This is a genomic window from Stenotrophomonas sp. SAM-B, assembly GCF_013387485.1.
GTDB classification, from domain to species: domain Bacteria; phylum Pseudomonadota; class Gammaproteobacteria; order Xanthomonadales; family Xanthomonadaceae; genus Stenotrophomonas; species Stenotrophomonas maltophilia_AA.
In genome coordinates this window covers 341823-382305 of record NZ_JABBXB010000002.1, presented here as the reverse complement: position 1 = coordinate 382305, position 40483 = coordinate 341823, and the positions used below count along the sequence as shown (strand labels likewise).

Sequence of the window (40483 nt, the reverse complement as noted above, 5' to 3'; positions counted from 1 at the left end):
ATCAGCTTGTCGCTGGCCGCGGTGTCATCGCCGAGGACAGTATTGAACAGCAGCGTGCCACCGCTGCCGGTGTAATCGCCAGTGATGGTCAGGGTGTTGAACGCGGTACCGTCGCCCAGCGCGACAACACCGCCCGGACCAAGTGCCAGCTGGCCGACATCACTGTCGCCGGTCAGCTGCCAGTGCCCGCCATCGCCGATGGTCGCGGTGGTGACATTGTCGAAGCGGCCGTTGATTCGGCCACCATTGAGCAGGGTCACATGCGCTTCTGCCATGTCTTCGGCTACGACATTGCCGTTGAGGACGGATGATTCGACCTGGAAATTGGCCACGGATGCGTCGCCAGCGGTGAAAGCGTTCCTGACCAGCAGCAGATTGCCATCGCCACCCTTCAGGACAGACCCGTTACGCACCAGGATGCTCACGTCCTGACGGGCGCTGCTCGGGAGCGTCTGGACCACGATCGCGCTGCTCGCGATACCCTCAACGCTCGACGCATCGACCAGCACCGTCCCAGCGTCCGGCACCAAGGTGCCGGCATCGCTCATGCCCACGAAGATGCCCGATTGATCCCCGATCAGCGTGCTTCCTTCGGCAACTTCCACGACGCCACCAAAGCTCCATACCGCGTTACCCCCGTAAGGGCCGGTACCAACACCTCGCACGGTAGTGCCCGCCAACGTCAGCGTACTGTTGCCGCTCAAGGAGATCGCCCCTTCGCCTGCACCGGTAATGGTGCCGCCGCGGATATCCGCACGGGAGCCCGGGTCGGGAGTACCCGCGGCGTAACCAAGCGAAATCGCGGAACGGGTGGCACTGCTGATCGTGCTGTCTACAATGTTGGCTCGGGAATCCACCAATGCGATGGCATCTCTGACCGTTGTGTCGTCACCGGTGACCGTAGCACCCTGGAGATTGACGGTGGATCCCGCCTGCGCCTGGATGTAGCTGGTTGCGCCGCCCGCCAGGACGTTCAGAGTCGAATCCTGCTGCAGCACCCACGAGACGATCGGAGAGCCTGGTCCAACCGTCCGGGTGTTGCCCGGCCCAATAATGTCCGCCGACGCATCGGGCACGAACAGCGCAAGCATCACTGCTGAGCTGAGGAGGGTTCTGGCGATCATCGAGTGGGTGCGCATATTGGGGCCTTCGGGGTTTCAGTGATTGGAGCCGTTGGTGGGTCAACGCTCATGTCGAGCGCCGCTGGAGCACCATTCAGGCGCCCGGGAAGATGGCCAAGATAGGGGCCGCCTATCGCTGCGCATATACAACTAATACGAAATCCCCACGCGTCCGTTTGCTTGTTCGCCTCTGTATTCAGCTTCGGTTGGAGACGGAGTACTGCGCCCGCACTCGTGAAAAGGCGTGACCAACGGTTTGCACTCACGGTTTCAAAAGAGAGGCGCTGGGAACGGATTACCAGCTACTACGTAGACCGATCTGGCCGCTCACATCCTTATAGCCGCCATCTCCCCTCTGCAGACCCAGGTCGCCCCATGCCGTCCAGCGGCCGCCGAGCTGCAGCGATGCGCCGGCCTTTGCTTCGTAACGATCCTGCGGCAAGCCGCCAGCCACGCGCTCGCCATCGAAACTCAGGCCGTTGTCGCTGGATTCGTGAATCCAGTTGACCGACACGAACGGCTGCACGCGGTTGCCGGCATCGGTGTGGGCATGGCCAAAGAAGCGCACGCCGAAGCGGCTGGTGAGGCCATCGGCGTTGTCACCATCGATCACCGTGCCGTTGCGTTCAACATGCGTATCGGTGTTCAGACGGGTATAGCTCAGCTGCAACTGCGGCTCGACGAACATCGCAACGCGCTCGCCATCGGCGACCTGGACGCCGTAGCCGGCCTCGACGGAAGCGCTGTTGGCGGTGCTGTCATAGCGCTCCTTGCTCAGGCCATCACCCTGAACACTGTTCTTGAACCGCGCATGCTGGGCCCAGGCGTCCACATACAGCCCGGTCGTCTGTGCTGCATCCTGCAGCCAGCTGCCATAGACGCCGATCGCCTGCCCGTCCACCTTGCCCTTGGCCGAATAGCCGGTCAGTCGGGAGGTGACCGTATTGTTGGCGCGGCCACTGCCCAGCATCACACCGAGCTGGCCGCGCTCCGCACCCCAAGTGAACACGTCGGTGCCGACCTGCAGCACATCGGTATCACCATTGACACTGAGCTGATCGCCGATGACGCCGTAGTCGGCCTGGTTGCGGGACACCCGTGCCCACGCGCCGCGCTCGGACAGGCCGCGAGCGGTACCGCCGTTACGGTCATGCATCCGCATGCCGAACATCTGCGTGGCAGCGGACTGGTTGGCCAGGTAGGCACCCGGCTCCGGGCGAAGCACCGGTACCGGCGGCAGGCACTGCGGCAGGCTCGGATCAATCAGGCACTGCTCCGGCAGGGTGATCACGCAGCCCGGCGCGTTCGGGTCGGCCAGGCAGGGGTCCGGCTCCGGCGGTGCGACCGGCAGTTCCGAGCGCAGGTACCAATCGCCATCGTTGGGATCGGCCTTGCCACCCTTGAACAGGAAGTACTCGTACTGCCCGCCCACCGCACGGCCGGCCAGGTCGAACTGACCGTTGGACGCACCATCGACCTGGATCAGCTGGATGCCGTTGACGGTCTGCGCGCCAATGCCGCCGACGTTGTTGACGGCTACGCGGGTCTGCCCGCTGGTGCTGCCGTTGACGATCAGCTTGTCGCTGGCCGCGGTGTCATCGCCGAGGACAGTATTGAACAGCAGCGTGCCACCGCTGCCGGTGTAATCGCCAGTGATGGTCAGGGTGTTGAACGCGGTACCGTCGCCCAGCGCGACAACACCGCCGTTGCCCAGGGAAAGTTCACCGACATCACTGTCGCCGGTCAGCTGCCAATGGCCGCCATCGCCGATGGTCGCGGAGGTGACATTGTCGAAACGGCCATTGATGCGGCCGCCGCTGAGCAAGGTCACGTGTGCCTCGGCGAATTCTTCCGCCACAACGTTGCCCGTCAGCGTGGTGGTCTCCACCTGCAAGCGCCCAATCGACGGATCAGTGGGCGAGATCCGCGAGTTGAGAACGGTGAGCAGATTGCCGTTGCCGCCTACCAGCTGGGCACCGTTCCGCACCAGGATGCTGGTTTCGCGCAGCGTACTGTCCGGACGATCTGCCTGAACGGTAATCGCACTGCCGCTCACTCCTTCCACCCGTGATGCGTCGATGAGGATCGTGCCGTCTGTGGCATGCGACGTACCTGAGTTCGACATCAAAGCCCATATACCGTCCGTGCTCCCGCGGATAACCGATCCATCAAGAGCCTCGAACGCACCACCAAAGGTCGTAACGCCTCGGCCTCCGGTTCCTTCAACAGTTGAATCCGACACGCGCACGAATGCACCCGCGCTCGTCGATATACCAGAGCTCACACCGGTAATGACGCTGCGCTCGACAGTGGCCGTAGATGCCCCTGCGACAGTCCGAACTAATCGAAGACCCTCGTGGGTGGTGCTGGTGACAGTGGACCCCAGAATCGAGGCGTGGCTCCCGACAAGCTCCACTGCAGCAGCCCCTGTTCCACTCACGTCAGCACCCGTCATGTTCAGCCTTCCCCGCTGCACGCGCACGTCAAGGGTCTTGCCGTCGGGGTTGATGGTCAACAGGCCACCCTCGAGGACCGTCCAGCTCTCGACGGCATCACCGGGATTGACAGTCCCTACGCCCCCGGGACTCACAGTGCCGGCCACCGCCGATGCAGCCAGTGAACCTAACGCCAAGGACACTACGGCCGCCAGCGCCTTGCGGCGGAGCGGCAAATGGGGCGACGAGGAAATTGAGGAAGTGTGCATGAAAGCTCCAGGAGAGTGGGTGAGGCAAAGGGCCAGACAAGGCGGCCAAGATAGATGCGACCTATCACTGCGGATATGCAACTAATACGAAATGCCTGTCTCCGGCTGGGCCAGCTGCCCTGCATTCAGGTTTCCGGGTCATGTCCGTTTACGGATGCGCCCGCATTCGTGAAGGCCATGTGATTAAGCCGCAAATAATGGCCACGATGAGCACGCTAACGTACCCGTGTCACATTGCACGCAACGACTCGCTGATCCGCAGCGAAAGACGACGCCTTCTTCACGCGCCCCCGCCCACATGATGGTGCCTTGCCCTGGAGAACGCGCATGCCAAGGACGTATTTCTACGTGGTGCCGGTCAGCAACGGGTGGGCGTTGCGAGGCGGGGCGTTTGCGGGGAGGAATCTGTATGAGTCACGCGACCAGGCGCTGATCGAAGCGAGGCGGATGGCGGTGGGGCTGTTCACCGTCTCCCAGCGCCCCACCGGAGTGCGCGTCCAGCTGGGCGTGGAGATGTGGGAAGACATCGAGCTGTTTGGAGACGCCTGAGCCCACGGAGGGTGACCGCGAAGGACACCCTCCGTTCAACGTCGAGCGGCTCACGCCAGAAGCGCTCCTCCGCCCTGAGCGCCAGGGATTCGCCAATTCGTATTAGTTGCATAGCACTGGCCGCGGGCCGCCCCTATCTTGCAGCTCCACCGACTCAGCGGCGGGCAACGCTCGTGATCTTCGTTGAGGCCATACGAGCTTCTCATCTCCTCATGAAGGGCATTGCCATGCGCAGCAACACCTTACCTGCCACCGTTCATCACTCTGCATCACCGCGCCGCCTGGCCCTTCCTTCTGCACTGGCAGCTGCTGTGTTGCTGGCGCTTGGCGCTCCCGCAGCCCAGGCCGGACAGGTATTGCCAGGCGAGACCATCGTGGTACGGGCAGGACAGCCGACAGAGGACTGGACTGTTGACAACTCCGGGACCTTGCGCATCCTCGCCGGTGGCAAAGCAACGAGTGTCATCGCCAGCAACGGTGGCGCAGGCATCTACCTGAATGGTGCGGAGATAAGCGGCTCGCCTGCCTCCACACTGTTCGTGGCTGGCTCCTTCGCGGATGTACGTAACAGCACGATCATCGGCGGCGACGGCGCTGCACTGAGCACAGGTGCACTGCGCGTACCCGATCCGCAGACGTCACTGGTCAGTGTAGTCAGCAGCAACCTCGTAGGCACGGGCGTTGGGGTGAGCATTGGCGGTGGCGGCCTTGTGCTCCTGGATGGAACGAACGTGGCCGGTACAGGAAGCACCGGGGTCGGCATCGAGGTAAGCGCCGGGCGTGCGCAGGTGGGCAATCTGAGCGTCGTCACGGGCGATGTAAACGGGGTGTTGCTGAGTCTCGTCACCGCTGGCGTCCCCTCGCAGACGGCGACAAGCCTGGCCGTGGACAACGCGCGCATTGAGGGCACCGCAGGCAGCGCGATCGTTGTCCAGCAGCTGTCGGAGCCCATGACCGCCGATATCGACATCCGCAACGGTGCGCAGGTGGTGGGTGGAAACAGTACGCTGCTTGAGGTGGGCGGTGGCGCGGTTGCCAATTTCAACCTCTATGGCAGCGCGCTCACCGGCAACATCATCAACGACGCTGGCTCTACGACCAACGTCAATCTGAGCGACAACGCCAGCATCATCGGTGTGTTTGACAATGTCAGCTCTGCCACGCTTTCCGGTGGCGGCCACTGGCAGCTGGCCGGCGACTCGAACGTCGGCACGCTCAACCTCAACAGCGGCGGAACCGTCGCGCTGGGCGACGGCACGGCATTCAACATCCTCACCGTGAGCGGCGACTACGTCGGCGCTGGTGGCACGTTGATGTTCAACTCCGTGCTCGGCGATGACGCTTCGGCGAGCGACAAACTGGTCATCGGCGGCAGCACCAGCGGCCAAACCAACGTGGCGGTGAACAATGTGGGCGGCGCAGGCGCGCATACCCTCAATGGCATCCAGCTGATCCAAGTGGGTGGCGCGTCCAATGGCGTGTTCACTCTCGCTGGCCGCGCTGTCGGAGGGCAGTACGAGTACTTCCTGCACCAAGGCAGCACTGCCGTACCGAGCGATGGCAACTGGTACCTGCGCACGGTGCTTCCGGTGGCTCCGGACCCCTGTGTGGCCGACCCGACCCTGCCGGGGTGCAAGCCGGTTGACCCGGTTGATCCTGTGGACCCCGTTGATCCTGTGGACCCCGTTGATCCCGTAGACCCTGTAGACCCTGTAGATCCTGTAGACCCTGTAGATCCTGTAGACCCGGTCATTCCAGTCCCGGTGCTGCGCCCGGAACCTGGTGCATACCTGGCCAACCAGGCTGCGGCCACACAGATGTTCGGGATGCGCCTGCAGGATCGCACCGGCGGCACTGCGCGCGGCCTGTCCGAGCGCGGCGCGTGGGCACGCGTGGCTCGCAATCAGGCCGACTACGGCGTGATCGCCGATCAGCTCAGCGTCAACGGTGACACCTCGGTGCTGCAGGTCGGCACCGACCTGCTCAACTGGGGCGCGGACAGCCGCGGCCAGTTTGGCGTGATGCTGGGCGGGGGTCGCGCCAACAACACGGTGACCTCGCGTGAGACCGGCTATTCGGCCAAGGGCAAGGTCGAGGGCCAGGCCGTGGGCGTGTATGCCAGCTGGCTGCAGGATCCGGCGCAGACCACCGGGCTGTACGTTGATGCCTGGGTGCAGTACGCGCAGTTCAAGAATACCGTGCAGGGTGATGCACTCGCCAAGGAACGCTACGACAGCGATGCGAGAACTGCATCGGTCGAGGCCGGTTACAGCTTCAAAGTGCTGGATAGCGCCAGCACCACAATGTTCGTGGAGCCGCAGCTGCAGCTGGGCTACACCGATTTCAGCACAGACCGCCACGTGGAAACCAACGGCACGGTGGTTGACGGCAGTGATGCCGGCGGCCTGAACAGCCGTGTGGGTGTGCGGCTGTCTGGTCATGCCAACAACGACGTCGGCAACCGGGTGCAGCCGTTCGTGGCGGTGAACTGGATTCATGGCGCCGACGACAACAGCCTGCGCTTCGATGGTGAGCGCATGGAAGGCGGCCTGCCCAAGGATCGCTATGAGGCCAAGGCCGGTGTTTCGCTGCAGCTTGGCCGGCGCTGGACCGGGTGGGGCGATATGGGCGTGCAGCAGGGCCAGGGCGGGTATCGCGATGTGGCTGGGCAGATCGGGTTGCGGGCTAGTTGGTAAAGTTGCGCCCGGCGACGGCTCCCCGGCTGTCGCGGTAGATCCGACGCATCGTCGGATGCTCTCCGTTCCGGCACCACGGCATCCGAACATGGTTCGGACCTACTCCCTGCGCTGTCGTCTGCCTGATATTGATTCATGGCGATTCCCGATGTGCGACATGACGGGATACGCAAATCATCTGTGCATGACCAATCCACGCCTGCGTCAAGGTCGTCACTCACAGGTCGGCCAGGTCTATGCCCTGACCACAGTGGCGTATCGACGCCAACCACTGTTCACCCACCGGCACAACGTCGAGCAGATCATCGATGCCTTGCGCTTTATAGAAGCCGAGAGGATCACCTGCTCGCTGGCCTGGGTGGTCATGCCCGATCATCTGCATTGGTTGATGCAGTTGCGGCAACGAACGCTGCCCGCCTGCATGCAGCTGTTCAAGTCACGTAGCGCACGCCTGCTGAACCGAACTCTTTGCCGTAGCGGTCCCTTCTGGCAACCGGGTTTCTACGATCATGCGGTACGCAGCGATGAATCGTTGCACACGCAGGCGCTATACATCGTCGCCAATCCGGTGCGTGCCGGCCTGGCCACCCGCCTGGGGGAGTATCCCTACGCCTGGTGCCGCTGGCCATTGGATGGGTAGATCCGACGCATCGTCGGATGCTCTCCGGCCCGGCGCCGCGCTATCCGAACATGGTTCGGACCTACCCGCGCAGCGTGGCGCCCCCGTCCACATAGAGATCGCTCATCGCGATATGGCCAGCTTGGTCAGAGAGCAGGAACATCACGGCGTTGGCGATGTCCTCCGGGCTCGCCAACTTCTGCAGCGGTATGCCGGCCTTGTACGTCTCCGGACTACCCTCTATCACCCGCTCGGCCCCCTGCTCGTCCGCCCACATGCCGGTCTGCATCGGGGTCAGGGTCGAGCCCGGGGCGACGATGTTGCAGCGGATGCCCAGCGGCGCCAGCTCCAGGCCCAGGCAGCGGGTGAACATGGTCGAGGCGGCCTTGGAGGCGGCGTAGGCGGCCATGCCGTGGCGCGGGACGCCCGCCGCGTTGGAGCTGACCGTGACGATCGCGCCCCTGCGCCGCGGCGACATCACCCGCGCCAGCGCACGGGAGACGTGGAAGACGCCGTCCGTGTTGACCGCGAACACCCGGCGCCATTGCGTGTCGTCGGTGTCGACGACGGTGCCGGTCTGCAGCACGCCGGCGACGTTGATGCCGAACCCGATCGGCCCGATATGGGTTTCCACCCAGTCCACCAGTGCATCCACCGCAGCGGAGTCGGTCACGTCCAGTGCGCTGGCGTGCACGGTCGACTGCCATGCCCCGGCCACACGCTCGGGTGCCACCACGTCGGTCGCGACCACGATGCAGCCGCTGTCGCGCAGCTGCTCGACCAATGCCGCCCCGATGCCGCCGCCCGCGCCGGTGACCAGCGCGATGGTGCCGTCGAATCCGGTGAGTTTCATGCTGGTGTCCTGTGTAGGTCGTGCCGCCGAAGATGCGCATCCAGCCAGGGCGCGATCTGCGCCACGGCATCGCGGCCGGTGAGCTCGGCGTGCAGGAAAGGAAGGTCGATCGCCTCCACGTGGGCGGCATGGGCCTGCCACAACGCGGACTGCAGCTGCGGGCGGGCGAGATGGTCGCGGCCGGCGCGCACGTGCAGCAGCGGACCGTCGTAGTGCGTGTGGTGATGGGCGCGGATCAAGCGGTTGGTGCCGGTGACGGCGCGGACCACGCCATCGAGGACGATATCCGGCAGGTTGCCCAGTGCGCTGTCACCGCGGCGCAGGAACGCCAGGATGCGGGCGCGGCTGTCCAGCTCGGGATGCGCTTCCGGGTCATGCCCGGCGATGGCGAGCAGAGCACGCAGCGCGGCGGTCGGGTCCGGCTCGGGTTCGGCCCGCCAGCACTCGCTGGGATAGGCATCGAGCAGGGCCAGGACGCCGACCTCGTGGCCGCGCCCGCGCAGGTGCACCGCCATGGCCTGGGCGAGGATGCCGCCGACCGACCAGCCCAGCAGATGCACCGGCCCGGGGCGGCCCAATGCGAGGATGCGCTCCGCGTAGTCGGCCGCCAGTGCTTCGATGCTCGCCGGCAGTGGCCGGGTGGGATCGAGGACCGGCGACTGCAGGCCCTGCACCTCACGCGCGGGTGCCAGTGCGCGGGCCAGGTCGCGGTAGTTCCAGGCGATGCCGCCGGCAGGATGGATCACATACAGCGGGGCGCGCGCCGCATCTCCGCTGGCCAGCCGGATCATCGGGGCCAGCCCATGATCGGTGGCGGTGGGCGGCGCATCGATACGGGCCGCCAGCGCGGCGACCGTGGGTGCCGCGAATACCGCGCCCAGGCCGAGGTCGCAGCGCCACCGCTGCTGGATCGCCAGCAGCAGGTGCACGGCACTGAGGGAGTCGCCGCCGAGTGCGAAGAAATCCGCATCGGCACTGACCGGTGTGCTCAGCCCCAGCGTTTCGGCGAACAACGCGGCCAGCACCTGCTCGGTCGAGGTGCGTGGCGCAACGCCCGAGGCGGACGCCTGCGCCGGTGCCGGCAACGCGGCACGATCCAGTTTGCCGTTGGCCGTGACCGGCCAGTGGTCCAGCTCCACGAAGGCCCCGGGCACCATGTAGTCCGGCAGCCGGTTGGCCAGATGCCCCCGCAGCGTCTCCAGCGCCGGGCCACCCGCGTTGAGGTAGGCCACCAGCCTTGGCTCGCCGGGGCGGTCTTCGCGTAGCAGCACTTCGGCCCGGGTGACGCCCGGTGCCGAACGCAGTGCAGCGTCGATTTCGCCGAGCTCGATGCGCAGGCCACGCAGCTTGACCTGGTGATCGCTGCGGCCGAGATACTCCACTGCCCCGTCTTCGCGCCAGCGCGCCACGTCGCCGGTGCGATACAGGCGTCCGCCGGCAACGAACGGATCGGGCAGGAAGCGCTCGGCGGTCAGATCGTCGCGCCCCAGATAGCCGCGTGCCAGCTGTACCCCGCCGAGATACAGATCGCCGGCGACGCCGGGCGGCAGCGGTTGCATCCCGGCATCCAGCACGTACAGGCAGGTGTTCCAGACCGGATGGCCGATCGGCACCGGTGCGGAGGTGTCGTCCTGGCTGGCGGGCCAGAAGCTGACATCCACGGCGGCCTCGGTGGGGCCATAGAGATTGTGCAGCTCGGCCTGGACCGTGGCATGGAAGCGGTCGCGCAGCGCGGCATCCAGTGCTTCGCCACTGGTGAACACGCGGCGCAGCTGCAGCCCGCGCGCGGCCGGGGCCGCCAGGAACGCGGCCAGCATCGACGGCACGAAATGCAGGGTGGTGATCGCGTGCTGGCGGATCAGTGCGGCCAGCGCCAGCGGATCGCGATGCGCCTCGGGCGGGGCCACCACCAGGGTGGCGCCGCTGATCAGCGGCAGGAAGAACTCCCACACCGAGACATCGAAGGTGGCCGGGGTCTTCTGCAGGATGCGGTCGTCGGGCTGGATCGCGTAATGCTCGCGCATCCACTCCAGCCGGTTGACGATGGCGCGGTGCTCGATCACCACGCCCTTGGGCTCGCCGGTGGAGCCGGAGGTGTAGATGACATAAGCCGCATCGTCCGGCTGCGGCACGGTGGTCAGCCCGGCGTCGCTGTGACGCTGCCACTGGGCAGGGTCCAGCACGGGTGTGTCCGGGAACCGCGCGCGATCATCTGCCAGCGCCAGCACGCAGACCGGCTGCGCCGAGCGCAGGATCCGGGCCAGGCGCTCGTCCGGATGGGCCAGGTCCACCGGCAGGTAGGCGCCACCGGCACGCAGCACCGCGACCAGGGCGATGATCAGCTCCAGCGAGCGCGGCAGCGCCACAACCACCGTCGCCTCGCGGCCCACGCCTTGGGCCTGCAGCTGCAGGGCCAGCGCACGGCTGCGCTGCTCCAGTTCGGCGAAGCTCAGCTGATGCGCGCCGAAGACCACCGCGGTGGCCGCCGGCGTCGCTGCCATCCGTGCGGTGATCAGCGCGGCCAGGCTGAGCTCGGGCACCGGATGCGCCGTGGCGTTGATGTCATGTAGATAGCGCTGCGCTTCGGCGGGCGTGCACAGCGGCACCGAAGCGATCGTGCCGCCGGTGGCCTGGACGTCCAGCGCGGCCGACACGAAATGCAGCAGGCGCGCGGCATGCGCCTGCACCTGTGTGGGGGTGTACAGCGCGGGATTGGCCTCGATCTCCAGATCGAGCACGGCCACGCCATCCCCGCGGAAGCCGAGCGTCACGTCATCGACTGGACCGGTGGAGAGCACCTCGAGCGTCGCAGTGACGCCGGCCAGCTGCAGCGGCCGATAGAACGGCTGCACATTGACCAGCGGACCGTGCAGGCGACGCTGGCCGCCGATCAGCCCGAGGTCGCGCCGCAGCTGCTCACCCCGGTAGCGACCATGGCGCCGGCCACGCATCAGGCGCATGGCGATATCGCGCACATAGGCATCCACGGTGTCGTGCGTGGCCGCGACCCGCAGCGGCAGGACGTTCATCACCATCGCCGGGACGCGGGCGGAGACGCTGCCGAGGCGGCCCATGAAGGGCACGCCGATCACCGCCTCCGCTTCCCCACTGATCCGGCGGCAGTACTCTGCGCCAAGCGCGGTCAGCAGGTCCGGCCAAGGCTGGCCGATCGCGGCCGCTGCCGCGTGCAGGCGCTCGCGCAGGGCGGTGTCGATCGGCTGCACGTGGCGCAGCGCATCCGCTGCGGCCGGCGCCACGCCCGCCTGCAGGCCGGTGGCGGCCGGCGCACCGGCCATGGCCTCGCGCCAGTAAGCGGCATCGCGCGTGCGGCGCTCGCTGTCACGGTACTGGGTATCTTCATCCAGCACGGGCAGCAACGGTGCCACCGCAGCCTGCTGCGGATGACCTGCATACAGCGCGCAGACGCGCTCGGTCAGCAGCCCCATGCCGTAGCCATCGGTGGCCAGGTGGTGCACGCGCAGGTACCAGACGCTGCGCGCCGGGCCGAGCAGGAACAGACGCTGTTGGCTGAGCCGATCGCGGGCGGGATCCACCGGGCTGAGCCGGTCGCGCTGCATGGCCTGGCGCGCGGCAGCGGCGGGGTCCGGCTGATCGGACAGATCCAGCACCTGCAACGTCGGCGTGTGCTGCGGGTCGAGCCACTGGCCGGGTGCGCCCTGCACGTCCTCGACGATGCGCAGGGCCAGCGCCTCCGCTTCCTGCGCGGCCTGGTCGGCGGCACGCACGAAAGCCGCGACATCCAGCGCACCCTCGATCCAGACGGCGTGGGCGGTGTTGAACGCAGGATTGTCCGGCGCCAGCCGCTGGGCATACCACAGGCCCGCCTGGGCCTCGCTCAGCCCGCGGACGATGGGCTCGGCCGCGCCTGGCACCGCACGGGCGTTCATGCGCTGGCCGCCGCCTCGGCCTGCAGCCGCTGCACCACGGTCCACCAGCCACCCAGCGTGGCGTGTTCGGCCAGATGACTGAATTCCAGCGGGATGCCGGTGTTGCCCCAGGCCAGTACCAGGCCGAGCACGCGCATCGAATCCAGCCCCAGGTCCATCAGGTTCTCGTCGTCCTGGATGTCCTCGGGGGCTTCGCCGAGCATCCCGGCGACATCGGCGCGCATGCGCTCCAGGGTCAGTGCGGTCATGCCAGCATCTCCAGCAGGTGATCGGTGGTCATCGGCACGCCACAGGTGCGGGCGATCCAATGCAGGGCCAGGTCATGGTCGGCCCGCGAGAAGTCGGCGACCGCGTCGGCGGCGATGAAACTCTCGATGTCGCGCTGGAAGCCTTCGGCGACAGTGGCGGTACAGCCGATATGCGCGTACACGCCGGTGACCAGCAACTGGTCGCGGCCACGCGCGCGCATCATGGTGTCCAGATTGCTGCGCTGGAACGCGCTGTAGCGGTGTTTGACCAGGACATGGTCGCCCTCCACCGGGGCCACGGCCTCGATGATGGCTTCGTGTTCCTCGGTGGCGGACATGCCCGGGCCCCACAGATCGGCCTGCAGGCCACGATCACGCCGGTCCTGGTTGCCGCGCTGTGCGGTGTAGAACACCGGGATGCCACGCGCACGGCAGTGCGTGAGCAGGCGCGCGATGTTGGCCACGGCCGGGGCCAGCGGTGCCGCATCCGGCGCGAAGGCGGCCAGGAAGTAGCGCTGCATGTCATGCACCAGCAGCGCCACGCGCGCGGTGTCCGGCTGCCAGGCCCCACGCGGGGTCGGCAGCTCGGCCTGGGTCGGCAGCGGATACGGTTGGATCTTGGGCAGCGCCATCAGCGCGTTTCTCCTGTCTGTTGCATGAAACGTTCGCGCAGCTGGGCACGCAGTTCGCGACGGCTGATCTTGCCGACCGCGGTGGTGCCGAAGGCATCGACGAACACGATCTGGTCCGGCACTTTGAACGCGGCCAGGCCGCGGCTGCGGACCCAAGCCTTGAGGCTGGCGGCCTTGGTCGGCTCGCCCTGGGCAATGATGAAGGCGCAGCTGCGCTCACCCAGGTAGTCATCGGGGATCGAGACCACGGCGGCATCGAACACACTCGGGTGCGCCAGCAGGTGGTCCTCGATTTCTTCGGCGGAGATTTTCTCGCCGGCGCGGTTGATGTGGTCGCTGGCCCTGCCCTGCACCACCAGATAGCCACCCGGGAGGCGCTGGACCATGTCGCCGGTGCGGTAGAACCCATCTTCGGTGAAGGCACGCGCATTGGCGGCCGGATCGTTGTGGTAGCCGCGGATGGTATACGGGCCGCGGGTGAGCAGATGCCCGGTTTCACCTTCTGCGACCGGGTTGCCGTGGTCATCGACCACCAGCACCTCGTCGTCTTCGCTGATCGGGCGACCCTGGGTGGAGACGATGAGGTCGTCGCTGTCGTGCAGGCGCGTGTAGTTGACCAGGCCCTCGGCCATGCCGAACACCTGCTGCAGGGTGCAGCCCAGCCCGGCGATGACGCGGCGCGCAGCTTCCGGCACCAGCTTGGCGCCACCGACCTGTACCACCTGCAGGCTGGAGAGATCGTGGGCTGTCGTCGCGGCGGCCTGGGCCCACAGCAGCGCCAGCGGCGGCACCAGGCCGACGCAGGTGACGCGCTCGCGCGCGATCAACGTAAACGCGGCGTCCGGGCCCGCACCGGGGCTGAGCACCACGCGCCCCCCGGCGTACAGCGTGCCGAAGAACCCCGGCGAGCTCATCGGGAAGTTGTGCGCGGCTGGCAGCGCGACCAGATAGACGCTGTCTTGGGTGATGCCGCAGATCGCGTTGCTGGCGCGGAACGAATACAGATAGTCATCGTGCGTGCGCGGGATCAGCTTGGAGAGGCCGGTGCTGCCACCGGAGATCTGCAGGAACGCGACCGACTGTGGGTCCGGATCGGGAGGCAGCTGTTCGAGGTCACCGGCCAGCGAGTCGAGCGCGGTGAACCCGGCCGCGTCACCGGCGATGATGACGTGCTGCACGTCCGGGACCTGCGCCTGCAGCTCGCGCGCCAGGGTGCGGTAGTCGAAGCCGTCATGGTTCGCGGCGGCGATGTACGCACTGGCTTCGGCCCTGCGCGCGAAATGCGTGACTTCGGTGATGCGGTGCGCGGGCAGCGCATACACGGGAATCAGGCCGGCACGGAACAGGCCACAGACCACGGTGACGAACTCGGGCACGTTGCCGAGCTGGACCACCACCCGGTCACCCGGTGCCAGTCCCTGGGCCAGCAGGCCGGCACCGATGCGGCCGGCCTCCTGCCACAGCTGCGCATAGGTCAGGCGCGTATCGCCACCGACCACGGCGATGTCACCGGCGAAGCGCTCGGCGCGCTCGCGCAGGAAACCCGGGAAGGTCTCGCCACGCCAGTGCCCGGCAGCGCGGTAACGCGCGACCAGGGCCGGTGGCCAGACCTGGCGCAGCGGCACCCGCGAGGAAGAGAAGGATGCGTTCATGGACAGCTCCCGCACATCAGAAAGAACGAACGTCATGGACGCCGAGCGCGGTCAGCAGGGCCATGAACTTGGCAGCCGTTTCGGCTACCTCGAGATCGGGGTGTGAGTCCGCGACGATGCCGGCACCGGCATACAGGCGCACTTCGGTGCCCTGCACCCGTGCGCAGCGGATCGCCACGTACCAGTCGCCATCGCCCTGGGCATCGGTCCAGCCGACGGCGCCGGCATAGAATCCCCGCGCGACCGGTTCGGCCTGGCGGATCAGCGCCAGCGCCTGTTGGCGCGGCGTACCGCACACCGCCGGGGTGGGATGCAGCAGCGCGACCAGGGCGGCCGAGGAAACTGACGCATCTTTCAGCGTGCCGTGGATGCGGGTACCGAGGTGCCACATGGTCGCGGTGGCATGCAGCGTCGGGCGCGGCTGCGCTTCGACGTGGTGGCACAGCGGGGCGAGCGCGGCGACGATGGCCTCGACCACGTGGCGGTGCTCGTCATGATCCTTGGCCGAGGCCAGCAGCGTTTCGGCGGCGCGCGCATCTTCGGCGGGATCGGCCGAACGACGGGCCGAGCCTGCGAGGGGGTGCGACAGCACGCGGTCACCGCGCTTGGAGACCAGCAGTTCCGGGGTGGCACCGACCAGCCAGGCCGGGTCGGCCGCGACCGCGGCGGGCACCGGCACCACGTAGGTGGCCACACTGGGATCCTTGCCCAGGCGCGCGGCCAGCACGCGCGGATGCAGCGGCTGCGCGGTGGTGACGCGCAGGCTGCGGGCGAGCACGACTTTCTCCAGCGGACTGTCGCTGCGCTGCAGTTCGGTGACGGCCGTTGCCACTGCCTGCGCATACGCATCCGCAGACGGTTCAGCGACCACATCACCGACCAGCGTCGGCGTTTCCACACGGACCACCGTGGGCTGGCCGGACACCTGGTCCGGCTGATACAGCGCATCGCCCTGCTCGGGATCGAACGGCACCGCACCCACCAGCAAGCGCGGGCCGGAGCGCGGCGCGGCGAAGAACGCAGCGACGCGCCCGGCCAGCGTGGCGGTCGCGCCGGACGGCAGCCGCGCGCGCACACCCTGCGCTTCCATCGCCTGCTGCGGGCTGCGCAGCAGGAAGTACGGCGCATCGGCGGCGTCGAGGGCGGTGGTGTCGCTCATCTCTTCAGCTACTCCGCGGGCGAGCATCTCGTTCATGCCGCACCCCGCTCGCGGTGCGCCGCTGCGGAGATGGCCAGGATGAGCAGCACCACGCCGACCAGCAGGTACGGCGCGCTCGGCGACCAGCGGTACAGCAGCGTGCCGATCATCGGCCCGACCACCATGCCCATGCCCTGCACCGACGCGACCGTGCCCGCGGCGGCGCCCTGCTCGTGTGCCTCCACCGAATCGGCGGCCAGCGCCTGGAAATTGGGGAACACGAAGCCCATGCCGAACGCAGCGATCGCATAGCTGGCCAGCAGCTGCCACGGCACGCTGACCAGCGCGACCGACGCAAAGCCCAACCCGGAGATCAGTGCGCCGACCAGGATCCAGCGCGTCGGGCGGATGTCCTTGAGCTTCATCACCAGGCCCTGCGCGAAGATCAGGCCCACGCCGACGGCAGTCAAGGCCAGCCCGGCCATGCGCGCGCCGTCTGCCGGCGACAGGCGCAGGCGGTCGATCGCGAAGAAGCCGACCGTCACCTGCGCGATGGTGACCGAGATCATCGCGGCGAACACCGCCAGCAGCGGCAGGCGCAGGCGTGCATCGCCGAGCCCGAGCGTCGGCTTGGGGCCGGTATGCGTCGGCGCGACGGGAGGCGTATTCGGCAAGCGCCACCAGATCATCAGCAGCGACAGCAACGGCAACAACGCGGCCACATACAGTGTGAGCGAGAGATTCTTGTAAGCGATCCAACCGGCGGCGGCCGGGCCCAGCACCATGCCCAGTGCGTTGGCGGTGCCGAGCTTGGCCATCACGCTGCCGCGCTGCCCCGGGGCCGCCTGATCGGCAATGATGGCCGCGGCGGTCGGTGGCACGGCGGCATAAAACAGCCCGACCAGGGCACGCGTGCCGACCAGGACCAGCACGGAGAGCCAGATCGCCGGCGGTGAGGTCAGCGCCACATCGACGAACACCGCCAGCGCCACATAGATCACGGCATAGGCCGCCAGTGCGATCAACAGCACGCGCTTGCGGCCGATGCGATCGCTGAGCGCGCCCCAGCGCCGTGCCGACAGCATCCACAACACACCCGCCGCGGTCACCGACAGGCCGGCGTGCCACTCGGCCAGGCCCAGCACCCGCACCACCGGGCCGATCACGGACACGAACGCCATCATCGCCATGGTGCCGAGCAAGGCGGCGGATACGAGGGCGGGCAAACCGGAAACGACAGGACGTGAAGACATTGAACACCACAGCCAATAAGAAGTTGAACCACGCGGTGCGCCAACGCGCGCGCGGTTCTGCCATCCGGTTGCGAACGCATCACCGCCCTGTGATCCATCAAATGATAACGGCTCGCATTTGCGTTTGATAGTGCAGGCTGTACCGGATGTTCATCTCCCCTGCGCTCTGCCCCTGCGACAAAAAAGCACTACATCTTCGGTTGACGATCCACTCGCACCCCACTATGTTGTGTCCATCGGCTCCCCGCTTCCGCCAGGCCCGGTGCACCGTCTCGACGCCCCGTTGCTCTTGAACGCCCCGTCGTACCACCTGACCGGCGCCTGGAAGCAAGGCCCGTCGCCACCGATGTGAGCCTCTGGCGACGTATTCCTGCACACGCAGGGCCTGCCCACCCAACACGCCTTCTGTCCGGCTGCCGCTCGGCTCTGCCGCGCCGCCTGCTGGGCACTGCGCCATGCAAGGAGATCGCATGAACATCGACGACACCGTCACCTCGACCCTCACCCCGCCGACCGATACCGCCTTTGATGCGGCCACTGCCAATGAAACGCTGTGGATCACCAAGGAAGGCGGCAACCGGCGCATGCCGTTCGACCAGGGGCGACTGGAGCGGACCGTGCACAGCGTGCACGCCGAGTTCCCGCAGCTGGACGTGGCCGACTACCTGCGCAGCGTGCTCGGGCAGATCGCGCGCCGGCAACAGCTCAGCGCCGATGAGATGGTGGATCTGCTGATCCGCGAGGCGGAATCGCGCATCGATCTCACCGCGCCGGACTGGGAACATTTCGCCGCCCGGCTCTACCTGCGCCGCCTGTACAAGCGCGCCAGCAAGAACCGCTTCTACGATGCCACGCTGAAGTACGGTTCCTATGTGGGTCTGCAGGAGAGCCTGGCCGACCGTAACGTGTACTCGATCGACATCCTCAAGGCCTATTCCAAGGACGAACTGGAGGAAGCCGGGCAGATGATCGAGCCCGAGCGCGACACCCTGTTCGCCTACAACGGCCTGTATCTGCTGGCCACCCGCTATCTCGCCACCGATCATTCGCGTGCGGTGTATGAGCTGCCGCAGGAACGCTGGCTGACCATCGCGCTGTACCTGATGCAGCATGAGCACGAGCACGGTGAGCGCTCACGGCGGCGGCGCATGCTGCTGGTGCGCGAGGCGTACTGGGCGCTGTCCAACCTGTACATGACGGTGGCGACGCCGACGCTTGCCAATGCCGGCAAGGTGGGCGGCCAACTGTCGTCGTGCTTCATCGATACGGTGGACGACAGCCTGCAGGGCATCTACGACTCCAACACCGACGTGGCGCGCGTCTCCAAGCACGGCGGTGGCGTGGGCGCCTACCTTGGCTATGTGCGCTCGGCCGGCTCTTCGATCCGAGGCGTGGCGAACTCCTCCGGCGGCGTGGTGCCGTGGATCAAGCAGCTCAACAACACCGCGGTGAGCGTGGATCAGCTGGGCCAGCGCAAGGGCGCGATCGCGGTGTACCTGGATGTCTGGCACCGCGACATCGAGGCCTTCCTCGATCTGCGCCTGAACAATGGCGACCAGCGCCTGCGCGCGCACGATGTGTTCACCTCGGTGTGCCTGCCGGACCTGTTCATGGAGGCAGTCGAGCGGCGGGGTGACTGGTATCTGTTCGATCCGTATGAGGTGAAGCGGATCAAGGGTTGGTACCTGCAGGACTTCCACGATGAGCAGCGCGGCCAGGGCAGCTTCCGCGAGAAGTACGAGGAGGTGGTGGCCGACGAGCGCATCAGCCGGCGGACGATCAAGGCCATCGATCTGTTCAAGCGGATCATGGTCAGCCAGCTGGAGACCGGCAATCCCTTCATGTTCTACCGGGATGAAGTGAACCGGATGAACCCGAACAAGCATGCCGGCAGCATCTACTCCAGCAATCTGTGCACGGAGATCCTGCAGAACATGAGTCCGACCCGCATGATCCAGGAGATGATCAGCGGCGACCAGATCGTGACGACCAAGCAGGCCGGCGATTTCGTGGTGTGCAATCTGTCCTCGATCAACCTGGGCCGCGCGGTCACGGCCGCCCCGGACCTGCTGACCACCGACGTGCTGGAGCGCCTGGTGCCGATCCAGGTGCGGATGCTGGACAACGTGATCGACCTCAACCAGCTGCCGGTGCCGCAGGCGACCATCACCAACCGCAAGTACCGCGCGATCGGCCTGGGCACGTTCGGCTGGCATCACCTGCTGGCCCTGCAGCAGATCGAGTGGAACTCCACCCAGGCCGAGGACTATGCGGACAGCCTGTACGAGCGCATCAACTACCTGACCATCCAGGCGAGCATGACGTTGGCCAAGGAAAAGGGGCGCTACAGCGCCTTCGTCGGCAGCGACTGGCAGAACGGCGAGTACTTCCGTGCCCGGGGCTACGTCAGCCCGGCCTGGCGCGAACTGGCGGCGCAGGTGGGGGTCAACGGCCTGCGCAATGGCTGGCTGATGGCGGTTGCCCCCAACATGAGCACCGCCCAGATCGCCGGCTCCACGGCCTCGATCGACCCGGTCTACGGCGCGTTCTACTACGAAGAAAAAAAGGACTTCCGCCGCCCGGTCGCTGCACCGGGGCTCTCGCTGGACACCTACCCCTACTACGAGAAAGGCGCGTACCGGGTGGACCAGTTCGCCAGCATCCGCCAGAACGCCCGCCGCCAGCGCCACGTGGACCAGTCGATCAGCTTCAACCTCTACGTGCCCAGCACCATCCGCGCCAGCACCCTGCTCGCGCTGCACATGAGTGCCTGGCGCGAAGGCCTGAAGACGACCTACTACGTGCGCTCGAACGACATCGATATCGCCGAATGCGAATGGTGTGGTAGCTGACGACCGTTGGTCGTCAGCCCCGCACCCCCGCATCGCCCGCAAAGAACCAAGGACACCCCATGGCCATCCCCCTGGAACGCATCAAAATCCTCGAACCGCGCCACCCCAACCGCTCCACCGGCATCATCAACGGCCGCACCAGCGGCATCCTCAACTGGAACGACATCCCCTACCCGTCCTTCTACCGGGCGTACAAGGAGCTCTCGACCAACTTCTGGATTCCCGACGAAGTCGACATGAAGGGCGACGCGCGCCAGTACGGTGAGCTCAACGCCCGCGAGAAGAACGCCTACGACTCCATCATCGGCCTGCTCGCCACGCTGGACTCGCCGCAGACGCGCTTCATCTACAACGTCGCCGAGTACATCACCGATCCCGCCGCGCACGCCAACGCCGCGATCATCGGCCAGCAGGAGGTGATCCACAACGAGAGCTACAGCTACGTGCTGGCCTCGATCGCCGGCCTGGCCGACCAGAACCGCGTCTTCGAGATCGCCCGCACGCACCCGACCATCCTCGCCCGCAACGCGCCGATCATGCAGTCCTACGACGACTTCATGCGCGAGAAGACCGCCGAGACGCTGATCCGTGCGCTGATCCAGTCCTCGATCCTGGAAGGCATCAACTTCTATTCCGGGTTCGCGTTCTTCTACAACCTGGTCCGCCAGAACCGCATGACCGGTACCGGCAAGATCATCAGCTTCATCAACCGCGACGAGCTGGCCCACACCAAGTTCATCAGCGAACTGATCCGCGCGATCATCGGCGAGAACCCGGCCCTGCAGGGCGAGCAGCTGACCGCGTATGTGCATGAAGCCTTCGAGCACGCCATCCAGCTGGAGACGCGCTGGACCGGTGAAGTGCTCGATGGCATCGACGGCATCGACGTGGACGAGATGATCCGCTACGTGAAGTACCGCGCCAACAAGATGGCCGGCATGCTCGGCATCGAGAAGCTGTACAGCGAGACCAACGTCAACGTGATGCCGTGGATCAAGGCGTACGCCGACAACTTCACCGAGACCAAGACCGACTTCTTCGAGATGCGCAACGCCAGCTACAAGAAGACCAATTCGGACAATGGGTTCGACGATCTGTAAGGTCGGGCAGATGCAGATCCTGCTGGCGTTCGCCTCGCTGAGCGGCAACACCCGGGAGGTGGCAACGCTGATCCGGGCACGCTGCGAAGCGCTGGGGCATCACGTGGACTGGCTCGACGTCGATGCCGGCGACGTGGCCGCCGTACTGGCGGACGCGGCACCCACCCTCTGCCTGCTCGGTTCCTGGACCGACAACGCCGGCCGTACGCCGGCGGAAATGAAGGACTGCGTCGCCGCGTTGCGTGACCGCTTCGGGTTGCCGCTGCCGTTCCCGGTGGCGGTGTTCGGCACCGGCGAGACCCAATGGGGCGAGGAGTACTACTGCGGCGCCGCGCATCGGCTGGCGCGGTTCTTCACCTCGACCTGTCCGGTGCTCGAAATCGAGCAGATGCCACACGGCGCCGACGATACCCACGCCATCCACCACTGGACCGACACCGTGTTGGCCCCTACCATGAGCACGACGACATGCTGACCCTGCACGCCCAGACCCCCGAGGATTACCACGCCGCCCTGCGCGAACATCCCGCCCTGCTGGTGGACTTCCACAAGGACGACTGCCCGGGATGCCGGATGCTGGAGATGTCGCTGGCAAGTGTTGCCGGCGCGATTCAAGACGCTGGCATGACCCTGCTGAAGGTGAGACTCGAAACGGTTGGAGAGGGATTGTTCCGCGAGCTCGGGCTGCGCCAGACCCCCACGTTGCTGGTGGTCCGCGACGGTCACGAAACTGCGCGGCTGGCGGGATTCCAGTCGCCGAAGCAGATTCTCGGCGTGCTCGGCGCTGGGTGACGCGCGCAGGGGATCGTCTGGTGCGGGCTTCAGCGCGTGCGTGCGATCGGCGCCGACAGCAGTCCACGACGCTTGAACCACCATTCCAGCGGCAGCGTGACCAGCGGCGGTACCGCCGCGGCCAGCGCCAGCAGTGCCGCCCACCAGGGCCAGCGCAGACGGAGGGCGGCGAGCACCGAGACGACGACGTAGACCATGAAGGCCACGCCGTGCACGGGCCCGAAGATCTTGACCCCGACCGGCGTCGGATCGGCCGCCTGGTACTTGAAGTACATGCCGATCAACAGGCCGGCCCAGGTCAAGGCTTCAACGAAGGCGACCGTGGCGAATACGCGGCCCATGGGGCTGACTGGCGACGCATGCTTCAAGAGGGGCTCGGGGTCGTAACGGAAAGGACCCGCATCATAGCCAGTGACGGCGAGTGATGCGAATCATTCTCAGCCATGTATGAGGGCGTCACGACCAACGGTCGTGACCCACCGTTCAGGGCGCTACGACCGACGGTCGTGACCTACCGTTGGACGCGCGGTGTCGGCGCGGCCGGTCGCAGCGCCGCCCCAACACCTTCAGACAAACATGCCGCCCGACGCCTCCACCCGCTGCGCGTTGACCCATGCGGTCTGCGGCGACAACAACGCCACCGCCACCGGGCCGATGTCATCGGGCTTGCCCGGCCGGCCCATCGCGGTGACCGAAGACACCATCGCGTTGACATGCGCATCGTCGCGCACGCGGCCGCCACCGAAGTCGGTTTCGATCGCGCCGGGCGCGAGTGTGTTGGCGCTGATGCCACGTGCGCCAAGCTCCTTCGCAAGGTAGCGGGTGAACACTTCGATGCCGCCCTTCATCATCGCGTAGGCCGAGCTTCCCGGCAGCGAGAAGCGCGCCAGCCCGCTGGAGACGTTGAGGATGCGGCCGCCGTCGGCGAGCAGCGGCAACAACGCCTGCGTCAGGAAGTACGGGCCCTTCAGATGCACGGCGACCAGCGCGTCGAACTGCGCGACCGTGGTGTCGGCAATCATCGCGTGCAGCCCTTCGCCGGCGTTGTTGAGCAGCCCCTGCAGGTGGGTCTCGCCCCACCCGTCCAGCACGGTGCGGACCTGGCCGGCGAAGGCAGCAAACCCGTCGCTGTCGGCCATGTCCAGCGGAACGGCCGCAGCGCGACGCCCCAGCGCCTCGATCTGGGTGACAACTTGCTGGGCGGCCTCGGCCTGGCTGCGGTAGGTGAGCACGATGTCCGCGCCATCGGCGGCCAGCGCGAGGGCGGCATTGCGGCCGAGGCCACGGCTGCCGCCGGTGATCAGAACGATTCGGCGTGCGTTGCGCATGTCAGTCACCTGCTTTGATAAGGAAGACCAGCGTATTGGCATTGCAGACCGGCATAAATCAGCAGATGCTGATTGGACTGTCCATACTTCGCGAACAATCCATGGATCGCCTCGATCAACTGCGCTGCTTCCTGCGGGTCGCCGAACTGGGCTCGTTCACCGGCGCGGCCGACAGCCTCGGCCTGCCCAAGGCCAGTGTGTCCCTCGCCGTGCAACGGCTGGAAGCGGAAGTGGGCGTGCAGCTGCTGCACCGGACCACGCGCCGGGTGCAGCTGACCGCGGATGGCGCCCAGTTCCAGGCGCGCGCGCACGATCTGCTGCACGAGATGGACGATCTGCAGAGCATGTTCCGGATCGATACCAGCCAGTTGAAGGGCCGCCTTCGCGTGGACATGTCCAGTGGGCTGGCCCGGCAACTGGTGATTCCGCAGCTGCCGGACTTCCTGGCCCGGCATCCGGGGGTGGAGATCGAGCTGAGCGGTACCGACCGCCGCGTTGACCTGATCCGCGAAGGCTTCGACTGCGTGCTGCGGGTCGGCCCGCTGGATAACAACACGCTGGTCGCCCGCCCGCTCGGGCATCTGCCCATCATCAACTGCGCCAGCCCGGCGTATCTGGCCGCGCGCGGTACACCCACGACGCTGGACGATCTGGCCGGCCACGCCCTGATCCACTACGTCGGCACTTTGGGCCAGCGCTCGCCCGGGTTCGAGTACCCCGACGGTGAGGTCTATCGCAGCCTGCCGATGGGGGGCGCGGTGACGGTCAACAGCGGCGATGGATACACCGCCGCGGCGCTGGCCGGGCTGGGCATCATCCAGGTGCCACGACTGGGCGTCCGCCAGGCCTTGGCGGCGGGCACGCTGGTGGAGATTCTCAGCGGGGTGAAGGCCGAGCCGATGCCGGTCACGCTGCTGTATGCCCAGCGCCGTCATCTGCCGCGCCGGGTGGCCGCGTTCATGGACTGGGCGGCGGCGGTGATCCGGCCGGAGCTGTTGCCGGTGGCATGAGCGGGAAGCACGGATGTCGCCTGACTGATCCGGCACATTTCGGCACGTTCGTGCAGATTAACGCACCAAAAGTGAAGACCTCTGCTACAGTTGGGACCACATACAGGCACTCCAACGCACATAGCTGCACATTCATGCAGACTGATGCGCTGCCTCCGCCCTGACCCGAGGCTACCCATGACCACCCAGGACGCCCTACCGGGCGAACGCCAACAGACCATCCTGCGCCTGCTGCGCGAACACGGCCGCGTGATGTCGGCGCAGCTCGCCATCGAACTGCAGGTCTCGGAAGACTCGATCCGCCGCGACCTGCGCGAGCTGGCCGCACAGGGCCTGTGCCGCAAGGTGCATGGCGGTGCGCTGCCGGCGACGCCGACGTTCCCGGCGCTGGCCGAGCGCCACGAAAAGGACCACGAGCGCAAGCGCGCCCTGGCGCGGATCGCGGCCGCCCAGGTGCTGCCCGGCGAGCTGGTCTTCCTCGATGCCGGCTCGACCAATACAGCGATCGCCAACTGCCTGCCCGAGCATCAGGGCATTCGCGTGGTGACCAACGCCCCGGATATCGCGCTGGCGTTGATGAGCCGCCCGGGCATCGAGGTCACGCTGATCGGCGGCCGCATGGACCCGCGCATCGGCGCGACCGTGGGCGCGCAGGCACTGGACGCGATCCGTGCATTGCGCGTGGACGTGTGCTTTGTCGGCACCTGCGCGGTCGATGCCGAGGCGGGCATCTGGGCCGTGGATGGCGAGGAGGCGACACTCAAGCGTGCCCTGATTGCCGCCAGCAGCCGCTGCGTGGTCGTCGCCACCAACGACAAGCTGGGCGCGCAGGCCTCGCACCGGATCGGCGATGTCGATCAGATCGACCTGCTGGTCGTGGAAGCGGACGCGCCAGCGGCACAGGTCGCGGCGTTCGAGCGCCGCGGTGTCGCCCTCCAGCACGCCGCGCACCACTGAGGTCCGGAATCCATGTCGACGCGTTCTGCTTCTTCCTCCCTCCTCGCCCGTGGCCAGCAGCACGCCACCCGCGCCGCCTTCTTCCTGCCCGGCTTCGCCACCGCCGCCTGGGCGCCGCTGGTGCCGTTCGCCAAGAACCGCACGGGCCTGGATGAAGGCTCGCTGGGCCTGGTGCTGCTGTGCCTGGGCGCCGGTTCGCTGCTGGCGATGCCGATCGCCGGGATGCTCGCCGCACGCCACGGCTGCCGTGCGGTGATGATCGCCACGCTGGTGATGGTGATCGCCACCCTGCCCCTGCTGGCCATCGCGCCCTCGCCGCTGACCTTGGGCGCGGTGCTGTTCGTGTTCGGTGCCGGCGTGGGCGCCTGCGATTGCGTGATGAACATGCAGGCGATCATGGTCGAGCGCGACAGCGGCCGGCCGATGATGTCCGGCTTCCACGCCTTCTACAGCATCGGCGGCGCGGTCGGTGCCGGCGCGATGACCGGCCTGCTCGCGGTCCACCTGCCGCCGTGGCTGGTGTGCCTGCTGGCCTCGGCGGTGATGGCGGCGCTGCTGGCGATCTCGCTGCCGTACTGGCGGACCGACAAGGCCCCCAGCGATGCGCCGATGTTCGCGGTGCCGCACGGGGTGGTGCTGGCGATCGGCGTGCTGTGTTTCGTGGCGTTCCTGGCCGAGGGCTCGGTGCTCGACTGGAGCGCGGTGTTCCTGCATGAAGTGCAGCAGGTCGACCCCTCTCGCGCCGGCCTGGGGTATCTGGCCTTCGCCATCGCGATGACCGTGACCCGGCTGGTCGGCGACGGCGTGGTGGCCCGGCTCGGCCGCCACCGTTCGATCCTGATCGGCAGCCTGGTGGCGGCGTCGGGCTTCGCCCTGGCGACATTTGCGACCTGGATGCCGCTGGCCCTGTGCGGGTATGCGTTGGTCGGCCTCGGCTGCGCGAACATCGTCCCGGCGCTGTTCTCGATGGCGGGCAACCAGAAGGTCATGCCGGAAAGCCTGGCCATCCCGGCGATCACCACGCTCGGCTATGCAGGCGTGTTGGCCGGCCCGGCGCTGATCGGTTTCGTTGCGCAGGCAAGCAGTCTGGTGTTCGCCTTCAGTGCGGTGGCGGTGACGCTGGTGCTGGTGGGGCTGTGCGCGCGGTGGGTAAGGGCCTGACGGGCGTGCCGGACGATGGCGTTACCATCGGTCCACTGCCCAACGGATGTGCACCATGACGGCCCTGCCCTTCGATCCCCGCCCGCGCCGCGCGGCCTTCCGCGCACTGCATGAGGACGGTTGCTTCGTGCTGCCCAATCCGTGGGATGCCGGCAGCGCACGCTATCTGCACAGCCTCGGCTTCCAGGCGCTGGCCTCGACCAGCTCCGGCTATGCGTGGAGCCAGGCGCAGGCCGATGGCACGCTGACCCTGGACGAAACGCTCGCGCATCTGCACAGCCTGGCCGCCGCGACCCCGCTCCCCTTGAATGCCGATTTCGGCGATGGCTTCGGCACGCTGGAGGATGTCGGCAGCAACGTCACCCGCGCCATCGCCACCGGGGTGGCGGGCATTTCCATCGAAGATGCCGGCGCCGATCCCGCCCATCCGCTGCGCACGCTGGAGGATGCCGTCGCACGGGTACGGGCCGCACGCCGCGCGATCGACGCCTCCGGCGAAGACGTACTGCTGATCGGCCGCGCCGAGAACTTCTTCGTCGGCCGCCCGGATCTGGACGATGCGATCACCCGCCTGCGGGCCTATGCCGACGCCGGCGCGGACTGTCTGTACGCACCGGGCATCAGCACCCGCGAACAGATCGAGGCCGTCGTGGCTGCAGTGGCGCCGCGTCCGGTCAACCTGCTGGTCGGCAGCGCACTGCCCTTCACCCTGCAGGACATCGCCGGCATGGGCGTGCGCCGGGTCAGCGTGGGCGGTGCGATGGCGCGTACGGCCTGGGGCGGGATGATGCGCGCCTCGCAGTTGCTGATGGACGAGGGCCGCTTCGACGGGTTCGCCGACGCGGCCTCCGGGGCGGTGTTGAATCAGTTGTTCCGCTGATCAAACTCAGTGGCTGGACAGCACCACCACCGCAGCGGTGACGAGCGCGATCCCCACCCAGCCGATCGGGCGCAGGCGGTTGCCGAACAGCACGCGCCCGCAGAGGGCCGTGCCGATCACCCCGATGGCGCCCCACATCGCATAGGCCGTGGCCAGGTCCATGGTCTTGACCGCCTGGCCGAGCAACGCGAAGGCAATCCAGACCAGCCCGATAGCGGCAACGCCCCACGCCGGTTTACGGAAGCCATCGGACTTGGCGACCATCATGTTGGCGACGATGTCGATCAGCGCCGAGCACAGCACGAACAGGAACGCGGTGACCGTCATGACGTGTGCTCCTCGCCGAGGGTGACGCACACGATACCGGCCGCCGCCATCACCAGCCCGAGCATCTGCTGCACCGAGAGGCTGTCCTTGAACACGAACATGCCGACCAGCGTGAGCAGGGTCAGGCCGAGGCCTTCCCACACCGCGTAGGCCACACCGACCGCGATGCCGCGCACCGACAGTGCCAGGAAGTAGTACGAAATGGCCAGGGCAACGGCCATGACCACATAGCCGAGATGGCCACCATGACGGGCGGCATCGGCCATGAACGAGGTACCGACCACTTCGGCGACGATCGCCACGGTCAGGCAGGCCCAGGCGATCAGACCGCCACGGGCACGGGATTGCGAATGCACCTGTGTGTGCATGGAAAGCTCCTTGATTGCGGCCGGCGCACACCGGCGGAACGCCGGGCACCGGGGCATCGGCCGGGATGGCGGATGCACGTGCGTCGCTGCGGGCCGGGTGACCTGGCTGCCGACACCGGGTCGGCACTGGCGGCACCGCATCGGCACCGCATAGGAACCGCACCGGTAGGTACCGACCGCATCGACACCGCGCCGGTAGGTACCGACCGTTGGTCGGTACGCGCCAGCCGGGCCATGGCACCCAAGCGACGCGCCCATTATCATCGCCTTTTCCATCACTCCCAAGATGGAATCCATCGACAAAGGCGATACATCCATGCGTTACGGCCCCGAATCCCTGCATGCCTTCGTCGAAGCCGCCGCACTCGGCTCGTTCTCCGCCGCCGCCCGCCGCCTGAAGAAGACCCAATCGACCATCAGCACCGCGATCGCCACGCTGGAGGCTGAGCTGGGCCTCACCCTGTTCGACCGCAGCGGCCGCTATCCGGTCCTGACCGAAGACGGGCGCAAAGTGCTGGGCCATGCGCAGGAAATCCTCGCCGCCGCCGATCGCCTGGAGCAGCTCAGCATCCGGCTGGCCGACGAGGTCGAACCGCGCCTGAGCCTGGTGTTCTCGGATATCTACCAGCTCAACCCCGACCAGCATCTGCTGCGTCGGTTCGAGCAGCGCTTCCCGGATATCGAGCTGGAATGGCTGGATGCCGAAGGCAGCGACGTGTTGGACGTCGTGCAGCGCGGCCGCGCCCATCTCGGGCTGATCCCGCACCAGCCGGCGTACCCGTCCGAACTGGCGGTGCGCGCCCTGCCCCTGCGCGCGGACATGGCCATCTTCGTCGCCACCGGCCACCCGCTGGCGGCGCTGCCTGCGCCCGACGAATCGCATCTGGCCAGCCACCGCCAGATCTGCCTGAGCGGCGATGCCGCACGCGAGGGCCATGCACGCGGCCGCACCTGGTCGGCGTCGGACTACCTGATGGTGCTGGAGATGGCCGAGGACGGGTTCGGCTGGGCGGAGTTGCCGCGCTCGCTGGTGACGCGCTATGGCCGGGGCATGCTGGTTGAGCTGCCCCTGCCCGGCTGGCCGCGGCTGGTCTCCACCGATGCGGTGTGGCAAAAAGGCACGCCGCTGGGACCGGCGGCGCTGTGGCTGCTGGATCAATTCCTGCTGCCGGCCCCCTGACGCGCCCCCTCAGGACGCGGCCTGCTCCCTGCGTTGCAGCGCCGCCAGGGCGAGCAGCACGACGACGGCCATCCCCAGCGGGAATACGATCAGCGGCCACGCTGTGTCCCCGGGCAACGCCAGCACCACCGCGGTGCCGGCTACACCCACCAGCAGGCTCTCCACGCAGAAGTACACCGCGACAGCCAGGCCCGCCATGTCGTCGAACGCCTTCAACGCCCCATTGGCGGTCACCGCCACGGTGACCACGATGCCGACGGCCGACACCCACATCGGCAGGATGAACGTCACGAATGACGGTCGATCCAACCACTGTCCCGCGACGAGCAGGACCGCCCCCATGACCAGCAGTCCCATGCCACGCGCCAGGCAGCCGCCCTCGCCCCAGCCCATCACGGCATGACGGACCCAGCGGGTGGTGACCACCATCACCAACGCCACCGTGGCGAACGCCAGGCTGAAGGCCAGCGGTGCGTAGCCCGCGCGCTCGATGAGAACACGCGGCGCGGTGGAGAAGAACACGAAGAACGTTCCCATCGCGGCACTGAAGCCGAGCGTATAGGTCCAGAACCGCAGGCTGCGCAACACCCGCCCGACGTGTCGCGGTGACGCCTCGGCCCGGCTGGGGCGGGTTTCATGCCAGCCACGTGCTGCATTCGCCAGCGCAAGTGACGCAACCAACCCCAGAGCGATGAAAATCGCGCGCCAGCCCCACCCCCCGGCAACCACCGCGCCGAGAATCGGTCCCAACGCCGGGACGAAGGCAAGCATCGCGCTGAACACGGCGTAGATCGTGGTCCCTTCTTCACGATGGGCGTAGACGTCGCGCACGGTGGCAAAGGTCGCCACCAGCATCGCCGAGGCGCCCAGTGCCTGCAGCACGCGGAACGTGATGAACATCGGCACGTCCGAGGAGGCGGCCATGCCGAACGAGGCGGCTGCGAACAGCGCTCCTCCTCCGAGCAGGACCGGGCGCCTGCCGAGCCCGTCGGCCAGCGGGCCGAACAGCAGTTGCCCCACGCCCAGCAGCACCATGTAGACACTCAAGGTGAGCTGGATGACTGCCGGCGTGGTGCCGAGCACCCCCGGCATCTCGGGTACGACGGGGAGATAGATATCCATCGCCAGCGAGGCCAGGAGATCGAACGGTGCCATCAGCCAAAGCGCTGCAGGCAGGGAGTGGGTCCAGACAGGATTTCGAGCAGACATGCGTAAACCTCCGCGCAGTGAAGAACACAGCGCAGCGTCTGTCCTATCAGGCAATGCCGTTCGACAGAGCGCCGCAACAACGACCAGGGTTGTTGCGGCTTACTCGTCCGAGGACTTGGCGTTTCCCATGCAGTTACTCCCAGGCCGGATCAGCGGCCGACCGGATGTGCGATAGCGTAATCGATCGCCGCGCAGATCGCCGCCACCTGGGCATCGTTGCACTGCTGCGGCGTGGCACGCGGGCTGTCCGGGTACACCTCGGTGGTGGTGGTATACCTCGCGCCACTGACACTGGCGCACAGGCCCAGTTTCTCCAACGGATACTCGATCACCCCCGGCGCCACCACCGGCGAGCCGATGATCTCGCCCTTGTCGTCGGCCGGGGCGATGTGGGTCACCCGCTCCACCGCTGCATTGACCGCGGTCTGGAACGCGGGCTGCGGGTTCTCGCTGTCATCGACCAGGTAGAAACCATCGGGAATCAGCCCCGGTTCAAACGGTTTGCCGTCGCGTGCGGCCAGGGCCGGGCGGAATTCGGTCTCGTCCGTGTCGGTGGTTTCGTGCAGGTCGATATGCATCGCGATGCTGCCGCGCAGCGGCGCGACCAGGGCCATCAGCGCCGCGGATTCGGCCGCCGGACTGTTGGCCATGAACGAGCGGTTCGGGTCGATCGCATCGGCGTTCCAGCGCTGGATGCGCTCGTAGCCCCAAGGGCTGACGCAGGGCACCACCAGCAGATTGGCGCGGCCGGCATACTCCGCTGCGCGGGTCTGCAGGAACTGCAGTGCGCCCTGCACGCCGCTGGTTTCGTAACCATGGATACCGCCGGTGACCAGCATCGTCGGCAGCGCCGCATTCCAGTCGCGGCTGCGTACCGCGAACAGCGGGTACTGGTCCGGCGCGTAGTCCAGCGTGCCGTACTGACTCACATCGAAGTGGCTGCGAAGGGCCTCGACGGCCGGCAGCACGTCATCGGCGTAGCGCCGCTGCGGCACCTGGCGGGCACGCCACTGCGCCTCCTCCGCTGCGCCCCACGGCTTGCCGGGGGTGCCGATGGGATAGAAGGAGGCGTCGTTCATGGCGTGCTCGTCTGTGTTGCGGTGTGGAAAGGCGATTTTACCATCGCCTTCAGCCTCGCCACGCAGGGCTGCCCGCTTACGTCCGGGCAAGCTGCGCGACAGCGTCCTCCACCGGCCGGTCGCCTTCGGTCAGCTCGATGATCGTGCGGCGCACCTCGGGGTGCTCGACCAGCGCGACCAGCGTGGCAGCCACATCGGCGCGTGGGATATCGCCGTACGCAATCGCCGGGCCGGCGCTGACGTGGCCAGTGCCCGGCGCATCGCTCAAGGTGCCCGGGCGCAGGATCACCCAGTCCAGATCGGTGGCGGCCAGATACACATCGGCGCGCTTCTTGACCGTCATGTAATTCTCGAAGCCCTCGCCCATACCCTTGTTGCGGCCCGCTTCCGGGAATGCCGAGACCAGCAGGAAGCGACGCACGCCGGCCTGCCGGGCGGCATCGACGGCAAGTTCCAGGCCGCGGCCATCGATGGCGTTGGTCACTTCCACGCCTGCGCCACCCGCACCGGCGGTGAACACCACCACGTCACTGCCGGCCATCTGTGCGGCCAGTGCAGCCACGTCGGTGGCGGTGAGATCACCGGTGACCGGCGTAGCGCCAAGTGCCTCCAGTTCAGCGCCCTGCCCGGCGCGGCGATGCAGTGCGAGCACGCGATGCTGTTTGTCGGTCAGCTGCTTGACCAGGTGACGGCCGACCTTGCCGGCCGCGCCGACGATGAAGACAGTGCTCAAGACGGTTCTCCTGTTTCAATCGACCTGCAAGGGTACGCAGGCGGATGTGACACGACCGTCCCGACGCGCGCCGGCGTTCAGCCGCCGCTGTACTGCGCGTCGCTGACCTGCTCCATCCACGTCACCGGCGAACCGTCGACCGCTTCGGCGATCGCGATATGCGTCATCGCGGTAGCTGCCTTCGCGCCATGCCAGTGCTTGACGCCCGGCGGGATCCAGACGATGTCGCCGGGTCGGATCTCGCGCGCGGGCTTGCCCCATTCCTGCACGCTGCCCACGCCCGCGGTGACGATCAGGGTCTGGCCCAGCGGATGGGTATGCCACGCGGTGCGTGCACCGGGCTCGAAGGTGACAGTGGCTCCGCCGACCCGTGCGGGCGCGTCGGTCTGGAACGGTGCATCGATGCGCACCTTGCCGGTGAAATAGTCCGCCGGACCGGCCGCCGAGGCGGTGGTGCCCGCGCTGGCGATGCGGATGGGCGCGGTTTCGGTGGGCATGGCGCGATCTCCTGGAGGAACGGCGCAGTTCGCCGCGGACCCTCACTGTAGGCGCGCGGCCGCACCGGGACTAGCCGCCGCGACCGGCATGCAGTCATGAGCCCAGCTCACCAATGGATCAGGCGGTCACTGATGACGGAGGCCGGCGATTGCGTGCGCGTGGACCGCTAGAGCGGGCCTAGGGTCTCGGCTGCATGTCCGCGGGCTCCGCGACAGCCGACCATGGGTCGGCTCTACCGTAGCTGTCAGGGACGCAGCAGCACCTTGCCGTTGCGGCCCGGCACCAGGCTGGCCTTGGCGGCATCGCCGACCTCATCCAGCCCGAACACGCCGTCCACCGGCAGGCTCAATCCACCGCGGGCGGCCAGCTGCAGCAGTTCGCCGACCAGGCGACGCTTGTCCTCCGGGGCCATGGCCTGGCTGACCTTGCTGCCCCAGAAGCCCTTCACCGTGGCCTGCTTGAAGATCACGTCGCCCGAGCTGAGCTGCATCGGCTCGCCGGTCATCGAGCCGAACGAGACCAGCGTGCCGCCGTCGCCGAGCAGGGTCATCAGCTCGCTGCTGGCGCGCCCGCCGACCGAGTCGACCGCGGCGGCGATCGAGGCGCCGCCGGTCGCGGCCTGCACCTGCGCCATCCAATCGGACTGCGCGGTGGAGATCGTGTGGTCGATGCCGAGCTCGGCCATTTCGGCCACGCCGGCATCGCGCCGCACCAGGTTGATGCAGTGCACGCCGCGCGCCTTGGCCAGCATCGCCAGCGCCTTGCCGACCGCGCCGTTGGCCGCGTTCTGGAGGATCCACTGGCCTTCCTTCACCTGCAGGAATTCCAGCAGCATCAGCGCACTCAGCGGCATGGCGATCAGCTGCGCGGCGGTGTTGTCATCGATGCTGTCCGGCATCGGAATGACCATGCGTGCCGGCGCGATGAAGGACTCGGCCCAGGTGCCATGCACCGAGGCGGCGCTGACGCGCTGGCCGATCTTCAGGCCTTCGACGCCCTCGCCCAGCGCGTCGATCACGCCAGTCCCTTCGCTGCCACCGATCGCCGGCAGCTCGGGCTTGTAGCCGTACTGGCCGCGCACGGTCCACAGGTCGTGGTTGTGGATGGGCGCCAGCACGGTGCGGATGCGCACCTCGCCGGCCGCCGGGGTCGGCTGCGGCACGTCGCCGCCGTGCAGTACCTGGGTGGGATCACCAAAGGTGGTATGGATCGCAGCGCGCATCAGCAACGCTCCTTCTTCACGATGTTCATGGGGGGTCTCCTGCAACGGGAATCAACGACGATGACGGTGCGCGGCGGCGATCGCGCGCGGCTGGCGGTACGCGCGTACGCGCAACCAGACGGTCTGGATCACCACGATGATGATCAGTACCAGGGCCAGGGTGGCGATGTTCCCCGCCCCCGGCAGATCCCAGCCGGACTGCTTGACGTACATGCCGGCCAGCGCCCAGATCACGGCCGCCGGATAGGCGAAATGCCCGCGCAGCAGCTGGTTCACGACGAGCACCAACAGCGTGGCCAGGACCAGCAGCACCAGGCTCCAGCCGAGCATGTTGTCGGTCGGCAACCAGCGGTAGGCGACGATCACCTGGGCAGTGTTGAGGTAGGCCGCCAGCGACAGCCAGCCTGCATGCAACCCGAGCGGATAGGCGGCCCAGGCGCGCTGACCGCCCGGAGCGGTGATCGGCGAAGCGCGGTAGGCGGCCACGATCAGGCAGAGCAAGGCGGCCCAGATGATCGCCAGCGCCGGCAGGAACCACTGGTTGGAGAACACCGGCATCCAGGCGGCGGTGAGCGCGAAGCCCGCCGCGGCCCACGGGCGCACCCCGGTGATGTCGGGCTTGCGCAGGCGCAGCTGCCAGAACCCGAACAGCACGTCCCACAGGAAGATCACGCCCCAGATAGCGAAGGCGTACCCGGCCGCCACCAGCAGCGTCGGATACTGGTCGGACACTGCGCCGTTGGTCGGGCCGAACATGCCGGTCTGTGAGAGCCACGCCACTACGGGCATCGCCAATGCGGCCAACAACACGATCCAACGCATGCATCCACTCCAGCTGAAAAGAGCGATGACGATACGCGGTTCAGGGTTAAGACGTTGGGAGCCAACAAATCGCGGAGGCCACAGATTGCAAAGACTTACTAACATAGCCTCTGCTATATTGCGGCCGTGGACACCCAACGCCGCCCCGGGAACTCCCCTGCCTGGCCTTCCTCGGCCGGGCACACGCCCAGCCTGGGTGAGATGAACGCCAGCGTGGCGGTGCCCAGCGGCGGCCACTGGTGGTTCCGGCTGCTGGCCTTCCTCGGCCCCGGCTACATGATTTCGGTCGGCTACATGGACCCGGGCAACTGGGCCACGGACATCGCCGGCGGCGCGCAGTTCGGCTATCTGCTGCTGTCGGTGATCCTGCTCTCCAATCTGATGGCGATCGTGCTGCAGGGGCTGTCCGCGCGGCTGGGCATCGCGACCGGACGGGATCTGGCGCAGGCGTGCCGCGATCACTATTCGCGGCCGGTGAACCTGGGCCTGTGGCTGCTGTGCGAGATCGCGATCATCGCCTGCGATCTGGCCGAGGTGATCGGCACGGCGATCGCGCTGAAGCTGCTGTTCGGCATCCCGCTGCTGGCCGGCGCGATCATCACCGCGGTGGACGTGGTGCTGGTGCTGCTGCTGATGAACCGCGGCTTCCGCGCGCTGGAAGCCTTCGTGATCGCGCTGCTGCTGGTGATCTTCGGCTGCTTCGCGATCCAGATCTTCATCGCCGCCCCGCCGCTGCAGGCCGTGCTGGCCGGCTTCATCCCGCACGCGCAGGTAGTGACCGACCCCAAGGCGCTGTACCTGGCGATCGGCATCATCGGTGCCACCGTGATGCCACACAACCTCTACCTGCACTCCTCCATCGTGCAGACCCGGGCTTACCCACGCACCGATGCCGGGCGCCGCAGTGCAATGCGCTGGGCGGTGACCGACAGCACCATCGCCCTGATGCTGGCGCTCTTCATCAACGCCTCGATCCTGATCCTGGCGGCAGCGGTGTTCCATGCGCACGGCCGTACCGACGTGCAGGAGATCGAGCAGGCATACGAGCTGCTGGCGCCGATGCTCGGCGTAGGGCTGGCCTCCACCCTGTTCGCGGTCGCCCTGCTCGCCTCGGGGATCAACTCGACAGTGACCGCCACGCTGGCCGGGCAGATCGTAATGGAAGGTTTCCTGCGGCTGCGGATTGCCCCGTGGGCACGGCGCCTGATCACCCGTGGCATCGCGATCGTGCCGGTGGTGGTGGTCACCGCGATCTACGGCGAGCAGGGCACCGCGCGGTTGCTGGTGCTGAGCCAGGTGCTGCTGTCGATGCAGCTGCCGTTCGCGGTGGTACCGCTGGTGCGGTTCGTGTCGGACAAGGCCAAGATGGGGGCCCTGGTCGCGCCGCGCTGGCTGATCGCGCTGTCATGGCTGATCGGCGGCCTGATCATCGTCTTGAACGTGAAACTGCTGGTGGATGTGTGGCGGGGCTGAGCATCCCCACTTGACCTCAACGAAGGTTGAGGTGGCACAGTGCGAGCTCCTCATCCCACTGGCAAGCCCAGATCGAGCCACGCAATGACCGATACCTCGCAGCACGCGCTATGGAATGGCCCCGCCGGTGAGGCGTGGGTGGAGGCGCAGCACATTCTCGACCAGATGTTCGCGCCGCTTGCCACCCACCTGGTCGAGGCGATCCCGCCCGGCGAAGAACTGCACGTCCTCGATGTGGGCTGCGGGACCGGCGCGGTGGCGCTGGCGATTGCCGGGCGGCTGGGCCCCGGCGGGCATGTTATCGGGGTCGACATCTCGGCCCCGATGATCGCCATGGCGCGTGAACGCGCGCAGCGTGCCGGGCTGGCCGTGGAGTTCATCGTCGCCGACGCGCAGCAGCACGCGTTCCTGCCGGGAAGTCTGGACCGGATCGTGTCGCGCTTCGGGGTGATGTTCTTCGATGATCCCGTGCAGGCCTTCGGACAGCTGCAGCGGGCGGCGAAACGCGGCGGCGTGCTGCAGGCCCTGGCCTGGCGCGGCCCCGACGAGAATGCCTTCATGACCACCGCCGAGCGCGCGGCCGCGCCGTGGTTGACCCTGCCCGCGCGCCAGCCCGGGGGGCCGGGGCAGTTCGCGTTCGCCGACCGTACGCAGGTCGAGCAGATCCTGGCGGCCGCGGGCTGGGAGGACGTCGAGATCCTGCCGCTGGACGTAGTCTGCCGGATCGACCGTGCGGACCTGGCCACCTACGTGACCTTGCTGGGACCGGTCGGAAGCGCGTTACGGAATGCGCCACTCGAAGCGGCTGCACGGTCGCAGGTGATGGACGCGGTACTGCAGGCCTTTGCCCCGTTCGTTGAAGGCGATGCGGTGACGTTCACCGCCGCCTGCTGGGATGTGCGCGCCCGCGCCTGGTAGATCCACGCCCCGCGTGGATGCGACCCACCGGCGCTCTACCCCTGCGAACAGCGCCTCGCCATCAGCGCGTTCGTCAGCAGCATCGCCACCAGTGCGATCGCGGCGGCCGTCACGAACGCATAGGCCGCCCCCTCCGCATAGGCGTTGCGGGCCAGCCGCGTGAGGCTGTCGCTGGCCGCGCCCTGCACGGACAGCTCGCCCACCACCACGCGCTCGATCAGCACCGGCGTCCATGCCTGCCCGGCCTCGGTCAGCGCGCCGCGGGCGGCGTCACGTACATGGCTGGACAGCACCGCACCGAGCGTGGCGAACCCGATCAGGATGCCGGTGAAGCGCGCGGTGGTACTGATGCCCGAGGCCATGCCGGCGCGGTCCGGCGGGATCACGCTCATGATCGCCTTCTGCGTTTCGCCATTGAGCAGCCCACCGCCACTGCCCAGCACGGCCATCGCCAGCAGCAGGCCCGCACTGCTGTGCTGCCACAGCGCCACGGCGATGCCGAGGTTGCCGATCACGGCCACGCCCAGGCCAAGCGCCAGGATCTGGCCGGAAGCCCATCGCGTGCCGAGGCGGCGACCGAGGAACGGCAGCAGCAGCATCGCCAGCGCAAACGGCAGCATGTGCACGCCGGCCTGCAGCACGCTGTCGCCGCGGGCGTTCTGCAGCAGCAGCGGCAGCAACGAGGCCATCACCTGTACGCAGGCGGCGTAGGCGAACATCACCAGCACTGCGCCCACCAGCGCCGGCGCGCGGAACAGGCGCAGGTCGAGCATGGGCTGGGCCCGGCGCTGTTCGACCACGATGAAGGCCGCGGCCAGCACCGTGCCGGCCAGCAGCCACGGCAGCACCGCCGCGCTGCCCCAGCCTTCCACCGGTCCGCGGATCAGCGCCCAGGTCCACGACAGCATGCTGCCCGCGAACAGCAGTACGCCCGGCACGTCGACGCGACGGCTGACTGGATCACGCGATTCCGGCACGAAGGTCCACGCCAGGCCGGCCAGCAGCAGGCACAGGGGAAGATTGATATGGAAGGCCCAGCGCCAGCCGAACCAGGTGGCGATGGCGCCGCCGATCAACGGCGAGAGCACCATGGTCAGGCCCATGATAGCGCCCCATATCGCCCAGGCACGCGCACGCGAGGGAGCGGTCTGGTGCGCATGCCCGATCAACGACAGTGCCGGTGCCAGCATGAACGCGGCCGCCGCGCCCTGCCCGGCCCGTGCCAGGTACAAGGCCATCGCAGTACCGGCGATGCCGCACGCCACCGAGGTCAGGGCGAACAGGCTCAAGCCGATCAGGAACAGGCGCCGGCGACCGATGCGGTCGGCCAGGGTGCCCGCCGGCAGCAGCAACGCGGCGAAGCACAGCACGTAGGCACTGACCACCCACTCGATGTCCGCGAAGGAGGCCGACAGATCGCGCGCGATGGTCGGCAGCACCACACCGACCACATTGGTGTCGAGCACGGTGAGCGCGCAGCCGGCCGAGCCGAGCAGCAGCACGGCATCGGAGCGGTTGGGCGCAGTACGGCTCATCGCAGTGCCCGCCCTCGGAACGTGGCCGTCAACGGCCTCACGTGCCGGCCGCCGCCAGCCGACCGCGCAGCTTCTCCACGATCGCCTGCTCGCTCATCGCATAGCCGTACACATCCTGCAGCTGTCCGTCGGCGCCGAGCAGGAACCACGACGCGGTGTGCTCGAAGGTCGCGGTGTCGCCCTCGCCGACCCGGCGATAGCTCACGCCCAGGCTTTCGGCGATGGCACGCGTGCCCGCCTCGTCACCGGCCAGGCCGAGGAAGCCCGGATCGAAGGCGGCCAGGTACTCGCGCAGGTGCGCCGGTGTATCGCGCTGCGGGTCGACCGTCACGAAGACGACCTGCAGTCGCTCTGCCGCCGGGCCCAGGAGGCGCTTGATCTGCACCGCCTTGACCAGGCTCAGCGGGCACACCTCGGGGCAATGGGTGAACCCGAAGAACAGCAGGCTCGGCTTGCCCTGCAGATCCCGGATGGTCAACGTGCGGCCGTCGCTGCTCTCCAGCGTCACGGCCGCAAAGGCCGCCTGGCCCATTACCGGTGCCTGCCCGTCGGCGCAGCCGGCCAGCAGCATCAGTGCCAGCAGGCCCGCGCCGAGCCGACGGCTCACTTCGCCGCTCCCTGCGCGACCAGGCCGTCGCGCACGCTGAAGTCCACCGCCTGTTCGGCACCGTGGGCGAACCGGAGTTTGATCCGCACCGTCTGCCCGGCCGACAACGGCCGCTTGGGCTTCAACAGCATGAGGTGGTAGCCGCCGGGCTGCAGTGGCACGGTCTGGCCTTCCGGCAAGGCCAGGCCATCGGGCAGCGCTTCCATGCGCATCACTTCACCGTCCATGCGCATGGCATGGATCTGCACCTCGGCGAACGCCGCGGACGAGGCGGACAGCAGCCGGTCCGGCCCGCCACCGTTATGCAGCTGGACATAGCCGGCCGCCACGCTCGCCGCCGGTGGTGGCAGCCGGATCCACGGATCGCTGACCGACACCGTTGCCGCGGCGTGGATCGGCGCGGCCGCTGCCACCACCGGCATCAGGGAGCTCGTCAACAGCAGCCCGACCCACAGGGCGCCGGCGCGGGACCTGCTCATGGCGTGCCCGACATCTGCATCGGCATCATGTTGAGGTTGGCGTTGTGCATCACCCACAGCGAGCCGGCCACCACGATGGCGATCAGGAAGGCGGTGCACAGGAAGATGCCGGTGTTCTCGCGCTGGCTGCGCCCTGCCCCGATATGCAGGAACAGCACCAGCTGCGCGACCAGCTGCACCACGCACAGCACCACGATCGCGGTCAGCCGCAGCGGCTGCGGTACCAGCCCGGTCATGACCACGGTGAACGAGGCGCCGGTCAGCACCAGGCACAGCAGCAGGCCGAGGATGTAGCCCTTCAGGGTGGCGTGGCCGCTCATACGAACTCCCGCAGGTAGACGAAGGTGAACACACAGATCCAGATCAGATCCAGGAAGTGCCAGAACAGGCTCAGGCAGGCCAGGCGGCGGCGCACGATCCCGTCCAGGCCAAACTTCAGCACCTGGTGGATCATGATGGCCAGCCACAGCAGGCCGAAGGTGACGTGCAGGCCGTGCGTGGCCACCAGCGTGAAATACGCCGACAGATACGCGCTCACGTCCGGGGTGGCGCCTTCATGGATCAGCTCGGCGAACTCATA

General features: G+C 67.5%; 37 protein-coding genes and 1 pseudogene (1 of these 38 running past the window's edge). 14 read left to right on the top strand and 24 right to left on the bottom strand.

Annotated features, from left to right (window positions below; genetic code table 11):
• Both HH110_RS05975 and HH110_RS05970 read right to left on the bottom strand, forming a co-directional pair.
• A pseudogene (locus HH110_RS05975) lies at positions 1–1139 on the bottom strand (hypothetical protein); the annotation flags it as partial.
• 277 nt (positions 1140–1416) lie between these two features.
• Positions 1417–3246, bottom strand: a complete 1830-nt coding sequence (locus tag HH110_RS05970; RefSeq protein WP_176988809.1) for an autotransporter outer membrane beta-barrel domain-containing protein — start codon at positions 3244–3246, stop codon at positions 1417–1419.
• A 906-nt stretch (positions 3247–4152) separates the two neighbouring features.
• On the opposite strand from HH110_RS05970, the gene HH110_RS05965 reads away from it, so the two are divergent.
• From HH110_RS05965 to HH110_RS05955, 3 genes are all read left to right on the top strand, one after another.
• Complete coding sequence (locus HH110_RS05965) at positions 4153–4374, top strand: hypothetical protein (protein ID WP_176988808.1); 222 nt, start codon at positions 4153–4155, stop codon at positions 4372–4374.
• Between the two features lie 212 nt (positions 4375–4586).
• The gene (locus tag HH110_RS05960; RefSeq protein ID WP_176988807.1) at positions 4587–7070 is read left to right on the top strand and encodes an autotransporter outer membrane beta-barrel domain-containing protein; all 2484 of its coding nucleotides are present in this window, start codon (positions 4587–4589) and stop codon (positions 7068–7070) included.
• 184 nt (positions 7071–7254) lie between these two features.
• On the top strand, positions 7255–7710 hold the full coding sequence (locus HH110_RS05955) for a transposase (protein ID WP_176988806.1): 456 nt from the start codon (positions 7255–7257) through the stop codon (positions 7708–7710).
• Between the two features lie 61 nt (positions 7711–7771).
• On the opposite strand, the gene HH110_RS05950 is transcribed toward HH110_RS05955, so the two are convergent.
• The 7 genes from HH110_RS05950 to HH110_RS05920 are packed head-to-tail and all read right to left on the bottom strand — an operon-like array spanning position 7772 to position 17373.
• Positions 7772–8542: a 2,3-dihydro-2,3-dihydroxybenzoate dehydrogenase gene (locus HH110_RS05950; protein WP_176988805.1), complete on the bottom strand. Its 771-nt coding sequence runs from the start codon at positions 8540–8542 to the stop codon at positions 7772–7774.
• The gene (locus HH110_RS05945; RefSeq protein WP_176988804.1) at positions 8539–12450 is read right to left on the bottom strand and encodes a non-ribosomal peptide synthetase; all 3912 of its coding nucleotides are present in this window, start codon (positions 12448–12450) and stop codon (positions 8539–8541) included. Before HH110_RS05945 ends, HH110_RS05950 begins: the two co-directional genes overlap by 4 nt.
• Entirely contained in the window at positions 12447–12698 is a 252-nt protein-coding gene (locus HH110_RS05940) for a phosphopantetheine-binding protein (protein WP_176988803.1), read from the bottom strand. The genes HH110_RS05945 and HH110_RS05940 overlap by 4 nt, the downstream gene beginning before the upstream one ends.
• The gene (locus tag HH110_RS05935) at positions 12695–13330 is read right to left on the bottom strand and encodes an isochorismatase family protein (RefSeq protein ID WP_176988802.1); all 636 of its coding nucleotides are present in this window, start codon (positions 13328–13330) and stop codon (positions 12695–12697) included. The genes HH110_RS05940 and HH110_RS05935 overlap by 4 nt, the downstream gene beginning before the upstream one ends.
• Positions 13330–14982, bottom strand: a complete 1653-nt coding sequence (locus HH110_RS05930) for a (2,3-dihydroxybenzoyl)adenylate synthase (protein WP_176988801.1) — start codon at positions 14980–14982, stop codon at positions 13330–13332. Before HH110_RS05930 ends, HH110_RS05935 begins: the two co-directional genes overlap by 1 nt.
• Positions 14983–14998: 16 nt before the next feature.
• On the bottom strand, positions 14999–16177 hold the full coding sequence (locus tag HH110_RS05925; RefSeq protein WP_176988800.1) for an isochorismate synthase MenF: 1179 nt from the start codon (positions 16175–16177) through the stop codon (positions 14999–15001).
• A complete protein-coding gene (locus HH110_RS05920) occupies positions 16174–17373 on the bottom strand; it encodes an MFS transporter (RefSeq protein ID WP_176988799.1) in 1200 nt (399 codons plus the stop codon). Before HH110_RS05920 ends, HH110_RS05925 begins: the two co-directional genes overlap by 4 nt.
• Positions 17374–17843: 470 nt before the next feature.
• On the opposite strand from HH110_RS05920, the gene HH110_RS05915 reads away from it, so the two are divergent.
• The 4 genes from HH110_RS05915 to HH110_RS05900 are packed head-to-tail and all read left to right on the top strand — an operon-like array spanning position 17844 to position 22117.
• Positions 17844–20225: a ribonucleoside-diphosphate reductase subunit alpha gene (locus tag HH110_RS05915; protein WP_176988798.1), complete on the top strand. Its 2382-nt coding sequence runs from the start codon at positions 17844–17846 to the stop codon at positions 20223–20225.
• Between the two features lie 59 nt (positions 20226–20284).
• Positions 20285–21325 (top strand): ribonucleotide-diphosphate reductase subunit beta, encoded by a 1041-nt coding sequence (locus tag HH110_RS05910; RefSeq protein ID WP_070425230.1) that lies wholly within the window; start codon positions 20285–20287, stop codon positions 21323–21325.
• A gap of 10 nt (positions 21326–21335) precedes the next feature.
• Positions 21336–21800 carry a flavodoxin gene (locus HH110_RS05905; RefSeq protein ID WP_176988797.1) on the top strand — a complete coding sequence of 155 codons (465 nt, stop codon included), beginning with the start codon at positions 21336–21338 and terminating at the stop codon, positions 21798–21800.
• The gene (locus HH110_RS05900) at positions 21794–22117 is read left to right on the top strand and encodes a thioredoxin family protein (RefSeq protein WP_176988796.1); all 324 of its coding nucleotides are present in this window, start codon (positions 21794–21796) and stop codon (positions 22115–22117) included. Before HH110_RS05905 ends, HH110_RS05900 begins: the two co-directional genes overlap by 7 nt.
• Positions 22118–22146: 29 nt before the next feature.
• On the opposite strand, the gene HH110_RS05895 is transcribed toward HH110_RS05900, so the two are convergent.
• Entirely contained in the window at positions 22147–22458 is a 312-nt protein-coding gene (locus HH110_RS05895; RefSeq protein WP_241696423.1) for a DUF3817 domain-containing protein, read from the bottom strand.
• Positions 22459–22683: 225 nt separating this feature from the next.
• On the bottom strand, positions 22684–23445 hold the full coding sequence (locus tag HH110_RS05890; RefSeq protein ID WP_176988794.1) for an SDR family NAD(P)-dependent oxidoreductase: 762 nt from the start codon (positions 23443–23445) through the stop codon (positions 22684–22686).
• A 101-nt stretch (positions 23446–23546) separates the two neighbouring features.
• Between HH110_RS05890 and HH110_RS05885 the strand changes: the two genes are divergently transcribed.
• The 4 genes from HH110_RS05885 to HH110_RS05870 all read left to right on the top strand — a co-directional run bounded on the left by HH110_RS05885 (position 23547) and on the right by HH110_RS05870 (position 27453).
• The gene (locus HH110_RS05885; RefSeq protein ID WP_241696422.1) at positions 23547–24455 is read left to right on the top strand and encodes a LysR family transcriptional regulator; all 909 of its coding nucleotides are present in this window, start codon (positions 23547–23549) and stop codon (positions 24453–24455) included.
• A 177-nt stretch (positions 24456–24632) separates the two neighbouring features.
• Entirely contained in the window at positions 24633–25412 is a 780-nt protein-coding gene (locus HH110_RS05880) for a DeoR/GlpR family DNA-binding transcription regulator (protein ID WP_176988792.1), read from the top strand.
• 12 nt (positions 25413–25424) lie between these two features.
• Entirely contained in the window at positions 25425–26573 is a 1149-nt protein-coding gene (locus tag HH110_RS05875) for an MFS transporter (RefSeq protein ID WP_176988791.1), read from the top strand.
• A gap of 55 nt (positions 26574–26628) precedes the next feature.
• Positions 26629–27453 carry an oxaloacetate decarboxylase gene (locus HH110_RS05870; protein WP_176988790.1) on the top strand — a complete coding sequence of 275 codons (825 nt, stop codon included), beginning with the start codon at positions 26629–26631 and terminating at the stop codon, positions 27451–27453.
• 6 nt (positions 27454–27459) lie between these two features.
• Here the strand turns inward: HH110_RS05870 and HH110_RS05865 are convergent, their stop codons facing one another.
• Positions 27460–27780: an SMR family transporter gene (locus HH110_RS05865; protein ID WP_176988789.1), complete on the bottom strand. Its 321-nt coding sequence runs from the start codon at positions 27778–27780 to the stop codon at positions 27460–27462.
• Positions 27777–28148: a multidrug efflux SMR transporter gene (locus HH110_RS05860; protein WP_176988788.1), complete on the bottom strand. Its 372-nt coding sequence runs from the start codon at positions 28146–28148 to the stop codon at positions 27777–27779. The genes HH110_RS05865 and HH110_RS05860 overlap by 4 nt, the downstream gene beginning before the upstream one ends.
• Before the next feature lie 316 nt (positions 28149–28464).
• Between HH110_RS05860 and HH110_RS05855 the strand changes: the two genes are divergently transcribed.
• Positions 28465–29328, top strand: a complete 864-nt coding sequence (locus HH110_RS05855) for a LysR family transcriptional regulator (protein ID WP_176988787.1) — start codon at positions 28465–28467, stop codon at positions 29326–29328.
• A 9-nt stretch (positions 29329–29337) separates the two neighbouring features.
• Here the strand turns inward: HH110_RS05855 and cml are convergent, their stop codons facing one another.
• From cml to HH110_RS05825, 6 genes are all read right to left on the bottom strand, one after another.
• On the bottom strand, positions 29338–30537 hold the full coding sequence (cml, locus tag HH110_RS05850) for a CmlA/FloR family chloramphenicol efflux MFS transporter (protein WP_176988786.1): 1200 nt from the start codon (positions 30535–30537) through the stop codon (positions 29338–29340).
• A 149-nt stretch (positions 30538–30686) separates the two neighbouring features.
• The gene (locus HH110_RS05845; protein WP_176988785.1) at positions 30687–31616 is read right to left on the bottom strand and encodes a M14 family metallocarboxypeptidase; all 930 of its coding nucleotides are present in this window, start codon (positions 31614–31616) and stop codon (positions 30687–30689) included.
• Between the two features lie 76 nt (positions 31617–31692).
• On the bottom strand, positions 31693–32349 hold the full coding sequence (locus HH110_RS05840; protein WP_176988784.1) for an SDR family oxidoreductase: 657 nt from the start codon (positions 32347–32349) through the stop codon (positions 31693–31695).
• A 77-nt stretch (positions 32350–32426) separates the two neighbouring features.
• Positions 32427–32846 (bottom strand): cupin domain-containing protein, encoded by a 420-nt coding sequence (locus HH110_RS05835; RefSeq protein WP_176988783.1) that lies wholly within the window; start codon positions 32844–32846, stop codon positions 32427–32429.
• A 245-nt stretch (positions 32847–33091) separates the two neighbouring features.
• Positions 33092–34069, bottom strand: coding sequence for a zinc-binding dehydrogenase (locus tag HH110_RS05830; protein WP_176988782.1), 978 nt, complete (start codon positions 34067–34069; stop codon positions 33092–33094).
• A 51-nt stretch (positions 34070–34120) separates the two neighbouring features.
• Positions 34121–34891 carry a hypothetical protein gene (locus HH110_RS05825; RefSeq protein WP_176988781.1) on the bottom strand — a complete coding sequence of 257 codons (771 nt, stop codon included), beginning with the start codon at positions 34889–34891 and terminating at the stop codon, positions 34121–34123.
• Positions 34892–35017: 126 nt separating this feature from the next.
• Between HH110_RS05825 and HH110_RS05820 the strand changes: the two genes are divergently transcribed.
• Both HH110_RS05820 and HH110_RS05815 read left to right on the top strand, forming a co-directional pair.
• Positions 35018–36364 carry an Nramp family divalent metal transporter gene (locus HH110_RS05820; RefSeq protein WP_342589226.1) on the top strand — a complete coding sequence of 449 codons (1347 nt, stop codon included), beginning with the start codon at positions 35018–35020 and terminating at the stop codon, positions 36362–36364.
• Positions 36365–36448: 84 nt separating this feature from the next.
• A complete protein-coding gene (locus tag HH110_RS05815) occupies positions 36449–37282 on the top strand; it encodes a class I SAM-dependent methyltransferase (protein ID WP_176988780.1) in 834 nt (277 codons plus the stop codon).
• 35 nt (positions 37283–37317) lie between these two features.
• Here HH110_RS05815 and HH110_RS05810 read toward each other — a convergent pair whose 3' ends face one another.
• The 5 genes in view from HH110_RS05810 to cyoC are tightly spaced (at most 37 nt apart) and all read right to left on the bottom strand, a layout consistent with a single transcriptional unit that may run on beyond the window.
• Positions 37318–38817, bottom strand: coding sequence for an MFS transporter (locus tag HH110_RS05810; protein ID WP_176988779.1), 1500 nt, complete (start codon positions 38815–38817; stop codon positions 37318–37320).
• A 37-nt stretch (positions 38818–38854) separates the two neighbouring features.
• Positions 38855–39424, bottom strand: a complete 570-nt coding sequence (locus tag HH110_RS05805; protein ID WP_176988778.1) for an SCO family protein — start codon at positions 39422–39424, stop codon at positions 38855–38857.
• Complete coding sequence (locus HH110_RS05800) at positions 39421–39903, bottom strand: copper chaperone PCu(A)C (protein WP_176988777.1); 483 nt, start codon at positions 39901–39903, stop codon at positions 39421–39423. Before HH110_RS05800 ends, HH110_RS05805 begins: the two co-directional genes overlap by 4 nt.
• Positions 39900–40223, bottom strand: a complete 324-nt coding sequence (cyoD, locus tag HH110_RS05795; RefSeq protein ID WP_176988776.1) for a cytochrome o ubiquinol oxidase subunit IV — start codon at positions 40221–40223, stop codon at positions 39900–39902. The genes HH110_RS05800 and cyoD overlap by 4 nt, the downstream gene beginning before the upstream one ends.
• Positions 40220–40483, bottom strand: the final stretch of a protein-coding gene (cyoC, locus tag HH110_RS05790; protein WP_176988775.1) for a cytochrome o ubiquinol oxidase subunit III. The gene runs 375 nt beyond the window's last position; the window shows 264 of its 639 coding nt (coding positions 376–639); its start codon lies beyond the right edge, outside the window; it ends in the stop codon at positions 40220–40222. The genes cyoD and cyoC overlap by 4 nt, the downstream gene beginning before the upstream one ends.

Coding starts and splice junctions, on each gene's coding strand:
- HH110_RS05970 (WP_176988809.1), bottom strand. CDS start 3,246: ATGTCGAACTCAGGTACGTCGCATGCCACAGACGGCACGATCCTCATC.
- HH110_RS05965 (WP_176988808.1), top strand. CDS start 4,153: ATGCCAAGGACGTATTTCTACGTGGTGCCGGTCAGCAACGGGTGGGCG.
- HH110_RS05960 (WP_176988807.1), top strand. CDS start 4,587: ATGAAGGGCATTGCCATGCGCAGCAACACCTTACCTGCCACCGTTCAT.
- HH110_RS05955 (WP_176988806.1), top strand. CDS start 7,255: ATGACCAATCCACGCCTGCGTCAAGGTCGTCACTCACAGGTCGGCCAG.
- HH110_RS05950 (WP_176988805.1), bottom strand. CDS start 8,542: ATGAAACTCACCGGATTCGACGGCACCATCGCGCTGGTCACCGGCGCG.
- HH110_RS05945 (WP_176988804.1), bottom strand. CDS start 12,450: ATGAACGCCCGTGCGGTGCCAGGCGCGGCCGAGCCCATCGTCCGCGGG.
- HH110_RS05940 (WP_176988803.1), bottom strand. CDS start 12,698: ATGACCGCACTGACCCTGGAGCGCATGCGCGCCGATGTCGCCGGGATG.
- HH110_RS05935 (WP_176988802.1), bottom strand. CDS start 13,330: ATGGCGCTGCCCAAGATCCAACCGTATCCGCTGCCGACCCAGGCCGAG.
- HH110_RS05930 (WP_176988801.1), bottom strand. CDS start 14,982: ATGAACGCATCCTTCTCTTCCTCGCGGGTGCCGCTGCGCCAGGTCTGG.
- HH110_RS05925 (WP_176988800.1), bottom strand. CDS start 16,177: ATGAACGAGATGCTCGCCCGCGGAGTAGCTGAAGAGATGAGCGACACC.
- HH110_RS05920 (WP_176988799.1), bottom strand. CDS start 17,373: ATGTCTTCACGTCCTGTCGTTTCCGGTTTGCCCGCCCTCGTATCCGCC.
- HH110_RS05915 (WP_176988798.1), top strand. CDS start 17,844: ATGAACATCGACGACACCGTCACCTCGACCCTCACCCCGCCGACCGAT.
- HH110_RS05910 (WP_070425230.1), top strand. CDS start 20,285: ATGGCCATCCCCCTGGAACGCATCAAAATCCTCGAACCGCGCCACCCC.
- HH110_RS05905 (WP_176988797.1), top strand. CDS start 21,336: ATGCAGATCCTGCTGGCGTTCGCCTCGCTGAGCGGCAACACCCGGGAG.
- HH110_RS05900 (WP_176988796.1), top strand. CDS start 21,794: ATGCTGACCCTGCACGCCCAGACCCCCGAGGATTACCACGCCGCCCTG.
- HH110_RS05895 (WP_241696423.1), bottom strand. CDS start 22,458: ATGGGCCGCGTATTCGCCACGGTCGCCTTCGTTGAAGCCTTGACCTGG.
- HH110_RS05890 (WP_176988794.1), bottom strand. CDS start 23,445: ATGCGCAACGCACGCCGAATCGTTCTGATCACCGGCGGCAGCCGTGGC.
- HH110_RS05885 (WP_241696422.1), top strand. CDS start 23,547: ATGGATCGCCTCGATCAACTGCGCTGCTTCCTGCGGGTCGCCGAACTG.
- HH110_RS05880 (WP_176988792.1), top strand. CDS start 24,633: ATGACCACCCAGGACGCCCTACCGGGCGAACGCCAACAGACCATCCTG.
- HH110_RS05875 (WP_176988791.1), top strand. CDS start 25,425: ATGTCGACGCGTTCTGCTTCTTCCTCCCTCCTCGCCCGTGGCCAGCAG.
- HH110_RS05870 (WP_176988790.1), top strand. CDS start 26,629: ATGACGGCCCTGCCCTTCGATCCCCGCCCGCGCCGCGCGGCCTTCCGC.
- HH110_RS05865 (WP_176988789.1), bottom strand. CDS start 27,780: ATGACGGTCACCGCGTTCCTGTTCGTGCTGTGCTCGGCGCTGATCGAC.
- HH110_RS05860 (WP_176988788.1), bottom strand. CDS start 28,148: ATGCACACACAGGTGCATTCGCAATCCCGTGCCCGTGGCGGTCTGATC.
- HH110_RS05855 (WP_176988787.1), top strand. CDS start 28,465: ATGCGTTACGGCCCCGAATCCCTGCATGCCTTCGTCGAAGCCGCCGCA.
- cml (WP_176988786.1), bottom strand. CDS start 30,537: ATGTCTGCTCGAAATCCTGTCTGGACCCACTCCCTGCCTGCAGCGCTT.
- HH110_RS05845 (WP_176988785.1), bottom strand. CDS start 31,616: ATGAACGACGCCTCCTTCTATCCCATCGGCACCCCCGGCAAGCCGTGG.
- HH110_RS05835 (WP_176988783.1), bottom strand. CDS start 32,846: ATGCCCACCGAAACCGCGCCCATCCGCATCGCCAGCGCGGGCACCACC.
- HH110_RS05830 (WP_176988782.1), bottom strand. CDS start 34,069: ATGCGCGCTGCGATCCATACCACCTTTGGTGATCCCACCCAGGTACTG.
- HH110_RS05825 (WP_176988781.1), bottom strand. CDS start 34,891: ATGCGTTGGATCGTGTTGTTGGCCGCATTGGCGATGCCCGTAGTGGCG.
- HH110_RS05815 (WP_176988780.1), top strand. CDS start 36,449: ATGACCGATACCTCGCAGCACGCGCTATGGAATGGCCCCGCCGGTGAG.
- HH110_RS05810 (WP_176988779.1), bottom strand. CDS start 38,817: ATGAGCCGTACTGCGCCCAACCGCTCCGATGCCGTGCTGCTGCTCGGC.
- HH110_RS05800 (WP_176988777.1), bottom strand. CDS start 39,903: ATGAGCAGGTCCCGCGCCGGCGCCCTGTGGGTCGGGCTGCTGTTGACG.
- cyoD (WP_176988776.1), bottom strand. CDS start 40,223: ATGAGCGGCCACGCCACCCTGAAGGGCTACATCCTCGGCCTGCTGCTG.